Source organism: Labrys sp. 22185, assembly GCF_052045555.1.
GTDB classification, from domain to species: Bacteria; Pseudomonadota; Alphaproteobacteria; order Rhizobiales; family Labraceae; genus Labrys; species Labrys neptuniae.
The window spans coordinates 1-48,980 of record NZ_JBQEPH010000036.1 but is presented as its reverse complement, the minus strand read 5'-3'; the positions used below and the strand labels follow the sequence as shown (position 1 = coordinate 48,980).

The 48,980-nt window shown below is 63.8% G+C and carries 39 protein-coding genes; 18 read left to right on the top strand and 21 right to left on the bottom strand.

The window, feature by feature from the left end:
* The coding region (gene tig / locus ACTJKX_RS33485) for a trigger factor (protein WP_440727939.1) at positions 1-7,189 on the top strand (7,189 nt) is incomplete at its 5' end.
* A gap of 531 nt (positions 7,190-7,720) precedes the next feature.
* Positions 7,721-8,185 carry a MucR family transcriptional regulator gene (locus ACTJKX_RS33480; protein WP_311944335.1) on the top strand — a complete coding sequence of 155 codons (465 nt, stop codon included), beginning with the start codon at positions 7,721-7,723 and terminating at the stop codon, positions 8,183-8,185.
* Between the two features lie 153 nt (positions 8,186-8,338).
* On the opposite strand, the gene ACTJKX_RS33475 is transcribed toward ACTJKX_RS33480, so the two are convergent.
* From ACTJKX_RS33475 to ACTJKX_RS33425, 11 genes are all read right to left on the bottom strand, one after another.
* On the bottom strand, positions 8,339-9,562 hold the full coding sequence (locus tag ACTJKX_RS33475; RefSeq protein ID WP_440727938.1) for an ABC transporter substrate-binding protein: 1,224 nt from the start codon (positions 9,560-9,562) through the stop codon (positions 8,339-8,341).
* Positions 9,563-9,611: 49 nt separating this feature from the next.
* Entirely contained in the window at positions 9,612-10,697 is a 1,086-nt protein-coding gene (locus tag ACTJKX_RS33470) for a CobW family GTP-binding protein (RefSeq protein WP_440727937.1), read from the bottom strand.
* Positions 10,687-11,019, bottom strand: a complete 333-nt coding sequence (locus ACTJKX_RS33465; protein WP_415086850.1) for a hypothetical protein — start codon at positions 11,017-11,019, stop codon at positions 10,687-10,689. Before ACTJKX_RS33465 ends, ACTJKX_RS33470 begins: the two co-directional genes overlap by 11 nt.
* Before the next feature lie 77 nt (positions 11,020-11,096).
* The gene (locus ACTJKX_RS33460) at positions 11,097-11,978 is read right to left on the bottom strand and encodes a polysaccharide deacetylase family protein (protein ID WP_440727936.1); all 882 of its coding nucleotides are present in this window, start codon (positions 11,976-11,978) and stop codon (positions 11,097-11,099) included.
* 55 nt (positions 11,979-12,033) lie between these two features.
* Positions 12,034-13,128 carry an ABC transporter ATP-binding protein gene (locus tag ACTJKX_RS33455; protein WP_440727935.1) on the bottom strand — a complete coding sequence of 365 codons (1,095 nt, stop codon included), beginning with the start codon at positions 13,126-13,128 and terminating at the stop codon, positions 12,034-12,036.
* 67 nt (positions 13,129-13,195) lie between these two features.
* Positions 13,196-14,431 carry an ABC transporter substrate-binding protein gene (locus tag ACTJKX_RS33450; protein WP_440727934.1) on the bottom strand — a complete coding sequence of 412 codons (1,236 nt, stop codon included), beginning with the start codon at positions 14,429-14,431 and terminating at the stop codon, positions 13,196-13,198.
* 36 nt (positions 14,432-14,467) lie between these two features.
* Positions 14,468-15,229, bottom strand: a complete 762-nt coding sequence (locus tag ACTJKX_RS33445) for an SDR family NAD(P)-dependent oxidoreductase (protein WP_440727933.1) — start codon at positions 15,227-15,229, stop codon at positions 14,468-14,470.
* A 25-nt stretch (positions 15,230-15,254) separates the two neighbouring features.
* Entirely contained in the window at positions 15,255-15,998 is a 744-nt protein-coding gene (locus ACTJKX_RS33440) for an SDR family NAD(P)-dependent oxidoreductase (RefSeq protein ID WP_440727932.1), read from the bottom strand.
* Positions 15,995-16,840, bottom strand: a complete 846-nt coding sequence (locus ACTJKX_RS33435) for an ABC transporter permease (protein ID WP_440727931.1) — start codon at positions 16,838-16,840, stop codon at positions 15,995-15,997. Before ACTJKX_RS33435 ends, ACTJKX_RS33440 begins: the two co-directional genes overlap by 4 nt.
* A 3-nt stretch (positions 16,841-16,843) precedes the next feature.
* Positions 16,844-17,743, bottom strand: a complete 900-nt coding sequence (locus tag ACTJKX_RS33430; protein WP_440727930.1) for an ABC transporter permease — start codon at positions 17,741-17,743, stop codon at positions 16,844-16,846.
* Between the two features lie 51 nt (positions 17,744-17,794).
* Positions 17,795-18,871, bottom strand: a complete 1,077-nt coding sequence (locus tag ACTJKX_RS33425; RefSeq protein ID WP_440727929.1) for an ABC transporter ATP-binding protein — start codon at positions 18,869-18,871, stop codon at positions 17,795-17,797.
* A gap of 609 nt (positions 18,872-19,480) precedes the next feature.
* Here ACTJKX_RS33425 and ACTJKX_RS33420 point away from each other — a divergent pair.
* Positions 19,481-20,491, top strand: a complete 1,011-nt coding sequence (locus ACTJKX_RS33420) for a GntR family transcriptional regulator (RefSeq protein WP_440727928.1) — start codon at positions 19,481-19,483, stop codon at positions 20,489-20,491.
* 225 nt (positions 20,492-20,716) lie between these two features.
* Here the strand turns inward: ACTJKX_RS33420 and ACTJKX_RS33415 are convergent, their stop codons facing one another.
* The 10 genes from ACTJKX_RS33415 to ACTJKX_RS33370 all read right to left on the bottom strand — a co-directional run bounded on the left by ACTJKX_RS33415 (position 20,717) and on the right by ACTJKX_RS33370 (position 30,422).
* Positions 20,717-21,121: a DUF3597 domain-containing protein gene (locus tag ACTJKX_RS33415; RefSeq protein ID WP_394315170.1), complete on the bottom strand. Its 405-nt coding sequence runs from the start codon at positions 21,119-21,121 to the stop codon at positions 20,717-20,719.
* 131 nt (positions 21,122-21,252) lie between these two features.
* A complete protein-coding gene (locus tag ACTJKX_RS33410; protein WP_394315169.1) occupies positions 21,253-22,509 on the bottom strand; it encodes an SfnB family sulfur acquisition oxidoreductase in 1,257 nt (418 codons plus the stop codon).
* Positions 22,510-22,537: 28 nt separating this feature from the next.
* Positions 22,538-23,323, bottom strand: a complete 786-nt coding sequence (locus ACTJKX_RS33405) for an ABC transporter ATP-binding protein (RefSeq protein ID WP_440727927.1) — start codon at positions 23,321-23,323, stop codon at positions 22,538-22,540.
* Between the two features lie 50 nt (positions 23,324-23,373).
* Positions 23,374-24,735 (bottom strand): ABC transporter substrate-binding protein, encoded by a 1,362-nt coding sequence (locus tag ACTJKX_RS33400; protein ID WP_440727926.1) that lies wholly within the window; start codon positions 24,733-24,735, stop codon positions 23,374-23,376.
* A 43-nt stretch (positions 24,736-24,778) separates the two neighbouring features.
* Positions 24,779-25,807 carry a branched-chain amino acid ABC transporter permease gene (locus ACTJKX_RS33395; RefSeq protein ID WP_394315183.1) on the bottom strand — a complete coding sequence of 343 codons (1,029 nt, stop codon included), beginning with the start codon at positions 25,805-25,807 and terminating at the stop codon, positions 24,779-24,781.
* Positions 25,808-25,819: 12 nt separating this feature from the next.
* Positions 25,820-26,716, bottom strand: a complete 897-nt coding sequence (locus tag ACTJKX_RS33390; protein ID WP_394315182.1) for a branched-chain amino acid ABC transporter permease — start codon at positions 26,714-26,716, stop codon at positions 25,820-25,822.
* Positions 26,716-27,609 (bottom strand): ABC transporter ATP-binding protein, encoded by an 894-nt coding sequence (locus ACTJKX_RS33385; protein ID WP_440727925.1) that lies wholly within the window; start codon positions 27,607-27,609, stop codon positions 26,716-26,718. Before ACTJKX_RS33385 ends, ACTJKX_RS33390 begins: the two co-directional genes overlap by 1 nt.
* Before the next feature lie 82 nt (positions 27,610-27,691).
* Positions 27,692-28,795: a dimethylsulfone monooxygenase SfnG gene (sfnG, locus tag ACTJKX_RS33380; RefSeq protein WP_311944320.1), complete on the bottom strand. Its 1,104-nt coding sequence runs from the start codon at positions 28,793-28,795 to the stop codon at positions 27,692-27,694.
* A gap of 26 nt (positions 28,796-28,821) precedes the next feature.
* Positions 28,822-29,403, bottom strand: coding sequence for an NAD(P)H-dependent oxidoreductase (locus tag ACTJKX_RS33375; protein WP_394315165.1), 582 nt, complete (start codon positions 29,401-29,403; stop codon positions 28,822-28,824).
* 122 nt (positions 29,404-29,525) lie between these two features.
* Positions 29,526-30,422, bottom strand: coding sequence for a bestrophin family protein (locus tag ACTJKX_RS33370; RefSeq protein WP_440727924.1), 897 nt, complete (start codon positions 30,420-30,422; stop codon positions 29,526-29,528).
* A gap of 339 nt (positions 30,423-30,761) precedes the next feature.
* On the opposite strand from ACTJKX_RS33370, the gene ACTJKX_RS33365 reads away from it, so the two are divergent.
* The 15 genes from ACTJKX_RS33365 to ACTJKX_RS33295 all read left to right on the top strand — a co-directional run bounded on the left by ACTJKX_RS33365 (position 30,762) and on the right by ACTJKX_RS33295 (position 48,980).
* Complete coding sequence (locus ACTJKX_RS33365; RefSeq protein WP_440727923.1) at positions 30,762-33,029, top strand: FdhF/YdeP family oxidoreductase; 2,268 nt, start codon at positions 30,762-30,764, stop codon at positions 33,027-33,029.
* Positions 33,030-33,216: 187 nt separating this feature from the next.
* Positions 33,217-34,629, top strand: a complete 1,413-nt coding sequence (locus ACTJKX_RS33360) for a cytochrome ubiquinol oxidase subunit I (protein WP_394315162.1) — start codon at positions 33,217-33,219, stop codon at positions 34,627-34,629.
* Between the two features lie 5 nt (positions 34,630-34,634).
* Positions 34,635-35,639 (top strand): cytochrome d ubiquinol oxidase subunit II, encoded by a 1,005-nt coding sequence (cydB, locus tag ACTJKX_RS33355; RefSeq protein ID WP_394315161.1) that lies wholly within the window; start codon positions 34,635-34,637, stop codon positions 35,637-35,639.
* A complete protein-coding gene (locus tag ACTJKX_RS33350) occupies positions 35,639-35,755 on the top strand; it encodes a DUF2474 domain-containing protein (protein WP_311944326.1) in 117 nt (38 codons plus the stop codon). The genes cydB and ACTJKX_RS33350 overlap by 1 nt, the downstream gene beginning before the upstream one ends.
* 131 nt (positions 35,756-35,886) lie before the next feature.
* A complete protein-coding gene (gene grpE / locus ACTJKX_RS33345) occupies positions 35,887-36,522 on the top strand; it encodes a nucleotide exchange factor GrpE (RefSeq protein WP_415086830.1) in 636 nt (211 codons plus the stop codon).
* A gap of 306 nt (positions 36,523-36,828) precedes the next feature.
* Complete coding sequence (gene dnaK / locus ACTJKX_RS33340) at positions 36,829-38,736, top strand: molecular chaperone DnaK (protein ID WP_311944328.1); 1,908 nt, start codon at positions 36,829-36,831, stop codon at positions 38,734-38,736.
* Positions 38,737-38,954: 218 nt separating this feature from the next.
* Entirely contained in the window at positions 38,955-39,857 is a 903-nt protein-coding gene (locus ACTJKX_RS33335; RefSeq protein WP_394315158.1) for a DnaJ C-terminal domain-containing protein, read from the top strand.
* A 2-nt stretch (positions 39,858-39,859) separates the two neighbouring features.
* On the top strand, positions 39,860-40,132 hold the full coding sequence (locus ACTJKX_RS33330; RefSeq protein WP_376717785.1) for a chaperone modulator CbpM: 273 nt from the start codon (positions 39,860-39,862) through the stop codon (positions 40,130-40,132).
* Between the two features lie 22 nt (positions 40,133-40,154).
* On the top strand, positions 40,155-40,376 hold the full coding sequence (locus ACTJKX_RS33325; protein ID WP_440727922.1) for a hypothetical protein: 222 nt from the start codon (positions 40,155-40,157) through the stop codon (positions 40,374-40,376).
* Positions 40,377-40,420: 44 nt separating this feature from the next.
* Positions 40,421-41,815 carry a sigma-54-dependent transcriptional regulator gene (locus ACTJKX_RS33320; protein ID WP_367624498.1) on the top strand — a complete coding sequence of 465 codons (1,395 nt, stop codon included), beginning with the start codon at positions 40,421-40,423 and terminating at the stop codon, positions 41,813-41,815.
* Positions 41,808-43,832, top strand: a complete 2,025-nt coding sequence (locus tag ACTJKX_RS33315; RefSeq protein ID WP_440727921.1) for a sensor histidine kinase — start codon at positions 41,808-41,810, stop codon at positions 43,830-43,832. The genes ACTJKX_RS33320 and ACTJKX_RS33315 overlap by 8 nt, the downstream gene beginning before the upstream one ends.
* A gap of 317 nt (positions 43,833-44,149) precedes the next feature.
* On the top strand, positions 44,150-46,762 hold the full coding sequence (clpB, locus tag ACTJKX_RS33310; protein WP_440727920.1) for an ATP-dependent chaperone ClpB: 2,613 nt from the start codon (positions 44,150-44,152) through the stop codon (positions 46,760-46,762).
* Positions 46,763-46,826: 64 nt separating this feature from the next.
* The gene (locus tag ACTJKX_RS33305; protein WP_311944334.1) at positions 46,827-47,084 is read left to right on the top strand and encodes a DUF2171 domain-containing protein; all 258 of its coding nucleotides are present in this window, start codon (positions 46,827-46,829) and stop codon (positions 47,082-47,084) included.
* Positions 47,085-47,113: 29 nt separating this feature from the next.
* A complete protein-coding gene (locus tag ACTJKX_RS33300) occupies positions 47,114-48,181 on the top strand; it encodes a Dyp-type peroxidase (protein ID WP_440727919.1) in 1,068 nt (355 codons plus the stop codon).
* Positions 48,174-48,980, top strand: a complete 807-nt coding sequence (locus ACTJKX_RS33295; protein WP_440726497.1) for a family 1 encapsulin nanocompartment shell protein — start codon at positions 48,174-48,176, stop codon at positions 48,978-48,980. Before ACTJKX_RS33300 ends, ACTJKX_RS33295 begins: the two co-directional genes overlap by 8 nt.

Here is a 48,980-nt window from a genome sequence, read left to right as displayed (position 1 = left end):
CATTGGTGGCGAGGGCGGCCTGGGCGGCACGCTCGGCGGTGCGGTCGGCGGCCTCACGGGCGGGATCGGTGGCACGGTCGGCGGCCTGACTGGCGCGATTGGCGGTATCGGTGGCATTGGTGGCGAGGGCGGCCTGGGTGGCACCCTCGGTGGCGCAGTTGGTGGCTTGACCGGTGCAATTGGTGGCATTGGCGGCGAGGGTGGCCTGGGCGGTACCCTCGGTGGCGCAGTTGGTGGCCTGACGGGTGCGATCGGCGGCATCGGTGGCGATGGCGGTCTTGGCGGCACCCTTGGTGGTGTGGTTGGTGGTCTGACCGGCGCGGTTGGTGGTATCGGCGGTATTGGTGGTGACGGTGGCCTTGGTGGCACCCTCGGTGGCGCGGTCGGCGGCCTGACGGGTGCAATCGGCGGCATCGGTGGCGACGGCGGTCTTGGCGGCACCCTTGGTGGCGCAGTTGGTGGCCTGACCGGCGCAATTGGCGGCATCGGTGGCGACGGTGGCCTGGGTGGCGTCGTCGGCGGCCTGACGGGTGCGATCGGTGGCATCGGTGGCGACGGTGGCCTTGGCGGCACCCTTGGTGGCGCAGTCGGTGGCTTGACCGGTGCGATTGGTGGTATCGGCGGTATTGGCGGTGACGGTGGCCTGGGTGGCGTCGTTGGCGGCCTGACGGGTGCGATCGGCGGTATCGGTGGCATTGGCGGCGACGGTGGCCTCGGCGGTGTCGTTGGCGGTCTGACCGGCGCAATTGGCGGCATCGGTGGCGACGGTGGTCTTGGCGGCACCCTTGGTGGCGCAGTCGGCGGCCTGACCGGCGCGATTGGCGGCATCGGTGGCGACGGTGGCCTGGGTGGTGTCGTCGGCGGCCTGACGGGTGCGATCGGTGGCATCGGTGGCGACGGTGGCTTGGGTGGCGTCGTCGGCGGCCTGACGGGTGCGATCGGCGGCATCGGTGGCGATGGCGGTCTTGGCGGCACCCTTGGTGGTGCGGTCGGCGGCCTGACGGGTGCGATCGGTGGCGACGGTGGTCTTGGCGGCACCCTTGGTGGTGCAGTCGGTGGCCTGACCGGCGCGATTGGTGGTGATGGTGGCTTGGGTGGCGTCGTCGGCGGCCTGACGGGTGCGATCGGCGGGATTGGCGGCGATGGTGGCCTCGGTGGCGTTGTCGGTGGCCTGACGGGCGCGATCGGTGGTCTTGGCGGTGAAGATGGCCTTGGCGGTATAGTCGGTGACCTGACAGGCACGCTCGGTAACGCAGTTGGCGACCTGACAGGTGCGATCGCTGGCATTGGCGGCAACACGGGTGGCGGCAACACCGGCGGTGGTAACACGGGTGGCGGTAACACCGGCGGCGGTAACACCGGTGGCGGTAACACCGGTGGCGGTAACACCGGTGGCGGTAACACCGGCGGCGGCAACACCGGTGGTGGTAACACCGGCGGCGGCAACACCGGCGGCGGTAACACGGGCGGCGGCAACACGGGTGGTGGCAACACGGGTGGTGGCAACACCGGCGGCGGCAACACGGGCGGCGGTAACACCGGTGGCGGTAACACCGGTGGTGGCAACACGGGCGGTGGCAACACGGGCGGCGGCAACACCGGTGGTGGTAGCACGGGTGTTGGCGACATCGGCAACGGTTCCGGTGGCGACATCGCCGACAACAACGCAGCCGGTAATGGAGCTGACTGTGACGCCTCAGCCGACGGTAGCTGCGGCGCCGCCGGATCGGCTGGCGTTCCTGCCAACCCGGCTGGCAATCCTGTCGGCGGCGCTCCCAGCGGATCGGCTGGTAGTGACGGTTCGAACGCCCAGCCTGCCGACGTTGCCGGCAGCCCGGTCGAGGGAGCTCCGAACCGCATCAACGGTAGCGGCAATGCCGGATCGGCTGGCGTTCCTGCCAACCTGGCTGGCAATCCGGTTGGCGATGCTCTCAATGGAGCGGCTGGCAATAACGGCTCTGGCTTGGGCAGCCTGCCCTCGGGCGGGGCTGGTGGTCCAGAGACCGGCAACGGGACTGGCGGCAACACCGGTTTGCCCGGCGAACTTGCTTATCTGGCCGGTAATCCGGCTGGTGGTGCTCCCAACGGACCGGCTGGCGGCATCGGCTCGAATGGTCAGCCCATCGGCGTGGCGAGCAACCCGGTCGCTGGCGCTCCCGGCAGCAACAACGGTGGCGGTGCCGCGGGCACTCCCGGCAATCCAGCCGGCGATGGCCTCGGCGGAACGGCTGGCGGTAACGTCGCCCCTGGTGGCCAGCGCGCCGGCGTAGCCGGTAATCCGGTTGCCAGCACTCCCAATGGAGTGGCCGGTGGCGTCGGCTCGAATGGTCAGCCCATCGGCGTGGCGAGCAACCCGGTCGCTGGCGCTCCCGGCAGCAACAACGGTGGCGGCGCCGCGGGCACTCCCGGCAATCCAGCCGGCGATGGCCTCAGTGGAACGGCTGGCGGCAACAGCGCCGGCCCAGGGAGCCAGCGCGCCGGCGTAGTGGGCAATCCGGCTGGCAGCACTCCCAATGGAGTGGCCGGTGGCGTCGGCTCGAATGGCCAGCCCATCGGCGTGGCGACCAACCCGATTGCTGGCGCTCCCAGCAGCAACAACGGTGGGGGTGCCGCGGGCACGGCCGGCAATCCAGCCGGCGATGGTCTCGGCGGAACGGCTGGGGGCACCCCCAATGGAGCGGCCGGTGGCACTGGCTCGAATGGTCAGCCTATCGGCGTGGCGAGCAACCCGGTCGCTGGCGTTCCCGGCAGCAACAACGGTGGCGGTGCCGCGGGCACGGCCGGCAATCCAGCCGGCGATGGCCTCGGCGGAACGGCTGGCGGCAACAGCGCCGGCCCAGGTGGCCAGCGCGCCGGCGTAGTGGGCAATCCGGCTGGCAGTGCTCTTAACGGAGTGGCTGGTGGTATCGGCTCGAATGGCCAGCCCATCGGCGTGGCCGGCAACCCGGCCGGCGATGGCCTCAGTGGAACGGCCGGCGGCAACAGTGCCGGCACAGGGAGCCAGCGTGCGGGCGCAGCGGGCAATCCGGCTGTCGGCACCCCCGATGGAGCGGCCGGAGGTATCGGCTCGAATGGGCGGCCCTCCGGCGTGGCCGGCAACCGGGTCGCCGGCGCTCCCGGCAGTGTCAATGGTAGTGGCCCTGCCGGCACGGCGGGCAGTCCGGTTGGTGATGGTCGCGACGGAATGGCTGGCAGCCAGGCTGCCGGCCCAGGTCGCCAGCGTACTGGTGTCGCGGGCAACCCGGTCGGCGATGCTCTCAATGGGGCGGCCGGCAACAACGGTAGCGGTATCGCGGGCAATCCAGCCGGTGATGGTCGCGACGGAATGGCTGGCAGCCAGGCTGCCGGCCCAGGTCGCCAGCGTACTGGTGTCGCGGGCAATCCGGTCGGCGATGCTCTCAATGGGGCGGCCGGCAACAACGGCACTGGTTTGGGCAGCCTGCCCTCGGGCGGGGCTGGTGGTCCAGAGACCGGCAACGGGACTGGCGGCAACACCGGTCTGAGCAGTGAGTTGGCCTATCTTGCCTATCTGGCCAACAATCCGGTGGACAATGGTCTCGACGGATCGGCTGGTGGCATCGGCCCGAACGGCCAGCCCACCGGCGTGGCCGGCAACCCGGTCGCCGGTGCTCCCGATGGCATCAATGCCAGAGGCACCGCCGGCAATCCAGCCGACGCTGGCCTCAACCGATCGACCAGCGGCAACAGCACCGGTCCGGCTAGCCAGCGCGCTGGTGGAGCGGGGAATCCGGTTGACGGTACTCCCAACGGATCGGCTGGGGGTCTCGGCTCGAATGGCCGGCCCATCGGTGTGACTGGCAACCCGGTCGCCGGTGCTCCCGATGGCGTCAATGCCAGAGGCACCGCCGGCACGGCTGGCAATCCAGTTGGCGACGCTCTCAATGGCGCGGCCGACAATAGTGGCGCCGGCTTGGGCAGCCTGTCTTCGGGCGGGGTTGGTGGTCCAGGGGCCGGCAACGGGACCGGCGGCAGCACTGGTTTGCCTGGCGAGCTTGCCTATCTGGCCAACAATCCGGCGGACGATGGTCTCAACGGATCGGCTGGCGGCATCGGCTCGAATGGCCAGCCCAACGGTATCGACGGCAGTGGCAACGCTGGCTCGACCGGTACGCCCCTCGGTGCGGCTGGCAATCCAGCCGGCGCTGGCCTCAACGGCTCGGTTGGCGGCAACCGTGCCGGTTCGAACGGTCAGTCCGCTACCACGGCCAACAATCCGGTCGGCGATATGCCCAACGGCATCGACGGCGGTGGCAACGCTGGCTCGACCGGTACGCCCGTCGGCTCGGCTGGCAGTCCAGCCGGTGTCGGCCCCAACGGCTCGGCTGGCGGCAACCGTGTCGGTTCGAACGGTCAGCCCGCCGCCGTGGCCGGCAATCCGGTCGGCGGCACGCCCAACGGCATCGACGGCGGTGGCAACGCTGGCTCGACCGGTACGCCCCTCGATGCGGCTGGCAATCCAGCCGGTGTCGGCCTCAACGGCTCGGCTGGCGGCAACCGTGCCAGTTCGAACGGTCAGCCCGCCACCACGGCCGGCGATCCGGTCGGCGGCGCGCCCAACGGCATCGATGGCGGTGGCAACGCTGGCTCGACCGGTACGCCCGTCGGCTCGGCTGGCAATCCAGCCGGTGCTGGCTCAAACGAAGCGATCGGCGGCAACCGTCCGGATGGGCAGCCTGTCACCACGGCAGGCAACGCCGGAACGACCGACGCGCCTGCCGATACGGCTGGCAATCCAGCGGGCGAAACGGCCAACAACACTGGTGGCAGCAGCCGGTTTGGCCGCCTTCTTGCCTACCTGTCCGGCGATCGGGCTGGTGACTCTCCCGACGCAGCCGCTGGTGGTAACACGCCGTCGCGTGACCTGCCCACAGACGGCGATCCGGCCGGCAAGACTCCCGTTGGCACAACCGCTGGCAACGGCACCAGTCCGAACGGCCAGCCCGCCGCCGACAAACCGGTCGATGGATCCCCCAGTGGAATCGACAGCGGCAATGCCGGATCGACCGGCGCGCCTAACACGGCCGGCAATCCGGCTGGCAATACGCTCAATGGAACGGCCGGCGGCAACCGCGCCGGTTCGAACGGCCAGCCCACCACCATGGCTGGCAACCCGGCCGACGGGAATCCCAACGGCATCGACGGTAGCGGCAACCCCGGAACGGCTGGCACGCCTGCGGGCGCGGCTGGCAACCAGCCTCGCGAAGCTGCCAACGAGACTGGCGGCAGCAGCCGGTTCAGCCGCCTCCTCGCCTATCTGACGGGTAGCCGGGCTGGTGATTCTGGTGACTCTCCCAGCACGATCGAAAGCGGTAGCGCTGGAACGGCCGGCGCGCCTGCCAACACGGCCGGCAATCCAGGCCGCAAGGCACCCATTGGCCTAACCGCTGGCAACGGAACCGGCTCGAACGGCCAGCCTACCGTCATGGCCGGTAATCCGGTCGGCGATGCTCTCAACGGTGTCGACGGTCGCGGCAATGCCGGAAAGGCTGGTGCGCCTGCCAACGCGATCGGCAATCCAGGCCGCAAGGCACCTTCCGGCGTAACCGCTGACAACGGTACCGGTTCGAACAGCCAGGCCACCATCATGGCCGGCAATCCGGTCGGCGATGCTTTCAACGGCATCGACGGTCGCGGCAATGCCGGAATGACTGGCGCGCCTGCCAATGGGGTCGGCGATCCTGCCAACTATGGCCTCAACGCAACTGGCGCCAGCAATGGCGCCGAGCTTGGCAGCCAGCGTGTTGGTATCGCCGACAATCCGGCCGGCGGCGCTCTCAGCGGAGTCGCCGGCGGCACCGGAACCGGCTTGAACGGCCTGTCCTCCAACACGGTGGGCAATGCAATCGGCCGTGCCTTCAACGGGACCGACGGTAACGCCGGTTCAACCGGCAGGCTTGCCTATCTGACCGGCAGTTCGGTCGGCGTTGCTGCTGGCCAGGCGGCGAGCGGCGATAGCACCGGATCGAACGGTGTGGTTGCAGGCCTGGTCTGCAATGTTGCTAACACCAACAACAAGGATGTCACTGGCATGTTCGCTTCCACAGCTAATACCGCGACGGGCGGTGCCGCGAACCGCAGTGCCGGCACCAATGGCGCCAATGTTCGCGGACCGAACGCCGAGGCGGTGCCCGCAATCGAAATCAAGGACCTCGCCAGTATCAAGGTAATACGGCCCGTCTATGATGTCTCGGAGTCCGATGTTGATGAACGGCTCAAGCGGGTCGCCGAAGCGGCGCGCTCCTACAAGCCGAAGAACGGCAAGGCCGCCGAGGGCGATCGCATCACCATTGATTACGCTGGCAATGTCAGCGAGGTCATTCCCAACGACACCGGCACCAACCGTCTACTGGTACTCGGCGCCAAGAATTCCATCCCGGGCTTCGACGACCAGTTGATTGGTACGAAGGCAGGGGATGAGAAGCAGGTCAATGTGACGTTCCCGAAGAACTACCAGGTCCCATATCTGGCAGGCAAGCAAGCGACCTTCAACGTCACGGTCAAGGAAGTGGCCAAACCCGGCGAGGCGCTGCTCAATGACGAGACTGCGAAGCGCTTCGGGGTGGATTCACTGGCGCGCCTGCGGACTGTCGTACGTGGCCAGATCGAGAACCAGTTCGGCTCGCTGACGCGACAGAAGGAGAAGCGGCAACTGGTTGAGCAACTCGAGGCTTCCTATCAATTCCAGGTGCCCTCGAAGTTGGTGGAGGCCGAGTTCAACAACAACTGGGCACAGGTCAACCGTAATCTCCAGGCCTCGGGTCGCACCTTCGCCGATTTCGGCCTAACCGAGGACAAAGCGCGTGCCGAATATATGCAACTGGCGGAGCGGCGCACGCGCCTCGGCCTGATCCTCGTCGACATCGGAAGGAAGGCGAACATCTCCGTTTCGAACGAGGAACTGCAGCGCGGACTGCTCCTGCAGATCGGCCGGTACCCGGCCAATCAGCAACAGCATCTGCTGGCTCTCTATCGCTCCAAGCCACAGGTGTTGAATGCGTTGCGTGCGCAAATGTTCGAGGACAAAGTCGTAGACTATCTGCTCGGCCAGGTTTCTCTTACCGAGAAGAAAGTGAGCAAGAAAGAGCTGATGGCAATCGATGCGACGGCCAACGCCAACGTTGCGCCGAAGCCAGCCACAAAGGCGACCGTGAAAACGAAGGCCAGGTAATGCGGCTGTGCGACTGTTGCGAAGGCCGCCCCCCGGCGGCCTTCCTTGTCTGCAAGAGTGTGCCGGTCCGGCGTCGAATTCGAACATCGAAAGGCCCCGTTGTTTACGTGTCGGCATCGACGCCAGCGTCCATCGTGGTCAATGGCGTGGCGCCGCGCTCTTGGGTGAGATCTTCATTCTGGAATTCGCGGCGTGGCCGGACCATTACCGAATACGAACTCTGGCCGGGGAAGGCCGCTGCTTGTCCTGCCTTAGGGCTATCGATGGACGGGAACAGGAAGATGTAAATCGACGGCCTCTCGGTCGTCGATAGTTATCCTGAATGATGCGGAGAAGGCGGTCGATCGAGGAGAAATCCAAAAAGGTTCTAAATAGTGTTGCCGAAAATCATTATTATCTTTGAATATGAGCTTTACACTAGCGTTCAATTGCTTGAAAATCTGAGACCGCGCGGCGATAGGGTCCACAATGCTGCGCAAATTAAGAAAAACGTCAATAATTTCGACATCAACACAAAAAGAAAGACTGAACATGCTCGAGGATGACACGAGTTTACTCGACTTGACCGCCGACATCGTCTCCGCCTATGTCGCCAATAACCAGGTCGCCACCGCTTCCCTGGCAGATCTGATCAGTTCGGTGCATGGAAGCCTTACCGGCTTGAACGATCCCAAGCCGGTTGAGGCGGATAAACCACCAACGCCGGCGGTTCCGATCCGAAGATCCGTCACGCCCGATTACGTGATCTGCCTGGAAGATGGCCTCAAATTCAAGTCGCTCACCCGGCATTTGCGAACGGCGTATGATATGACGCCGGACCAATATCGCGAGAAGTGGGGGTTGTCGGCAGATTACCCGATGGTTGCGCCGAACTATTCGGCCCAGCGCTCTCGCTTGGCCAGGGAGTTTGGTCTCGGCCAACGGCGCCAGGAGGCAGAGGTCATATCAGTAACCCCTCGCGCTCCGAGCAAGGGCAAAAGGACGAAGGTGTCGTAGGCGAGTATCGCTCGCATTGGGTAAAATAATGCCCATCGAGATCCATAATCAAACAGCTGGAGAAAAGAGTGATTGCCCCAAACCGCACCTTTACTCCAAATTTTTGCTTCGATGCGTCTTTGCAATTCCCGATGATATCGAATCGCAAACGCTTCAGGTGGTCGCCACCAGTCGCGACCACCGCCGCACCAGGTAATTGTGCTCGTCCATCGTGGTGTTCCAGACGGCGATCGAGTTGGCGCGCTGCCGGTAGGATCCGCCATCGCGCACGGATCCGGCCCTGATAGTGATGGTGCCGTCCGGGCCGGGCAGGTCGGCCTGCGTCGGCAGGCCTTCATACCAATAGGCCCATTCGTCCGGCGTCAGATGGTCCCGAACCCGGGCGGGGATCGACATGTAATAGCCCTGGCGGGCCATCATTGCGCCCGGCCAGCCCGACAGCCACCAGTTCAGGTAGTCATAGGCGATGTCGAGCATGCGTCCCGACAGGTTGCTCGAAAGGCACAGGCCGCCATGCCAGGCTCGATAGCCTTCGCGGGGCACGGCCTCCATCACGGGTACGTTGCAATGGCGCAGGGCGGTGATGCCGGGCGACCACATGCTCTGGATGACCACGCCGCCATTGCGCATCAGGCTGGCCGCCTCCGCCGCGGTCTTCCAGAAGCCGGCGAAAAATCCGCTTCGGCGCCGTTCGATCAGGATGCCCAGCAGGGTGTCGATCTCCTCGGTCGACATGTTGCCGATGTCCTCGAAGCTCATCAGCCCCAGCGACTGGGCGGCGAGAGCCGCGTCGAACACCCCGATCGCCGGTTCGTCGACCAGGGCCGCCTTGCCATGCCAATGCTCGTCGAGCAGGGCGCCCCAGGAGACGATCTGCTCGGCATCGCCATTGGCGAGATCGGGCCGGAAAGCGAAGGAATCGAAATTATGCGTGGTCGGCAGCATCGAGAGCCAGCGCGAGGGCGTCGGGCCCAAGGCGCGGTTGGGCTGGACGAAGAGCTTGGTCACGGGCGCATCGCCGAAGCCGATGCGAGCGCCCGGATCGAGTCGCCCCGTCTTGGTCAGGTCGGTGATTTCGTTCCAGAGCCGGATGCGCGTGAGATCGATGGGCTGGATGGCGCGCCAGTACCAGACGATATCGAGGTTGTGGAAACACTGGTCGTAGACGTCATAGCTGCCGGGTTCCGCCGCCGCCTTGTGCTGGGCGGTGATGAAGTCCTGGGTATCGAAGACGACATTGATGCCCAGATCCGCTTCGGCCCTGAGGCGCAGTCCCTCCAGATGCGAAATCTCGGTTCCCAGCACGCGCAGGGTCGGTCGTTCCGCAAGGTGCAAGGCGGGGGTCGAGGGGCGTACTTCCAACGCGTCTCCGGTCATGGAGAGCTCGAACGGCGGGGTGGAGGCAATGACATTCGAAATCGCTTGATCATGATTGCTGCGACACGGGAGCCGCCAATCTGTTGAAGGCTGCCAGGGAGCGTCGGATCAAGCTGGAATCGAGGTCATCCACGATGAAAACGATGCGCGAGCGCCGGTCGCCATCGGGCCAAGCCTGCATGTGCACGGGTGTGTGCACCAGATGCTGCACGCCATGGATTGCTACCGGGGCACTCTCGCCAGCCAGGTTGAGCATGCCCTTCACCCGCAGGATGCGATCGCCATGCCGGTTGAGCAGCATGGTCAGCCAGATGCCGAAGGCCGTCCAGTCGAGCGGTTCGTCGACCGTGACCACGAAGGAGTGGATGCGCTCGCCATGGCGCGTGCGATCGCCCGGCCCGTGCTCATGCCCGGGCTGGCCGGCCGTCTGGGGGGCGAGGGGGTCGTCGCTTTGGAAGGTCTGGCGGAACCAAACGCGGGTCGAGCGCTCCGGCCAGCCGGCGGGAGCCGAACCGTCCTGGCCGAAGAGCGAGGTGGCATCGAAATCGCCATCGGCGGCCCGCAGGATCGGCGCATCCGGATTGAAGCGCGCCAGCCGGTCGAGGAGCCGGGCGACCGTCACCTCGTTGGCGATATCGGTCTTGGTCAGCACGAGCCGATCGGCGATGGCGGCCTGGCGCGTCGACTCGACGTGGTTCTCGAGCTGGAACCGGCCGTTCACCGCATCCACCGTCGCAATCACCGTGCCCGGCCGGAAATGATGCCGCAAAACGGGGTCGGCCTTGATGGTCGAGAGGATCGGGAAAGGGTCGGCCAGGCCGGTGCTCTCGATCACCAATCGGTCGAAGGGCGGAATGTCGCCGCGCTCGCGCCTGGCATGGATGTCGCGGATCGCCTGGGCCAGTTCGCCGCGGATGGTGCAGCACAGGCACCCCGAGGGCAGCAGCACCATGGTCTCGTCGATGGCTTCGAGCAGATGGTGGTCGAGCCCGATCTCGCCGAATTCGTTGATCAGCACGGCCGTGCGGGCCATGGCCGGGTCCGACAGCAGCCGCCGGAGCAAGGTCGTCTTGCCCGAACCGAGGAAGCCGGTGAGCAGGTGGACCGGGGTGAAGGCCGGGGTGTCATCGGCCATGGTGCTTCTCCATCGCCTCGATCACCGGCAGGGAGAGCGGATCGCAGGCGCGCCGGGCCAGCCTTTCGGCCGCTGGCCACAGATGGCCGAGATCGTCGATGATCTCGGTCTTGCCGGTCTTGGTCGACAAGAGGAAGGAAGCGCCCTGCCAGTCGGAGAGGGTCATGCCGAAGGGTTCCAGGACCTGGCAGGCGATGCGCACGCGGTTCGCGCGCTCGCGGCGGCGATCGATCCTGTCGCCATTGCGCGTGAAGACGCCCGGCCGGGCCACCGCATCGGCCCAGTGCTCATTGCCACCCAGAATGCCGCAGAGCGAACACATGCAGATCTTCCTCGTTGCGGCGCCTTGTCCGGCAATGGTGATGGCCGGGCCCAGGATAGGGGGCCCGGCCTCTTCCGTCACTTCTTGCGCGGGAAACGCTTGGCGAAATCGTCGGCCATTTCGTTCATGGTGACGAACTTCACGCCGGGATGCTTGGCCATATGCGCATAGAGGCGCTCCAGCATCATCAGGACCTGCGGGCGGCCCGAGACGTCGGGATGGATGGTGATCGGGAAGACGGCATAATCCATCTCGCGATAGACCCAGTCGAACTGGTCGCGCCACAGCTGCTCGATATCGTGCGGATTGACGAAGCCGTGGCTGTTGGGCGCCTTCTTGATGAACATCATCGGCGGCAGGTCGTCGAGATACCAGGAAGCGGGGATCTCGATGAGGTCGGTCTCATGGCCCCGCTTCAGCGGCACCATCCAGTCCTTCGGCTTGCCGGAATAGTCGATCTTGGTCCAGGAATCACCGACACGCACATAATAGGGCGTGAAGTCGTTGTGCATCAGCGAATGGTCGTATTTGATGCCGCGCTCGAGCAGCAACTCATTGGTGACGTTGGAGAATTCCCACCATGGTGCGACATAGCCGGTGGGGCGCTTGCCCGAGAGCTTGGTGACGAGATCGATACACTTGTCGAGGATCTCGATCTCCTGCTCGCGCGTCATCGCGATCGGGTTTTCATGGGTATAGCCGTGGATGCCGATCTCGTGGCCGGCGTCGGCGACGGCCTGCATCTGCTCGGGAAAGGTTTCGATCGAATGGCCCGGGATGAACCAGGTCGTCTTGATGCCGAAGCGCTCGAACAGCCTGACCAGGCGGGGGGAACCGACCTCGCCGGCGAACAGGCCGCGCGAGATGTCGTCCGGCGAATCCTCGCCGCCATAGGAACCGAGCCAGCCGGCGACCGCATCGACGTCGACGCCGAAGCCGCAGAGTATTTCCTTTGCCATGGGTGAGGTCTCCTCATTTCATGTTGAAATTGATGCTTTTTGAAAGAACGATCTGTCAGGCGGCTGGAATGACCGTGGCCTCGGCGGCATTCCAGGCCAGCACGACCTCACCCCCCGGGGTGAAGAGGCCCGGCGGGTATTTCTCGACATGTGCCTCCAGCGAGACCGCCCGGCCTCCCGGAAGCTCGACGGACAGATGCGAGATATGCCCGACGACATCGAGGCGCCGGACTGTTGCCGAAACGGCATTGCCCATCTCGGCTGCGCGCCCGTCCGAGGCCGAGCGGACTTCGATGGCTTCGGCCGGGACCACGATCTTGGCAGCACTGCCATTGGCCAGGGCGCCGTTCGCCGTGCCGCGCAGGATGCCGAGCGGGGTATCGACCACCACGCGCCCGTCCTCGACACAGCCGACGGCGCCGTCCAGAATGGTGTTGCGGCCGATGAACTGCGCCACGAAAGGCGTGTTCGGCCGGGTGTAGAGCTGGTGCGGCGGGCTGATCTGCTCGACGCGCCCCTGGTTCATCACCACGATGCGGTCGGACAGGGCGAGGGCCTCGGACTGGGCGTGCGTCACGAACACGAAGGTGACGCCGAGCCTTTTCTGCAGCAGCTTCAATTCGTTCTGGATCGCCTTGCGCAGATTGGCGTCGAGCGCCCCCAGCGGTTCGTCCAGCAGGAGGATGTCAGGCTCGACGACGAGGCCGCGCGCCAGGGCAATACGCTGGCGCTGGCCGCCGGAGAGCTTGTCGGGGCGCTTGTCGGCGACATCCTCGAGGCCGAGCGTGGCCAGGATGCGATCGACCTTCGCGTCGCGTTCGGCTTTCGCCAGTCCCTTGACCTCGAGGCCGTAGCCGACATTGCGGCGCACGGTCATATGGGGGAAGAGCGCGTAGTTCTGGAAGATCATCGAGGTCGGGCGCCGTTCGGGCGGCACGTCGTTGATGCGCGTTCCCTTGATCAGCATGTCGCCGGAGGAGATGGCTTCGAAGCCGGCGATCATGCGCAGGGTCGTCGTCTTGCCGCAGCCGGAAGGCCCGAGAAAGGCAATGAACTCCCCCTTGGCGACGGCCAGGTCGAAACCGGCAACGGCTGGCGTGCCGTTGTCATAGACCTTGCCGACCTTGATGAGTTCGAGATCATGGACCATCGCGTCAAACTCCGCGGTAGGGGCTAGGGACACGGGCGAAAAGCGGTGCCTTTCGCCCGGATCGTGATCAGGCGTTCAGGAACTCGTCCCATTTCTGAATGAGATGGTCGTAGGCATCCGGCCACTGGTGCCAATAGGCGACATTGGCGGCCCGTTCCGCCAGGCTGCCGCCATCGCGCAGGTCGCCTTCCTTGATGCCACGCTCGGCAGCGCCGACCCAGGGCTTGCCCTCGTACCAGAAGGCGTATTTCTCCGGTGCCATCTCGCTTTTGATGTTGGTCGTCGGCGAATAATAGCCCTGTTCCGAAACGGTGATGCCGGGCTTGCCCGAAAGCCAGTAGTCGGCGTAGGCGGCCACGGCTTCCTTGTTGGCGGAGCCGGCGATGAGCGACGGGCCGATCGCCCAGGCGCGGTAGCCTTCCTTCGGGCGGGCATATCTGCAGGCCTTGCCCTGGGCCTTGACCGCCATCACGGCCGGCTGCCAGGCGTCGCACACCACCATTTCGCCGGAGGCGAGGAGATTGACGAGCTCGCCGAAATCGCCCCAGAGCGCGCGGAACTGGCCTTCCTTCTTTTTGGAAACCAGGAATTTCGCAGCCTCGTCGATCTCGGCTTCCGAGGGATTGCCGGGGTTCTTGACCGCCGACAAGCCGAGCGAGTTCATGGCCATCACGGCCTGTCCGAAGGCGATCAGCGGATCGGTGTTGAGGCCGGACTTGCCCTTCCATTTGGGATCGAAGATGGCCGCCCAGGTGTTGGCTTCCTCATCCGATAGGACGTCCGGATTGTAGCCGATGGAGTCGTAATTATAGACGGCCGGCACCATCCACAGCTGGCTGTGGGCATCGTCCTGCCAGATCTGGCCGGTTATCTGGGCCTTGGGATCCCATTTGTCGCTCGGCTTGGTGAAGGTATCGCGGATATTGGCCCAATTCTTCAGCGAGGAGACGGCGATCGGCGCGACATTGTTGGTCATCACCACCGACGGCAGGCGTTCGGCAATCACCTCCCAGCAATCATAGTCCTTCGAGCCCGACAGGATCTTGGTCTGGGCATCGGGGAAGGTCGCGGCCGTGCCCGAGGTCGTGCCGACGCCGGAGGCGGCCTTGAATTCGGCCAGGATGCGTTCCTGCACCGTGACGGACAGGCCGATCGTGCGCAGGCTCTCGCTCGCCAGGCCGGTCCCTTGTGCCCAGGCCGCCCGGGAGGAGAGGAACGGCGTGCCGCCGCCCAGTGCCAGGGCCATCATTCCCGCGGATCGCTTCAGTATAGAGCGGCGCGTCATCTCGCTTCGGTCAGACATCGTTCCTTCTCCGGTTCTGGTTCATTTGCTTTTGTTTCAGTAGCGGCCCACCAGCAGGCCGCCATCGACCACCAGCGTCTGGCCCGTGAGGTAGCGGGCGCTGGAAGAGGCGAGGAAAACGATCACGTCGGCGATCTCTTCGGGCTCACCGATGCGGCCCATGGGGATGAAGGCGCCGGCGGCCTCCGCACCCTCGGGACCAAGGGAATGCTCCTTGGAGAGAAGCTGGGCGGTGCGGATGTAGCCCGGCGCCACGCCGTTGACCCGGACACCGTCGCGGGCGACCTCGACGGCGAGACCCCGCACCAGGCCGACGACGCCAGCCTTGGCGGAGGAATAATGCACATGCTCGTCCCAGCCATAGGCCACGCCCATGATCGAGGAGAGAGCGACCACGGCGCCGGACCCGCGAGTACGCATGCCGGGCAAGGCGGCCCGCACTACGCGGAAGATGCCTTTGAGGTCGATGTCGAAGGTGAGGTCCCACTTGTCGTCGTCGAGCTGGGCGAGCGGCACGCGGTGGGCGATGCCGGCATTGGCGACGACGACGTCGATGGCGCCATGGCGGGCCTCGATATCGGCGACGAGCGTGTCGGCATCGGCGGTGGAGCGAACGTCGAGCGGTGCGAACTCGGCCGAGCCGCCCTCCGCCTTGATCTCGTCGACGACGGCCCGGCCTTCCGCTTCCAGGATGTCGGTGACCACGACGTGGTCGCCGAGCGTGGCGAAGGCCTTGGCGCTGGCGCGGCCGATGCCGATGCCGCCGCCGGTGATCAGGACGATACGTGCCTTGGTCATGATGCCGTCTTCTCCCTCTGCTCGTTCACAACATCACGTCGCCGGAATTGGGCCCGAGCGTCTGGCCGACGAAGAGGCTGGCGGCCGGGGAGGCGAGGAAGGCGACGGTCGCCGCCACCTCTTCCGGCTCGCCGAAACGGCCGAGCGGCAGTTCCCCGGCCTTGCGCACTTTCCAGTCGTCCGAAAGCGCCTTCACCAGCGGCGTGTTGATCGGCCCCGGCGCAACGGCATTCACCCGCACGCCGCGGCTCGACACCTCGCGGGCAAGCGATTTGGTCATGCCGATCACGGCAGCCTTGGCGCCTGAATAATGCGCGAGCTCGATCCCGCCGATCTGACCGAGCTGGGATGCGACATTGACGATGACGCCGGACCCCGCCTCCAGCATTGCCGGCAGCACGGCCCGTATCATCAGGAAGGTGCCGCGCACATGCACGGCGAACATGCGGTCGAAATCACTGGTTTCGAGATGTTCGAACAGGCATTGGTGGACATGGCCGGCATTGTTGACGAGCAGGTCCACCGGCCCGAGCTGCGTCCTGGCCGCGGCGACGATCGCCGCGACGTCCGCTTCGCTGGAGACATCGCCGGCTGCGGCGACCGCCTTGCCGCCCGCCGCCCGGATGGCATCGGCGATGGCCTGCGCCCGCTCCAGCGCGAGGTCGTTGACAAGCACGCCATAGCCGTCGCCCGCGAGGCGTTCGGCGATGGCTTTGCCGATGCCCGAGCCGGCTCCGGTGACGATGGCTGTTTTCAGGCTAGGCATCATGCCTCCTCCTGGATGGCGAGGCGCCTGCCGCGACGGACCGACAGCCCCATCAGGATCGCGTAGACGGCGAGCAAAGCGAACGAGAACAAGGTGGTCAGCACGCCGAAGGCGAAGACGTTGGGATGGATCTCGACCGAGAACGTGCCGTAGATCGCCAGCGGCAGGGTGAGGTCGCGCCCCGAGGCGAAGAGCGTGCGCGAGAACTCGTCATAGGAAAGGGTGAAGGCGAACAGCATCGCCGACAGGACACCCGGGAAGATCAGCGGGAATGTCACCTTCCGGAAAGTGCGGATCGGCGAGACGCCGAGCGACCAGGAGGCTTCCTCGACGCTCTGGTCGAAGCGGTTGAAGATTGCCAGCATGACGAGGAAGGCGAAGGGATAGGTGTAGACGACGTGGAGGACGAAGGCTGTGCCCCACCAGTGCCGGTCGATGCCGAGGACGTTGGCAACCAGCGCCATGCCGAGGCCGACCAGCACGCCGGGTACCATCATGCCGAGGACGATCAGGTAGAAGGCGATGCCAGACCCCCGGAACTTCTTGCGGAAGGCCTGCGCGGACGTCACGCCCAGGACGGTCGAGACCACCATCGTCATGATGGCGAGGACGATCGAACGTCCCAGGCTCTCCTCGATCGGCAGTGGGGCGATGCGCGAGGGCGGCGTCAGGCCGAAGAGGTGCTGGTACCAATAGGTCGACCATTCGATAATCGGAAATTGCGGACCGCCCTCCGGCCCGGTCTGGAAGGACAGGATCGCCAGTACGACGAAGGGCCCATAGAGAAACAGGAGGAACAGGGCCGTATAGATGGCCAGGACCGGTCTGACGCCGCGTGCCTGCATGGCTCAGAGCTCCTTCCTGAGATCGACGACACGCAGCAGGGCGGCGACCACGGCCCCCATGACGATCGTCAGGACGACGCCGACCACGGCGGCGAAGGCCCATTTGAGCGAACCGACCTGGGTGACGATGATGTTGCCGAGGAGGTTGACCTTGCGTCCGGACAGGGCGGCGGAGGTGGCGAATTCGCCCAGCACCATCACCGAAACGAAGATCGAGCCGACGACCACGCCGGGCATGGACAGCGGCAGGATGATGGTGCGGAAGATGCGCCAGAAGCCGGCGCCGAGATCGCGCGCCGCCTCGATCACGTTCGGGTCGATCCGCCCGAGCATGAAAGCGATGGGGCCGACCATGAAGACACAGTAGATCTGCGTCATGCCGATCACCACCGATAGGTCGGAGAAGAGCAGGGCCTCGATCGGCTGGGTGATGATGCCGGCCTTGAGCAGGATCAGGTTGATGGCACCTTCCTTGCCCAGCATCGGCCGCCAGGCGAGGACGCGGATCAGGAAGGACGTCCAGAACGGGATGACGCACAGCACCAGGAGCGTGGTCTGCAGCGCCTTGTTGCGCACGAACAGGCCCACGAACAGAGCCGTGGGGTAACCGATCACCAGGGTGGCGACCAGCACCGTCAGCCAGATGCGGATCGTGGTCCAGAGGGCCTGGAGATAGGTGTCGCTCGTGAAGAAGGTAACCCAGCTCTTGGTGGTGAGGATGGGCTCGATCTTGAAGGTGGTCTGCGTCCAGAACGAGACATAGACCATCATCAGGATAGGGACGAGCAGGAAGAGCACCATCCACGCGACGCCCGGGGCCAGCAGCCATAGTGTCTTGTTGCCGGACCTGCGCGGCGATGCAGCCTGCGGCGCCGCTGCTTCGCTGCCGGGAGGCGTCGTCATCCAGTCGATCTCCGTTCCGGGTCGTGGGTCAGCAAGAGCCATGGGCGTCGCTCAGGCAAAGAGGAGCGCGAGGTCGCGCTTCCAGACGAGGCCGTAGCGCTCCTGCGGCGCGTAGTCGGCGGGAGGGCGATGGCTGAGATGGGTCTCCACCTCCACCACCTGGCCGCTGTCGAGGGCAAAGAAGGAGTTCACGGCGGCGCCGCTATATTCGCTGGCGACGAAGGCGGCCTCGACGCCCGCTTCGTCGCTCGCCAGGGCCGACGATGCCGGGCGCACCTGGATGCGATCATAGCGGACGGCATAGGCGGTTTTTCCGCCGGCAAGGCGCGTGCTGCCCTCGATCGGGAAACTGCCTGCCGGCCCGACGAAGGCCTCGCCCGAGAGTGTTCCCTCGAACAGGTTGTAGCAGTTGAGGAACCGCGCGACGGAAGGGGCGGCGGGGCGGTTATAGATCGTGTCGGCATCCGCCGACTGGGCGATCCGGCCCCGATCGAGCACCAAGACGATATCGCCCATGGCCAGGGCTTCGGATTCGCTGCCGGTAACATGCAGGAAGGTGACGCCGAGACGCTCACGGATGCTCCGGAGCTCCGCCCGCATGCGGGACCGCAGATTGGCATCGAGGGCACCCAGCGGCTCGTCGAGCAGCACGAGGCGCGGTTCGGTCACCAGCGTTCGCGCCAAGGCCACGCGCTGGCGCTGGCCGCCGGAGATCTGGGCGACACCGCGATCCTCCAGGCCGGCCAGGCCGACCAGCTCGATCATCTCAGCGACCTTGCGGCGAATGGCAGCACGATCGGTCAGTGCGGCGATCTCCCGGTTTTCAAGGCCGTAGGCGATATTCCTGGCCACGGAGAGATGCGGGAACAGGGCAAAATTCTGGAAGACGAAGCCGATGCCGCGCCGATGTGCCGGGACATTGTCGACGGGGCTGCCGCCGAGGGTGACGCTGCCCTGGTCAGGGCTTTCAAAACCCGCGATCACGCGCAGAAGCGTGGTCTTGCCCGAACCGCTGGGGCCCAGGAGCGACACATAGGCATTGTCGGGGATGGCGAGGTCTATACCATCCAGCGCTTGCAGGTCGCCATAGGACTTCCTGATGCCGGAAAGACGAAGTACATCTGCCAAACGAGCCTCCCAGATCGTATCATGCCACACGGACGCCCTGTTATTCCTAGGAATAACACGATCCATCTTTGCCATGATTTCAGGTGATAAATATCATGCGGGCGCAATACGTTTGCGTCCGATCCAATATTAATCAACTTGCTTAATTCAGTTCGCCTCTGCATTGCTTCTTCGGCAATGAGTGCTTGGATCTTAGTTCAATCGATTTTTGTATGCAACAATCTTTTTTGTGCATCGGCTGCCCAAATTCCGGGCGGGCATCGAATTTGGACTCTCGGTGAAGGATTGGTGGAGTCTGGGCAATTTTTGTAGAGAATTGGCCGTTTAGGCTGCGTTTTCTCGTGTTTGTTACGACATGCGACGTGCTCGTCGGGGTCGTGATGGGCGGTCGGGGGCTGGTGTGGGTGTTGAAGGGAGTGGGTGGTGACGACGAGGTTTATCGAAAATTTTGCCGAAAATCGGTGAAAATGCATTCTCCGTAGGCAAAATTGCACTATAGTATGCAAAGATCATTTATCCGAATGTGGGACAGGATGTGTCAAACGCGGTAGACACGGGCAGTTCGAGCGGCGGTCTGCGATGACACCCGCAAGGAGGTCCGTTTACGGCATGCCATCGTCCAAGCCTCGCCAGACCGCCCAGCGGCGCTACGAAATCGTCGAAGACGTCTTGCGCACCAATATTGCCGACGGGCTTCTGCCGAAGGGGCTGGTCCTGCTCGAAGGGCCGATCGCCGAGATCTTCCAGACGTCGCGTGCGCCGGTCCAGAGGGCGCTGCTGCACCTGGAGGCGGAGCAGCTCATCCACCGTTTCGATGGGCGCGGCTATCTCGTCGGGGCGCCGGGACGGAGCATCGCCCCGGTGCGCACCGATATCAAGACCCTGGGTCTGGTGGTGCCCGAGGCCATCGACGAGGCGCTGCAAAGCCGGTCGACCTGGGAGCGCATCTATGATTCCATCGAGGCGGACGTCGCGGCCTGTGTCGTGTTCGGGCAATATCGTATCATCGAGATCGAGCTGGCGGATCATTTCCATGTCAGCCGCACCGTGGTGCGCGACGTGCTCGGACGCCTGCAGGAAAGGGGGCTGGTGCATAAGAACCAGAGTTCCCACTGGATCGCCGGCCCGCTCACGGCAAAATCGATCAAGGACCGCTTTGCCCTGCGGCGCATCCTCGAGCCTCCCGCCCTGGTGTCGGCGGCGCCGCGCATCGATCGCTCACGTTTGACCGCCTTGCTCGAAAGCCTGTCCGAGGCCGAAAGGACCGAATCGGATGCCGATCTGGTCGAATGGGAGGATTTGGAGACGAAGCTGGTCGAGACCTGCGTGATGGCCACCCCGAACGAAAGGCTGCGCGATCTGATACGGGACAACCTGTTGCCGGTCGTGGCCTCGGAGCGCCTGCTGCGCCAATTCGGCCTGCCGCGCGATCGTATCGCCATTGCCGAATATCGCCTGATCGTCGAACTGCTGGCGCGCGGGGCCATCGATGCTGCGGCTGCGATGTTCGATGCACATTTGGAAGAGGCGAAGAACCGCAACATCGCCCAGATGAAGATCGTCGCGGTGATCCCAGCCCCGCAATCGATTGCGCCTTATCTGACCAGGATCGCGGAGTAAATGTCTCCTCGGCTGCCCGCTGGCCTTCCCGAGCGCGGATTGCTGGCATCCACAGCCAAAATTGCCGTGGAAAACCGCCAAGGCGAGATCGAACCTGGGCGGTTTTCGTGTCTGGAAACCCGCACCTCATGGGGTACCGGCTCAGTGCCCAGCCAGGAGCAGAGAGACCCTCGAAAGATCTTCGCCGGGCGGCGGAAGATAAAAGAGGTTTGCCGGGAAGGCTGGTCAGTTTTGTAGATCGGCGGGCACCTTGCCCCCATTCGCTGCCAGTTTTGCAATGACGGCCTTGTGCAGCCAGATATTCATCGCAGCGGAGTCCGACGTATCGCCCGTATAGCCCAACTCTCCGGCCAGCTCCTTGCGAGCTGCAAGGCTGCTGTCGAGCTTCAGGGCTTTGAGGAGGTCTACAATTGAGCGCTTCCAGTCGAGGTTCTGTCCGCTGGCCTTGACCGCTTGATCGAGGACGGCAGCAACGTCGACGGTGCTCGGCGGAACGGCCGAACCGGATGGTGCAGGAGCCGGACTGGAAGAGGGTGTTGGAGCAGAGGGTGTACCGGTAGGGGCCTGGGGGGCCTCTGCAGCCTTTGCACGACCGAAGATGGCGTTGCTGATTGAATCGAAGATGCCCATGTTTCTATCTCCGTTGAATGAAACTTCGACTGCTGCGCTTGAACTTGACTGATCAATGCTTGGACGCGCCGAAATGTTCCCCTAGGGCCACTGTGCGCCGGGTTTTGCCGGGCTGCAACAGTGCGGTCCGATCAGCTCCAGGCATGCAGAGGCGGATTGACGTCATTCAGCGCGTAATTTCCAAGAATGGCATATTTCCAGCGAACGGGATCATGGAGCGTATGCGTACGGGCATTGCGCCAGTGCCGGTCGAGGTTGTGAACGCCCAGCGTCGAGCGTGTGCCGGCCAGTTCGAACAGTTTGTTGGTGGCCTGTAGCGCCGCTTCCGTCGACAGGATCTTGGCTTCGGCAACCGCGATCTGGGCCTTGGCCACACTTTCGGCCGTGGCATCGGCAACGGCCCTGTCCACGGCGAGACCCGCTTTCTCGAGAAGCGCCTCGGCGGCATGAAGGCGCAAGGTGAGATCACCGATCGCCTGGATCGTGTAGGGGTCCTGCCAGGCATGATCGAGGCCGCTATCGATCCAGGCTCTGGAGCCGCCCTTGACGAAAGCGATAGTGTCCTTGATGGCGGCCTCCGCGATGCCCGTATCGACCGCCGCCTGGATGATCTGAAAGATGGCGCCATCCGCCGTCGGGCGATCATAGCCCCGATAGCCCGGGACCAGATGGGTCTTCGGCACCCTCACGTGGTCGAGGATCACCGTGCCGCTCAACGTGGTCTTCTGGCCGAAACTCGACCAGTCGTCGATCACCGTGAGGCCGGGGGCGTCGCGCTCGGCAATCGCATACCAGGCCCGGCCTTCGCCATCGAGCGCGACGATCGGCACCAGATGGGCGAGAAGCGCGCCGGAGGAATAGAATTTCTTGCCGGTGACGACGACATGGTTGCCTTCATCCTTGAACGTCGTCTCGAAATCAGCCGCCCGCTTGGAGGAGAATTCGGAGAAGGCGTTGCCGAACCTGGTTCCGCCCAGCACTTCGGCGAACAGCAGCTTCTGCTGGGCCTCGTCGGAGACCGTTCGGATGGCGGCGACGACCCCGATATGGTTCTGCGTGATCTGCCCGATCGAAGGATCCGCCGCCGAAATGATCTGGATCACGCGATCGATGGTGACATAGGAAAGCTCGGGTCCGCCGAAAGCCTTGGGGACATTGAGCGACCACAGGCCGCTCTGGGAATAGGCGTCGAGCTCGGCGACCGGCCAGATGCGTTCGCGGTCGCGCTCCGATGCGCCTTTGGCGAATTGCGCCGCAAGATCTTCGGCAACCGCAATCGCTTCGGCGTCGCTGCGGATGATGTGCGCCGGTTCAGAGGGACGGGGGAGGGCAGATACGCCTTCTGCGACGATGCCCGGAAATGCTTTGGCTTGAGCTGCTGTCGTCATGGGCCGATTCCTAAGATGAGGGTTAAGATCAGGCCGCGGTCGAGACCGCGGATGGGCCGGCGAGGGAAGTCCGCCCGAGATAGATGTCCTTGAGGTCGGCACGACCCCTCAGTTCGGCAGCCCGTCCTTCCAGGACCGAGCGCCCCGAAGCGAGCAGCACCGCGCGATGGGCATGGCGCAGAGCCACGGCGGTGTTCTGTTCGGCAAGAAGGATGGACAGGCCCTCCGACACATTGAGGGCGGTGAGCCGTTCGAAGATGTCCTGCACCACGAGCGGTGCCAGCCCCATCGAAGGCTCGTCCAGCACCAGCAGGCGTGGCCTCGACATCAGGGCGCGACCGATTGCGGTCATCTGCTGCTCGCCGCCCGAGGTCAGGCCGGCGATCGTCTTTCGCTTCTCGCGCAGGCGCGGGAAGATCGCATAGACGCGCTCCAGGTCACGCGCCAGTTCCGGGCGGCTGGAGCCGCGTGCCAGCCCGCCGGTAACGAGATTGTCCTCGGTGCTCAGCGAGCGAAAGCAGTGCCGGCCCTCGAGCACCTGGACGAGCCCCCGCCGCACCAGGGCGGAGGCGCTGTGCCGGTTCACCTCCACGTTGTCGAACCGGATCGTCCCGGCGATCAGCCGGCCGCGCTGGGCCGGCAGCAGGTTGGAGACCGCCTTGAGGGTCGTGGATTTGCCGGCCCCGTTGGGGCCGAGCAAGGCGACGATCTCTCCCGCGGCAACTGTCAGGCTCACGCCATTCAGAGCGACGATGGCGCCACCATAGACAGCTTCGATCGCATTGACCGCAAGCAGGGGAACTGGCTCGGACATCGAATACCTTTCCTGGGGCACGCCGTTGCAGGAGGCCGAGGGGACGCGCCTCAGTTCGCGGCCGCCTTGTCGGCATCCGCCTCGGTCCGAGGCTTGATCTGATGCTCGGTGGCATAGGCCGTGGCGGATTTTTCGATGATCGGCCGCAGCAACGCCCAGTCGGGCGCGATCCAGTCGGATACCACCTTCCACTTGGCGCCATCCCATTGCTGGAAGGTGACGAGGCCGTCGCCTTCATGGTTCTTCCAGGTCACGTTGATGGAGTGGAAAAGCCCCTTGGCGCCGAGAGCCTCCACGCGGGCCGGGTCGAGCTTGAGATGTTCCAGCCCCCAGCGGACTTCATCGCCGGTGAGGGTGCGATGGCCGAATTTTTCCTGGGCGATGCGAATGGCCTCGACATTCAGGATGCCGTTCACGATGCCCAGATTGTGGTAGACGCTGCCGATCCGCTTCTTGTCGTCGAGATTGCCCTTGCCTGCGCCATAGACGGTTTTGACGATCTCTTGCACCACGGGGTATTCGGTGCCGGACGCCTGGGTCGTGATCGCGACATATCCCTTGGCGGCGGCACCCGCGGGCAGGACGTCCTCTTCCGAATTGGACCAGACATTGCCGACGATGTGATCGGCAGGAAAACCGACCTTCTGAGCCGTCTTGAGCGCCACGGGGTTCATGACTCCCCAGCCGCGCAGCACCACATAGTCGGGCCGCCAGCGCCGGATGGTCAGCCATTGCGATTGCTGCTCGTTGCCGGGGTGAGGCACCTCGATCTGCTGCAATTCGAAGCCGTATTTCTTGGCCAGCAGCTCATAGATTGGGATCGTCTCCTTGCCATAGGGCGAGCCGTGATAGAGCACGGCGATCTTCTTACCCTTGAGACTGTCAACCCCGCCGAACTTGCCGGCGATGTAGTTCACGATCCCGGAGGTTTCGCTGTAGGGATTGAGCAGCAGGGGAAAGACATATTTGAACACGCTGCCATCGGTCGAATCCGTGCGGCCGTGATTGATCGTCAGCAGGGGAACCTTGTCGTTGGTGATGCGGTCGATCATCGCATAGGCAATGCCGACGGAAAGCGGGTTCCAGGTCGCGATGTCCTTGTGGCTTTTCTGACGTTCGTAGCATTCGACACCCCGTTCGACTTCATACTGGGTCTCGCATTCGTCCCAGGTCAGCTTGACGCCGTTCACGCCGCCGTCGCGAGTGTTGATGAGATTGAGGTAGTCGATGAAGCCGCCGAAGAAGCCCGTGCCGCCGGCTGCATAGGGGCCGACCCGATAGCTTTGCAGCGGGAAATACTGTTCGTCCGCACGAGCCTGCGAATGGGCGAAAGGCACGGTCGTGAGGGCGAGGGCTGCAGCCATTGTGGTTGCGCGCAGGGCACCGGCGAGGCGAAATGAAAGGGACGGCATGGTGGCTCCGGGGTTGGCAGGCGAGGATTGGGAGAAATCGCGGTCAGCGGTGCGGGCGGATCTTGTCGAGGGTGCGTCGACACAGCGCCGACAGGCCGTCCGGCTCGGCGATGAGAAAGACGATGATCAGCGCGCCGAGCACGATGCGCTGGCTCATGTCGAGCACGCCTGAATCGAAGGTACTGCCCAGCAAGGCGCTGCCCAGGCGAGACAGGATCAGGGGGAACACCACGATGAAGGCCGCTCCGAGGAATGCCCCGCGGATCGTGGCGAGCCCGCCAATGATGATGATGAACAGGATCTGGAACGAACGATCGAGATCGAAGCCGGCCGGTTCGACGGTCCTCAGATAGGCGAACGCCCACAGCGATCCGGCAATGCCGATGATGAAGGAGGACAGCACGAAGGCGAGCAGCTTGGTGCGCAGCACGGATACGCCGATGACCCGGGCCGCCAGCTCGTTGTCGCGGACAGCGATGAAGTCGCGGCCGGTCTGCGTCTTGACGATCCGGGCGGCAAGGCCGGTGACGACAACCACGATGGTGAGCGTGAACAGGTAGCGGCCGGGCGGGCCTTCGAGCGAGAAGCCTGCCACGCCGAGGGGCGGGGCGTCGATGACACCGGACGGATTGTCGTTGGAAAACCAGCTGAACTTGGTCAGCGCCCATTGCACGAAGAACTGCGCCGCCAAGGTGGAAACGGCCAGGTAGAAACCACGCAGCCGCAGGCTCGGCAGGCCGAAGACGAGCCCGATCAGCGCCGCAACACCGCCGCCCAGGACGATGCTCGCGACCAGGGGCAGGCCGGGGATCCGAAGGTTGAAATTATAGGCGGCGAAGGCACCCACCGCCATGAACGCAGCGCTGCCCAACGAAAGCTGCCCGGCATAGCCGGTGAGCAGATTCAGCCCCAGGGCAGCCAGCGACAGGGCCAGGAAGGGGGTCAGGATGGCATCGAACACATAGCTGCTGCCGACCAGCGGGATCACGCCATAGGCGAGGATCAGGAGTACCGCGGGAAGGATCCAGGAACGGCTGGGAGCTTCGGCGTTCTCGTGGCTGGAAGCGGTCAAAGCGGTCACGGTTCACGCCCTTTCCACGAGCTTCTGGCCGAACAGGCCAGCGGGCCGCACGAGCAGAAAGACGAGCGCGGCCACATAGGCAAACCATCCTTCGATGCCGCCGCCGACGAAGGGGCCGAGATAGACTTCCGAAAGCTTCTCGAACGCGCCGATGAGCAGACCGCCGACGATGGCACCCAGGATCGAGTCGAACCCGCCCAGGACCAGGACAGGCAGGGCCTTGAGCACGACGAGCGAAAGGGAAAACTGGACGCCGAGCCTCGAGCCCCAGATCAGGCCTGCAACCAGGGCGACGATACCGGCGGCGGTCCAGACGGCAGCCCAGATCCGTGGCAGCCGCAAGCCGACCGCATAGGCCGCGAACTGGTCGTCGGCAACGGCGCGAAAGCTCAAACCGATGCGCGTGAAATTGAAGAAGGCCGCCAGGATCGCCACCAGCGTGGCGGCAACCCCCGCCGCGAAAAGGTCGAACTGGGAAATCAGCACGCCGGCCACTTCAAACGGGGTATCGTCGATCCCCAGATCGAGCGCATGGACTTGCGTGCCCCATAGAAGCTGCGCGGCGCCCTCGATGACATAGGACAAGCCAAGCGTTGCCATGAACAGCGTGATCGGCGGCTTGTTGACCAGTGGGCGCAACACGGCCCTCTCGATCGCCAAGCCGAGCGCGGCCATGATGGCGAGTGATATCGCTATCGCCGCGATGAAGGGGACGTCCCGCTCGATCAGGCTGACGAAGGTGAGGGCTGCAAAGAGCAGCATCGCCCCCTGCGCGAAGTTGAGAACGCCCGAGGTCTTGTAGACAAGTACGAACCCGATTGCGACCAGCGAGTACATCACGCCGGAAAGAAGGCCTCCGACCAGCACCTCGACCAGGAAGGCCCAATCAAAATCGGCCATCATGCACCACCCCGGTCGTCGTGCGCCACGCCGAGATAGGCGTCGATCACGGCCTGATCAGCCTGAACCGCCTGCGGGGTGCCATCTGCGATGAGGCGGCCGTGATCGAGCACGGCCACCCTGTCGGACAGATCCATGACCATGCCGATGTCGTGCTCGATCATCACGATCGTCAGGTCGAACTGCCTTTGCGCCTTGCGTATGACCTCGGCGATCTCGGTCTTCTCGGCAGCCGTCATACCTGCCATGGGCTCGTCGAGCAGCAGGATGCGAGGCTCGGCCACCAGGGCCCGGGCCAATTCGACGCGTTTTTGAAGGCCATAGGGCAGCGTTGCGACCGGGCGGTTGCGAACCGGCTGCAAGTCCAGGAAATCGACCATGCGCTCGGCGCGCTCGCGGGCGTCCTTGTCTTCGCGACGTGCCTGACCCAGACCCAGGATCTGGCCGATGAAACCGGCGTGCCGCAGGGCTGCCCGCCCCATCAGGACATTTCCAAGCACGTCCAGCCCGCTGAACAGAGCCAGGTTCTGGAACGTGCGCGCAACACCGAGCGTTGCGAGTTTAGACGCCGGCACCTGCCGGAAGTCACGGCCGGCGAGGCCGATATGCCCGTGGTCAGGGCGATAGATGCCGCTGATGACGTTGAGAAGCGAACTCTTGCCGGCACCATTCGGTCCGATAATGGCTCGAGTTTCGCCGAGCTCGACCGCAAAGCTGACATCCCCCAGCGCCGCAATGCCTCCGAAAGACAGGCTGATATGTTCGAGCGTCAGCGCAGCCTGTCGCCGAGCCGGTTCGGTCTTTGGCGTCGAGGGGGGTTCAACGGCCTCGATCGGTGGCGCATCCCGATATGACGGGGCAGGCTGCAGCACTGCGCTGGTTGCCGTGGTCATGAGCGTGTCTCTGCCCGTCATCCCTGCCGATGGCAGGGATGCAGGATGGAACGATTGCAGGGCGGGAAGGAACGGAACGCGATCACTCGGCCGCGACAGCCACGGGCTGCGCCGCTTCGAGCTTGCGGACCAGGGGGATGACCTCGCGGCCGAAGAATTCGACCTCCTCCTGGAAATGCAGGAAGCCCAGCAGGATCAGATCGGCGCCCGCCTCCTTCAACGCCAGGATGCGTTCGGCGATCTGTTGCGGCGTGCCGATGAGGTTGGAACGGAAGCCATCATTATACTGCACCAGGTCCTGGAAGGACGATTTGGCCCAGTTGCCTTCGCCCTCCGGAGAGGCCTTCCCGGCATTCTTCACCTCATGGGCAAAGCCGTGGACCGCCTCGGGGATGGCCTTTGCAATGATTTCGTCCAGCACGGCCTTGGCTTCGGCCTCGGTATCGCGGGCGATGGCAAAGGCATTCACGCCGACCTTGACCGAATGCCCGTTCTCGCGCGCCTTGGCCTGGATGTCGTCGACCTGCTTCTTGATTTCCTCGGGGGTGTTGCCATTGGTGAAATACCAGTCCGATACGCGAGAGGCCATGTCCCGCGCTGCGCGCGAGGAGCCGCCCTGGAAGATCTCGGGCTGCGGATCGATGGGTTTCGGCTTCAGGCTGTAGTTGCGGAAACGATAGAAATCGCCATTGAAGGTGAAGCTCTCCTCGGTCCAGATGCCGCGCAGCGAGCGGATGAATTCTTCCGACCGGCGGTAGCGCTCGTCGTGGTCGAGCCAGGGCTCGCCGATCGCGGTGAACTCGCCGCGAAACCAGCCGCTGACGATGTTCACGGCCACCCGGGCGCCGTAGATGTTGTTGATGGTTGCGATCTGCTTGGCGGCGACGGCCGGATGCCAGGGGCCCGGCAGCAGGGCCACGATCAGCTTGAGGCGCTCGGTCGAAGCGAGCAGCGCCTGGCTGAAGGTGAGGGGTTCGTGCTGATTGTCCGCACCATAGCCCGCCGTGAAGCGGATCTGGCTGAGCGCATAGTCGAAGCCGGACCGTTCGGCGATCTGGGCAAGCTTGCGATTATAGTCGATTTCCCAGCTCGTGCGTTGCTCGATCGAGCTGATCACCAGACCACCCGAGACATTGGGCACCCAATAGGCAAACTTGATCGGTTCTCGTTGACGCTCGACTGGCATGGTGGATCCTTGGTTTTATGGCGGGGTCAGGCGGTGGCAGGGAACGGAACGACCGTTCCAGACCCCTGCGGGTGGGAAAGGCGCAGCTGGAGGCGGGCTTCGCTGACGGCGCGATCGATGCGCCCCGAAACTTCGGCACTGGCCAGGGCATGATCGGCAAAATCGCCCTCGAGCGCATAGACGGTGGTCGGGAGCGTGATGGCCTTGAAGAAGGCAAACAGCGGCCGGAACTGGTGGTCCATGGCCAGGGCATGCAGCGGGGTTCCGCCGGTTGCCGCCACCAAAACCGGCCTGCCTTCGAGGGCACGATAGTCGACGAGGTCGAATAGGTGCTTCAAGGCACCCGTATAGGAGGCGCGGTAGATGGGAGACGCGACGACCAGCAGATCAGCGCTTTCGACCGCCTCGATGACCTCTCGCGCACGCCCGGTTCGCGGACCCTTTGGATGCGTTGCAAACAGGGCCGCGGCATCGCTCGCCAGTTCCACCAGCTCGACCTGCGCGAAATGTTCGAAGCGGGCGAGGATGGTGCGCACCAGTCCGGTCGTTCGGCTGGGCAGGCTCAAGCTGCCGGATATACCGAGAATTTTCCGACGATGATCGGGCACGGCGCGCTCTCAGATAAAAAATATTCTATTTATATACTCTATATAATTTATAGACTGTCAAGAGGCAGAGTCCTGGCTGCGAGAACCGAGTTGCGCCCCTCTCGACCCGGGCCGGGCTGACACTACATCAGTATGTTTCTGCGTGGCTTGATCGCAGCCGGGAGGTCATCGCTGCCAAGGAGAGCAAGCATTTCCCGTTCGATCGTCCGTTTCAAGGCGTCCAGCGGCAATGCGTTCGGTTCCAGGCCGAACGGTTCCTCGAGCTGGTGGCCGAGAGCGTCAAGCCCGAAGAACGTGTAGGCGACGAGCAGAACCGGAAGCAATGCCCACCAATCCAGGGAGCCGGCGAGGGCGAATGGCAGTGTCACGCAAAAGATGAGGGCCGTTCGGTGGAGCAACAAGGAATACGCAAACGGAACAGGCGTGTAGGCGATGCGTTCGCATCCGCCCTGCACCTCGGTCAGGGTGCCGATCTGCTGTTCGATGACCGAATAGTGGATGGGATCTATCCGCCCTCTATGCATCAGCGTCAGGCAATATTTGCCGATCTGTTCAAGGACGGCATTTGTGAGATTGGGATTGTTTGATGCGGTGCCGAGATCGAACCAAGGCGTGATGGCCTTCAATTCGTCCTGGCCCCGCAGATGGGCCGCCAGCCCCGCGGAGAAAGCGCATAATCCCTGGAGGAGGAAGCGTCGGTCATCGGTTTCCAGGGTGGAGGTTTGGCGCGCGAGCGATCGACAGGCGATGATCAATTCGCCCCAGAGCCTGCGTCCTTCCCACCAGCGGGCGTAGCAGGCATTGTTGCGAAAGCTCATGAACACCGACAAGGCGATGCCGATCAAGGTGAAGGGAATGGCACTGATCCGCGCGAAGATGCCTGGATGTTCCTGTGCTGCATAAATCGCCAGTACGCTGATAAATGCGATTGCGAGGAGACGGGGCGCTATGCGTGGCAAGATGGAGCCGTTGACGGCGAATAGGATGTCCCTGAAGCTGGGCTTTGAGCGCAGGATCATGCAGCCGCCCCTGTCATCGCGATCTCCTCTTTGTGCGGGCACCTGCCTGCGGGACTGGATGCCGTCGATCGTCGAGAAGCTCGGTGCCGTCCAGACAATGGCCATAGTCGAGGGGGCTATGGCAGCGAGCGAGGGTGGGGACTCTCCGATCTTGGGCGGTTGTTCTGAAGGCATCATTCGTGCCACCTCCGGGCCGGACGAAACGTCAATGACTTGGTACCGGAAATCCACGATTTCTTGGACATTTTGTCCATGTAAAATGGACAAAATGTCTATAGATTTCAAATAGATAGAGTGTTTTACTATGTGCTCGACAGTTTCCGCGGAGCGGTTTCGAGCATGGCCGACAACAAGCCTGAATATAAGACGTACCATCATCCGGCAGGGGGCTGGGGCGCTGCTGCAGCGACTGCCAAGGTGCTGTTGGAGCAGAGCGTCGTCACCAAGGGGTCGCGCGCGCTGCTCGCCATGAACCAGCCCGGCGGCTTCAAATGCCCGAGCTGCGCCTTTCCCGATCCCGACCAGAAGAAGACCCTCGAATTCTGCGAGAACGGCGCCAAGGCGCTGGCCTTCGAGGCGACGAAGAGAAGGATCACCCGGGAGTTCTTCGAAAAGCACACCGTCTCGGAACTCATGGAGCAGTCGGACTACTGGCTCGAAATGCAGGGCCGGCTGACCGAACCCATGCGTTACGATGCGGCGTCCGACCGCTATGTCCCCTGTGATTGGGAGGCCGCCTTTGCGCTGATCGGCGATCACCTCAAGGCGCTCGAAAGCCCCCATCAGGCGGAGTTCTACACCTCGGGGCGCACGCCCAACGAGGCTGCCTTCCTGTATTCCATCTTTGTCCGGGAATTCGGCACTAACAATTTTCCCGACTGTTCGAACATGTGCCACGAGCCGACGAGCCGCGGCCTGCCTGCCTCCATCGGGGTCGGCAAGGGCACGGTTGTGATGGAGGACTTCGAGCACGCCGAGGCCATCTTCGTCATCGGCCAGAACACCGGCACCAACTCGCCGCGCATGATGACCAATCTGGTCGAGGCGCGAAAACGCGGCGTGCCGATCGTGGCCGTCAACCCGATGCCGGAAAGGGCGCTGATACGCTTCACCGAGCCGCAGGATGTCGTGCAGATGGCGACCTTCGGCTCGACGGCGATCGCAAGCGAATTCGTCCATATCCGCATCGGGGGGGACCTCGCCCTGTTCAAGGGCATGATGAAGGTGATCTTCGAGCGCGAGGCGCAAGGCGAGAAGATCATCGATACGGATTTCGTCAGCCGGCATACCGTCGGCCTGGAGGCGATCCGCGCCGATGTCATGGCGCAGGAGTGGGCGGATATCGTGGAGATCTCCGGACTGGCGGAAGACCAGATACGCCGCTGCGCCGAGATCTACATCCGTTCGCGCGCAACCATGATCTGCTACGGCATGGGCCTCACCCAGCACCAGGAAGGCTCGCGCCTGCTCCAGCAGGTCGTCAACCTGCTCCTCCTCCGAGGTAATTTCGGCAAGCCGGGTGCGGGCATCTCACCCATTCGCGGCCATTCGAACGTGCAGGGGGATCGCACCGTCGGCATCGATGAAAAACCCTCCCAGGACTATCTGGACCGCGTGCGCGACGTGTTCGGCTTCGAGCCGCCCCGCCATCACGGCCATCACACCGTCGAATCCGTGGAGGCGATGGAAAAGGGCACGGCCAAGGTCTTCATCGGCATGGGCGGTAACTTCGTTCGCGCCATTCCCGACACCGACAGATCCTATGCGGCGATGCGCAAGCTGGCCCTGACGGTCGGTATCGCCACCAAGCTCAATCGCGGCCATCTCGTTCACGGACGCGACGCACTGATCCTGCCCGTCATTTCCCGGTCGGAGGTGATCCATACGGCAGCCGGCGAACAATTCGTGACCATCGAGGACTCCATGTCGAACGTCACCGCCTCGCGCGGCGTGCTGACGCCCGCCAGCGCCCATCTGCTGCCGGAAGTGGAGATCGTCTGCCGCATGGCCCTGGCAAGCCTGCCCAACAGCAAGGTCGCCTGGGCGAGCTACATTCACGACTACAATCTCATTCGTGACAAGATCGCCGAGGTCTATCCGGACATCTATGCCGGCTTTTCGGAAAAGGTGAAGAATCCCAAGGGCTTTCATCTCGATGTGCCACCACGGCGGCGGGTCTGGCCGACGCCGAACGGCAAGGCGAATTTCCTGCTTCTGCCCGGTCTCGACGTGAATGTCCCGGTCGCCGACCCGTCGATGTTGCGGCTGGCCACGGTCCGTTCGCATGACCAGTTCAACACCACTATCTACAGCAACAATGATCGCTATCGCGGCGTCTACAACGACCGCATGATCCTGTTCATGAATGCCGAGGATCGCGCGGCGCGAGGCCTCGACGCGGGCTCTCGCATTGCGCTGGAAACAATCACCGACGACGGCATCACGCGTCGCGTCGAAGGCCTGACGGTGCTAGATTATCCGATGCCTCGCGGGGCCGTGGCGGGATATTATCCGGAGCTCAATCCGCTGCTGCCTCTCGAATATTACGACAAGATCAGCGGGACTCCGGCCGCCAAATCGATACCGGTGCGCGTCGTCGGGGCCTAGAGCGAAGTGCGGTCTCGCGGAACTGCGCTTTGCCTCCAACTCTTTGTTTCGGCGTGTTGTCTCAAACGAAAAGTCCTTCGGCTTTTCTGAAAAGCGTAGCGGGTGGTCCCGCATCGTTAGCACAAGGGTCCTCGGCGTCAGCTATCCCGGGGACGACATCTTTCGGCTTCTTTGAGGGGAGGGGACGTTGCTTGGGCAACTGGATGCGGTGATCCTGGCGCGTGCGCAGTTCGCCTTCACGGTGTCGTTCCACTTCATCTTTCCGGCGTTTTCCATCGGACTTGCAAGCTATCTGATGGTGCTGGAAGGGCTGTGGCTCAAAACGGGCAAGGGCGTCTATGCCAATCTCTATCGCTACTGGCTGAAGATCTTCGCCGTCGTGTTCGGCATGGGCGTCGTGTCAGGCCTGGTGATGTCCTACCAGTTCGGTACGAACTGGTCGGTCTTCTCGACCAAGGCGGGCCCGATCATCGGCCCGCTGATGGCCTATGAGGTGCTGACCGCCTTCTTCCTGGAAGCCGGCTTTCTCGGCGTGATGCTGTTCGGCATGAGCAAGGTCGGCCGGGGCCTGCACTTCTTCGCCACCTGCATGGTTGCTCTCGGCACACTGATCTCGGCGACGTGGATCATTGCCGTCAACAGCTGGATGCAGACGCCGGCGGGGTTTGCCGTCAATGCCAGCGGGCAGTTCGTACCGGCGGGGTCCTGGCTGCCGATCATCTTCACGGCCAGCTTTCCCTTCCGCCTGGTCCATACCGTGATCGCCGCCTATCTCACCACCGCCTTCGTGGTGGGAGGCGTCGGCGCCTGGCACCTGCTCAAGGACCGCGGCAATGCCGGTGCGCGCAAGATGTTTTCGATGGCGATGTGGATGGCGGCGATCGTGGCGCCTATCCAGATCCTGGCGGGCGATGCCCATGGCCTGAACACGCTGGAGCATCAGCCTGCCAAGGTGCTGGCCATGGAGGGCGACTACCAGCCCAGCCCCAATGGTGCTCCCCTCGTGTTGTTCGGCCTGCCGGACAACGAAGAAAAGCGCGTGCGCTACGAGGTGTCGATACCGCATATCGGTTCGCTGATCCTCAAGCACGATCCCTATGCGCCGCTTCCGGGCCTCACCGATTTTCCGCGGGATCAATGGCCTCCCACCCCCATCATCTTCTGGTCGTTCCGGATCATGGTGGCGCTCGGCTTCGCTATGCTCGGCATCGGCCTGTGGAGCCTGCTCGCACGCTTGCGGGGCAGGCTCTATGACTGGCGCTGGCTGCATCGCGGCGCCGTGGCCATGGGACCGGCAGGCTTCGTCGCGGTGATTGCCGGCTGGGTGACGACGGAAGTCGGGCGGCAACCCTTCACGGTCTATGGCTTGCTGCGAACCGCCGAATCCCATTCACCGCTCGCTGCGCCGGCCGTTGCCGCCTCGCTCATTGCCTTCGTGCTGGTCTATTTCAGCGCCTTCGGGGCCGGTACCTACTATCTGCTGCGCCTGATGGCGAAGGCACCCGGACGCGGCGAGAGCGAGCCACCGAACCTGCCGCAACGCGCGGCCGGCATCACGCCCGCTGCAGGCGTCGGCGTTCCCATGGTGGCGAAGGATTGATCGGGATGGGCAGCATCGATCTCACCATCTTCTGGGCGGCGGTCATCGGCTTTGCGGTGATGGCCTATGTCGTCATGGACGGCTTCGACCTCGGTATCGGCATCCTGTTCCCCACCTTCGCCGTGGGCGAGGAGCGCGACCAGGCGATGAACTCGATCGCACCGGTGTGGGACGGCAACGAGACCTGGCTGGTGATGGGCGGCGGTGGCCTGCTTGCTGCCTTCCCGCTGGCCTATGCCATCATCCTTCCGGCCACCTATCCGCTGATCATCGCCATGCTGCTCGGGCTCGTCTTTCGTGGCGTCGCCTTCGAGTTTCGCTGGCGCGATCCGCGCCACCGTCCATTCTGGGACACGGCTTTCTGTCTTGGGTCGGTCGTCGCGGCGTCGGCACAAGGCGTGACGCTCGGTGCGATCCTGCAAGGCGTCCATGTCGAGAACGAGGCCTATGCCGGCGGCTGGCTCGATTGGCTGAGCCCCTTCAGTATGTTGACGGGGCTGGCCGTGGTGACCGGCTATGCCTTGCTGGGGGCGAGCTGGCTGATCTGGAAGACGGAAGGGACGAGCCAGCGCCATGCCCGCCACCTGGCGTTCTGGCTGGGCGTCGCCACGCTCCTAGCGCTCGGCGCCGTCAGCGCGGCCACGCCATTCCTGCATTATGATTATTGGCGACGCTGGTTCGCCATGCCCGGCGTGCTGCTTACGGCCCAGGTGCCGCTGCTCGTGGCGATCTGTACGGCGACCTTCTTCTGGAGCCTGCGGCGAGAGCGGGAGCGGCTGCCCTTCCTGATGGCCCTGGCGCTGTTCCTGCTCGGCTTCATCGGGCTGGGGATCAGCATCTATCCCTATGTGGTGCCACGCGCCGTGACGATCTGGCAGGCGGCGGCGCCGCCGGAAAGCCAGGCCTTCATGCTTGTCGGGGCCCTTGTCATCATCCCGCTCATCCTCGTCTATACCGGCTGGGCCTATTGGGTATTTCGCGGCAAGGCCGGCGTCCATGGTTATCACTGATGGCTCCGCAGGCGCCCTTCTGGAAACGGTTCGCCTGGATGGTTGCGATCTGGGCCGCCAGCATCGCCACGCTTGGGACGGTGGCGGCGGTGATCCGGCTATGCCTTCTGCGCTAAACCTGAATGGATCTTCTTGAGCCGGATCGGCGTTGGACAGTCGGAACAGGGCTCATGCAGCCCGCAAGTCTCTGCCTTCGGGGAATACAGCATAGCGGCATTCATATGGAAGCATCCGACAGGGAGGCGAAATGACCAGAAGAGCCAAACCCGAGAACGACATTCATGGGTCACCGGAGCCGGCAAACGCCTCTGAGCCAACAGCGAAGGCGACGGACCGGGGCGATCCATCCGTGGCCGGACCGGCTGAGGATGCCGCAGCGGTCATCGCCAGGCTCGAGGCTGACAATGCCGCGCTGAAGGATCGATTGCTGCGGGCCCTCGCTGAAACCGAGAATGTCCGCCGCCGGGCCGAGCGTGACCTGAACGATGCACGCCAATATGCCATCGCGAAATTTGCCGGCGACATGCTGGCGGTGGCCGACAATATCGAGCGCGCGATCGCCAATGTGCCGGCGCAAGCCCGCGAAGGCGACGAGGCGGTCAGGACGCTGATCGAAGGGGTGGAGCTCACGGAAAAAGAGCTGCTGCGTGCCCTGGAAAGACATGGTGTCAGGAAGCTCGATCCCCTGGGAGAGCGCTTCGATCCCAATTTCCACGAAGCCATGTTCGAGGTGCCCGATCCCTCGGTGCCGAGCGGTACCGTCAGCAAGGTCGTCGACGCCGGGTATTCGATCGGAGCGCGCTCCTTGCGCCCGGCCAGGGTCGGCGTTTCCAGCGGTGGACCGAGGCAGCCGGCGGAACCCGGAGCCGGAAGGCAGCCCTGACGGCCTGGCCGGCTCTGCCTGAGGACAGTTTGTCCGGCGTCGAACGGACAGGTTGTCCCAATGGGCTGAAACCTTTCCGATAAGTCTTTGATATTGCTGCGCATCCAGTCTGGCACGTCTGTTGCTGTCGCATCAGGACCAGCGTCTGCGAAGGGCGCCCACTGACGGGACATCATGGCATCGCATTCGACGATATCCGGCCGTTCGCCACCAGGCGGCCAATCCGCTGCCTGAGACGCCCAGGCAGCGTCAACGACGAGAAACGCGGAACACACAGTCCAAAATTCAATAACAGGGAGCACCTTCATGGCAACGATCATCGGAATCGACCTGGGAACGACCAATTCATGCGTTGCAGTCATGGATGGCAAGAACACGCGTATCATCGAGAATGCCGAGGGCGCGAGGACCACGCCGTCGATCGTCGCATTTACCGGCGATGGCGAGCGTCTCGTCGGGCAGCCGGCCAGGCGGCAGGCGGTGACCAACCCGACCAACACGATCTTTGCGGTCAAGCGCCTGATCGGCCGACGCTATGACGATCCGACCGTGGAGAAGGACAAGGCGCTGGTCCCCTACAAGATCGTCAAGGCGGCCAATGGCGATGCCTGGGTGGAGGCCCAGGGCAAGGCCTATTCGCCCTCGCAGATCTCGGCCTTCATCCTGCAGAAGATGAAGGAGACCGCCGAGGCCAATCTCGGCGAGAAGGTCACGCAGGCCGTCATCACGGTTCCCGCCTATTTCAACGATGCGCAGCGGCAGGCAACCAAGGATGCCGGTAAGATTGCGGGGCTCGAGGTGCTGCGCATCATCAACGAGCCGACGGCCGCGGCGCTTGCCTATGGGCTCGACAAGAAGAAGCAGGCCAAGATTGCCGTCTACGATCTGGGTGGCGGCACGTTCGACATCTCCATCCTCGACATCGGCGACGGGGTCTTCGAGGTGAAGTCGACCAATGGCGACACCTTCCTCGGCGGCGAGGACTTCGACATGCGCCTGGTGAACTACCTGGCCGACGAGTTCCAGCGCGAGCAGGGCATCGACCTGAGAAAGGACAAGCTGGCCCTGCAGCGGTTGAAGGAGGCGGCGGAGAAGGCCAAGATCGAGCTCTCCACCATCACCCAGACGGAAATCAACCTGCCCTACATCACGGCCGATGCCAGCGGCCCCAAGCATTTCCAGATCAAGCTGACGCGGGCGAAATTCGAGTCCCTGGTCGAGGACCTGGTGCAGCGAACCATCGAGCCGTGCCTCAATGCGCTGAAGGATGCGGGGCTGGCGGCCAAGGACATCGACGAGGTCGTGCTGGTCGGCGGCATGACCCGGATGCCGAAGATCCAGGAGATCGTGCGCAAGATCTTCGACAAGGAGCCGCATAAGGGCGTCAATCCCGACGAGGTCGTCGCGGTCGGTGCCGCAATCCAGGCCGGCGTGCTGCAGGGTGACGTCAAGGACGTCCTGCTTCTCGACGTCACGCCCCTCTCGCTCGGGCTGGAAACGCTGGGCGGCGTCTTTACGCGCCTCATCGAACGCAATACCACCGTTCCGGCCAAGAAGAGCCAGGTGTTCTCGACCGCAGAGGACAATCAGAACGCCGTCACCATCCGTGTCTTCCAGGGCGAACGCGAGATGGCGGCCGACAACAAATTGCTTGGCCAGTTCGACCTGATGGGCATCGCGCCGGCTCCGCGCGGCGTGCCCCAGATCGACGTGACCTTCGATATCGACGCCAACGGCATCGTCAATGTTTCCGCCAAGGACAAGGGGACCGGCAAGGAGCAGCGCATCCAGATCCAGGCGTCCGGCGGCCTCTCCGAAGCCGACATCGAGCGGATGGTCAAGGATGCCGAAGCCCATGCCGCCGAGGACAAGAAGCGCAGGGAGACCGTGGAAGCGAGGAATAGCGCGGAGGCCCTTCTGCATGCGACCGAGAAGGCGGTTGCCGAGCATGGCGGCAAGGTGGCCGAGGCGGATCGCCGGGCGATCGAGAATGCCATGGCCGATCTGCGCGAGGCGGCGAAAGGCGAGGATGCAGCCGCGATCACCGCCAAGGCGGCCGCCTTGCAGCAACTCTCGCAGAAACTGGCGGAGGCGGCCTATGCGCAGCCGCAGCCGGGCGCATCGCCCGATACGACTTCTCATGCCGGCGGAGACGATGTGGTCGATGCCGAATTCAGCGAAGTGGACGACAGTGATGCAAAGAAATCGGGTTGATCCGACGGCAGGTATGCAGGCCGATCCTGCCGAGAAAGGCATTTTGTTCGCCAGGCGAAGCCTGCCTGACTGGCCGCTGAAAATGCTCTAGCATCGAGGGCCCGCGCCGGGCCGAGTCCCGGCGTTTCCAGCATCGAACGGAGGCGCGATGGGGCGCCTCCTGAAACCCGTGAGCCGTCAAACCGCAAAACGCCGTGGAAATGCTATCGGAGTAAGTTGTGAGAAATCCTTACGAGGTTCTGGGTGTTGCCCCAACGGCATCGTCGGCCGAAATCCAGAGCGCCTATCGCAAGCTTGCGAAGAAACTGCATCCGGATCTCAATCCCGGCGACAAGAGCGCCGAGGAGAAGTTCAAGGAAGTCGCGGGCGCCTACGACCTGCTCAGCGACGCCGACAAGCGCAAGCGCTTCGACAATGGCGAGATCGACGCGAGCGGTGCGGAACGCCCGCCCCAGCATTTCTACCGCGAATATGCGGGCGCCGATCACGACCATCCCTATGCCGATGCCTCCGGTTTTGCCGACTTCATGGATGGGGAGGACGCGTTTGCCGAGCTGCTGAGGCGCGGCCAGCGGGCGCGTGCCAACCGGCGCGGCCAGGATCTGCACTATCGGCTGCCGATCGAGTTCGTCGAGTCGGTCATGGGAGCGAACAAGCGCCTGACCCTGCCGGACGGTGGTACGCTCGATGTGAAGATTCCGCCCGGCCTGGTCGATGGACAGACCCTGCGCCTGAAGGGCAAGGGCGCGCCGGGCGCCGGTACGGGCGGTCCCGGCGATGCGTTGATCGAGGTGGAAGTCCTGCCGGATAGGCGCTTCACGCGCGAGGGCGACGACATCACGCTGGAATTGCCGATTTCGCTGTCGGAGGCCGTGCTCGGGGGGCGGGTGCGCGTTCCCACCCCGAGCGGCGATGTAACGATGTCCGTGCCGAAAGGGGCGAACACCGGCACGACCCTGCGTCTCAAGGGCAAGGGGGCGCCGCGTCGGGGGGGAGGACAGGGCGACCAGTTCGTCAGGCTCAAGATCGTCCTTCCCAAAGGGCCCGATCCGGAACTCGAAGCCTTTGTTTCGAACTGGAAGGGCAAGGACTTCAATCCCCGCGAGGATAGAGCATCATGAGCATGAACAAGCAGCAATTTCTGGCGAGTTCCGGCATCCAGGTGCAGACGCTCGAACTCTGGCTCGAGCAGCGCTGGCTCATTCCCCGGCAGACGCAGGCGGGGGTGCAATTCACCGAGATCGACATTGCACGCGCGCGCCTGATCCAGGATTTGAAGAACGATATCGGGGCCAATGACGAGGGTATCGACGTCATCCTGCATCTGATGGATCAGCTCCATGGGTTGCGCCAGGCCCTTGCGCAGCTGCGTGGAGATCTGCAGGAGCGTTCCTAGCTAGAGGCAGGGGGAGAGTGGCATGAACGAAAGCCCAATGGCGTCCGAACCGGGGATCGATGTCCTCATCCTGCAGGCCCTGGTGCGCAAGCTCGTGGCCAAGGGCTTTCTTTCCGCCGACGATGTACGCGCCTTGCTGTTCGAGGCAGCGACCCGTCTCGACATTGACGGCAGCCAGCAGACGCCCCAGGCCGCCCGGGAGATGGTGGAAGAGAGTTTGGCGCCCGCATTTCTGGGGAGCTGACGGTTCCTCATGTCCGGCCAGGGTGCGGTTGGGAAGGAGTATTGATGTCCGAGGATCCCGCTCACGATACTGCCGGCCCTGCCGCGGATCCACAATTCGGGCCGTGGCTGGCCCAGGCTTCGATCCTGGTCGTCGACGACGAACCGGGCATGCGCAATTTCCTGGTCAAGATCCTGGGGCCACGCTGCAGGCTGATCGCCGAAGCCGCGGACACCAAACAGGCGTCCCAGAAACTCGACCAGCAGCATTTCGACGTGGTCATTCTCGACAATATCATGCCGGGACAGAACGGCCTGGATTGGCTTGCCGAACAGCGAGCCGTCGGCTTCTTTGCCGATGTCATCCTGATGACGGCCTATGCCGATCTGGACACCGCGATCGGTGCCTTGCGGGCCGGCGCCGTCGATTTCGTGCTCAAGCCATTCCGCTCCAACCAGCTTCTCAACGCGGTTGCTCGCTGCCTCGACCGGATCAGGTTGCAGCGCGAGAACGACGTCCTGCACCATGAGCTGAAATCGCCAGGCCATCAGATCTTCCTGCGCAACAAGCTGCTCGGTGACTCCAGGGCGATCCAGAATGTGCGGCAGACCATCGCACGCGTTGCGCCCTTGCCGACTTCGGTCCTGTTGACCGGCAAGTCGGGAACCGGAAAGGAAGTCGCGGCGCGCTCGCTTCACTCGCTTTCCGGTCGTTCAGACAAGCTTTTCGTGCCCATCAATTGCGGTGCCATCCCGGCGGACATGATCGAAAGCGAATTGTTCGGCCATCTGAAAGGGGCCTTCACCGGTGCGGGCAGGGCGCGGGAGGGGCTTTTCATGCATGCCCAGGGCGGCACGGTGTTCCTCGATGAAATTGGCGACCTGCCCTTTTCGCTGCAGACCAAGCTGCTGCGCGTCCTGGAAGATCGACGTGTCAGGCCGGTCGGTTCGGAACGCGAGGTTCCTTTCGACGCCCGCTTCATCTTTGCCACCAATGCCGATCTTCCCAAGCGCGTCGAGGCCGGCAGTTTTCGCGCCGATCTCTTCTTCCGTATCAATGTCGTGCAGATCCATCTGCCGCCGCTGAAGGATCGCGGCGATGACGTACAGGAACTCGCGGCCTTGTTCATGCGCGAATTCGCCCAGCAGCTCGGCATGCCTCCTGTCGCCATCGACGACAGGGTACGCGCTGCGCTGGCACGCTATGACTGGCCGGGAAACATTCGGGAACTTCGCAACCTGATCGAACGAACGGTGATCCTCGGCGGTTTTCCTGAGGATATCGAACGCATTGCCAGTGACGGCGATGACGACAGGGGCGGCCAGAGCCTGGCCGAGGTCGAACGGCGCCACATCCTGTCGGTCCTGCGTGAAGTCAAGGGCGATCGCGAGGAGGCTGCCCGCCGCCTCGGCATCTCGCGCAAGACCATCGATCGCAAATGCGTCAGCTGGAATGTCTAGGGACCAAGCCCCGAGAACCCGAAAAAGAAGATCGGTACGCTATCGCCTGCTTGCGATCGCGCTCGTGCCCATGCTCGTGATCCTGCCATTGCTGCTGGGCATCAGCCTCTATCGCTGGAATGCCCGGTTCGATGCCATGGCAATCTCCAAGGTCAATGACGACTTAACGATTGCCCATCAGTATATGGCCCGTATTCTCGAAAATACGGATTCCCGGCTGGCGTCGGTGAGTGAATCGGCGCGTTTCCAGAACCTGCTTCAGCAAAACGGTTATCCGAACGCGGCGTTTACTTCGCTTCTCAAGGAGATCGCACAGGCGCGCCAGTTTGATTTCCTCTATATCGTCGACGACAATGGCCGGATACTCGCGAGCGCTTATGCCACGGCATCGTCCTCCGTCCGTTCGAGCTGGCCGATCATCCGTTCGGCCCTCGAAGGGCACTCGAAGACGGCCGTCGATGTTTTCGAGGCCGAAGAGCTTGGTGCCTTCTCCCCCGATCTCGCCGCACGAGCGCGTATCGAGATCGTGCCCACCCTCGGCAGTACCGCCGCCACGCCCTCCCAGGAAAGCCGCGGCCTGGTGCTCCACTCGGCCACGGCCTTGACATTGCCGGATGGTCGGCGGGCAGCCCTGGTCGGCGGCACGCTGCTCAACCAGAATCTTGCCTTCGTCGATACGATCAACGACCTGATCTACCATGAGGCCGGCCTGCCCGAGGGGAGCCAGGGCACGGCCACGCTGTTCCTGGGAGATATTCGCATCAGCACCAATGTGCGTTTGTTCGAAGGACAGCGTGCAATCGGAACCCGTGTTTCGGAAGTCGTGCGCAATGCCGTGCTCGACCAGGGGCGGACATGGCGCGACAGCGCCTTCGTCGTCAGCGACTGGTTCATCTCTGCCTATGAGCCCATCATCGACAGCTATGGCCGGCGGGTCGGCATGCTCTATGTGGGTTTTCTGCAAAAACCGTTCACACAGGCCAAATATGAGACCTTGCTGACGCTTGCCGGGGCGTTCCTGCTGGCGGTGGCGGCAACGGTTCCCCTGTTCCTGATCTGGGCAACCAATATTTTCAGGCCGCTGGAGCGGATGACGGGCGCGATCTCGCGTGTTGAAGCCGGCGACCTGTCCGCGCGAACCGGTCATGTGAAGACGAAGGACGAGATCGGCGAGGTGGCTTTTCACCTCGATCATCTCTTCGATTTGCTCCAGCAACGCGATGCACAGCTGCGTCACTGGAACGACGAGCTCAATCGCCGTGTCGAGGAACGTGCCCACCAACTGCACCAGGCCACCATGCAGCTGGAAAACACCACCAAGCAGCTCGTGATGTCGGAGAAGCTTGCGGCGATCGGGGAGATCAGCGCGGGCATTGCCCATGAAATCAACAATCCGATCGCCGTGATGCAGGGCAATCTCGAGGTGATCCGCGAGCTGATGGGCGCCGAAGCTGAAAAGGCCAAGGTGGAGTTCCGCCTCATCGACCAGCAGATGGCGCGCATCAGCGAAATCATCACCAAGCTGCTGCAATTTGCCAAGCCCCAGGAATATGCCGGCTATACCGAGCATTATGCCGTCGCCGCCATCGTTTCCGACACGCTGCCGCTCGTTCAGCATCTCATCAGGAAGACGACGATCACCCTGGAGAGGGAGGATCGCGCATCCCGCCTGATCGCGATGAACCGCACCGAATTGCAGCAGGTCCTGGTCAACCTGCTCGTGAACGCCATTCATGCCATGCCGCATGGCGGGCGCCTTCTCCTGCGCAACCATGACAGCGACATGGATGGCTGGGCGGGGGTGGCCATCGAGGTTGCGGACACCGGCGCCGGTATTTCGGCGGAGGTGATCGAAAGGGTGTTCGACCCGTTCTTTACCACCAAGACGCGCGAGGGCACCGGACTTGGCCTCTCGATCAGCCAGATGCTGGTGACGCGGCAGGGCGGCAGGATTTCCGTATCGAGCGAGCCGGGCAGGGGCACGACATTCCTCGTCTGGTTGCCCGAAGCACGGTGATACCGCCCCGGCGCTACGGACATTTTGTCCGCGGCAGCTTCGACAGAGTGTCCGTCGCCGGCGGGTACGAAGTTCTATCTGATTGATTTCGCTTTCTTTTCAAATTGGCACGCCTGTTGCTCCTATGGCTGGGCAGCCGTGCCGGCGCGCCGAGGGGCATGCGAACGGATCGTGGAGGATCGAGGTCATGGGGAGGATGCCGCGCTACGATATCGGGGGGCCTGCGGCCTTCATGCTCACGCCCCGTCGAACAACAGGTGTGTCGGTTTCCACCGCTCTCGTTTCGACCAGTTGTCTCTGCCTTGAAGGATGGCTCGATGAACATTGATAAATATACCGATCGCGCCAGTGGCTTCATCCAGTCGGCGCAATTCCTCGCTTCGCGTGAGGGCAATCCGCAACTGACCCCTCTTCACGTGCTGAAAGTCCTGCTCGACGACAAGGAAGGCCTCGTTTCGGGACTGATCGACCGATCGGGCGGCAATTCGCGCGCGATCCTGCAGGCGACCGAAGACGCTCTGGCAAAATTGCCGAAGGTCTCCGGTACGGGGTCAGGACAGGTCCATCTGGCCCCTGAGACGGCGCGCCTCCTTGCTGCCGCGCAGAGCACGGCGGAAAAGGCCGGCGACAGTTTCGTGACGGTTGAACGTTTGTTGCAGGCGCTTGTCGCGGACAAGAGCGACGAGGCGGGCAAACTGCTCGTCGAGGGCGGTGTCGACCCCCGCAACCTCGGCGCGGCCGTGGACGCACTGCGCAAGGGCCGTACCGCCGACAGCGCGTCGGCCGAGAATGCCTATGACGCCCTGAAGAAATATGCCCGCGACCTGACCAGGGCAGCACGGGACGGCAAGCTCGACCCGGTGATCGGCCGCGACGAGGAGATCCGCCGCACCGTCCAGGTGCTGTCGCGGCGCACCAAGAACAACCCGGTGCTGATCGGCGAGCCCGGCGTCGGCAAGACGGCGATCGTCGAAGGCCTGGCGCTGCGCATCGTCAATGGCGACGTGCCCGAGAGCCTGCAGGACAAGAAGCTGCTTGCGCTCGACCTCGGCGCCCTGATTGCCGGCGCGAAATATCGCGGGGAGTTCGAGGAGCGGCTCAAGGCGGTGCTGCAGGAGGTGACGAGCGCCGAGGGCGGCATCATCCTGTTCATCGACGAGATGCATACCTTGATTGGGGCCGGCAAGACCGACGGTGCCATGGATGCCTCCAACCTGCTCAAGCCGGCTCTGGCGCGCGGCGAGCTGCATTGCGTGGGTGCGACCACGCTCGACGAATATCGCAAGCATGTGGAGAAGGACGCCGCGCTGGCGCGGCGCTTCCAGCCCGTTTTCGTTTCCGAGCCGACGGTCGAGGACACGATTTCGATTCTGCGGGGCCTGAAGGAAAAATACGAGCTTCATCATGGCGTAAGGATCGCCGATTCGGCTTTGGTCGCGGCAGCCACGCTGTCGAACCGCTACATCACCGATCGCTTCCTGCCGGACAAGGCCATCGATCTCATCGACGAGGCTTCGGCCCGCTTGAAGATGCAGGTGGATTCCAAGCCGGAAGAGCTGGACTCGCTCGATCGCGAGATCGTTCGTCTGAAGATCGAGCAGGAGGCTCTCAAGAAGGAGACGGATGCCGGCTCCAGGAGCCGGCTGCAAACGCTCGACAAGGACCTTGTCGAGCTCGAAAAGAAGTCGGCCGACCTGACCTCGCAATGGCAGGCCGAAAAGAGCAAGCTCTCCGACGCGCAGAAGATGAAGAGCGAGCTGGAACAATTGCGCACGGAACTTGCCAATGCCCAGCGCAAGGGCGAGTTCCAGCGGGCGGGCGAACTCACCTATGGCCGGATTCCGGAGTTGGAGAAGAAGCTGGCCACTGTCGAGGCCAGCGAGAATTCGTCGATCAGCGAAACCGTGACTGCCGACGACATCGGGCAGGTGGTCTCGCGCTGGACGGGCGTGCCCGTCGACAAGATGCTGGAGGGCGAGAAGGACAAGCTGCTCCATATGGAAGAGATGCTGGGCAAGCGTGTCGTCGGGCAGGCGCAGGCCGTGCGGGCCGTCTCGACGGCCGTCCGGCGCGCGAGGGCCGGGCTGCAGGATCCCAACCGCCCCATCGGGAGCTTCATGTTCCTGGGGCCGACCGGTGTCGGCAAGACCGAACTCGCCAAGGCGCTCGCGGAGTTTCTGTTCGACGACGAAACCGCGATGATCCGCATCGACATGTCCGAATATATGGAGAAGCATTCGGTGAGCCGCCTCATTGGGGCGCCTCCGGGTTATGTCGGCTATGACGAGGGCGGCGCGCTGACCGAAGCCGTGCGGCGCCGGCCCTACCAGGTCGTGCTGTTCGACGAGATCGAGAAGGCCCATCCCGATGTCTTCAATGTCCTCCTGCAGGTGCTGGATGATGGGCGGCTGACCGACGGGCAGGGCCGTACCGTCGATTTCCGCAACACCCTGATCATCATGACCTCGAACATCGGCGCGGAGTTTCTGGTGAACCAGGCCGAAGGCGAGAAGACGAGCGCCGTGCGTGAACAGGTGATGGCGATGGTGCGGGCGCATTTCCGTCCCGAGTTTCTCAACCGGGTCGATGCCATCATCCTGTTCCACCGCCTGCAGAAGAGCGAAATGGGACGGATCGTCGAGATTCAGGTTGCCCGCCTGCGCAAGCTCCTGGATGATCGCAAGATCGATCTGCTGCTCGATGCCAAGGGGCGGAACTGGCTGGCTGGCAAGGGATGGGACCCTGCCTATGGCGCCCGACCGCTGAAGCGGGCGATCCAGCGCTACGTCCAGGATCCGCTTGCCGAGATGATCCTGGCGGGCGAGGTCGGCGACGATATGAAGGTGAAGATCTCCGCCGGCAGGAAGAGCCTCACCTTCAATGGCAAGACTCCGGAAATCGTGGACGAGGATGAGTTCGAGGCGGCCTGAAGCTCCCCAATGTCATCCGATCGATAGCTGTATTGCGTAAGAGACCAACAAAGGAGAAGGTGTGATGAAAGACCAGATCAAGCCAAATATGGACGTGATCGGAGCCGATGGCGTGCATGTCGGGACGGTGGATCGCGTCGTGGGCGATCGTATCGAGCTCAAATTGAGCGACAGCTTCGGAGCGCATCGAGGACACCACCACTATATCGAGATCGGTTTCGTGGCTGGGGTCGAAGGCGAGAAAGTCAGGTTGTCCGCCAATGCCGACATTGCCGTGACCCTCGAAGAAGAGCAGTCCGGGCGTCCCGTCGATTTGGGCTGAAGCCCATCAGCCGCCGGACGGATAGCCGTATGGAGTCGAGTTTGCCCTCTATCGTTTCGCAGCCTGTCGTATCCTCGCTGACGGGCAGTGCGATATTTCTGGTGGTGACGGTCCAGCCTGGCGCGGAGGCGGAGGCGGCGATCCGGGCGTTGTGCGCGGATCTGTCGGGTCTGTTGCGGGCTGTGGGGTTCCGGGACCTGGAGGGGCGGCTGTCCTGCGTGATGGGCCTGGGCTCTCAGATGTGGGACCGTCTGTTCGGGGCGCCCCGGCCGAAGGAACTGCACCCTTTCCGCGAGATCCGTGGCGTGCATCATGCGGTGTCGACGCCGGGGGACATCCTGTTTCACATCCGCGCCCGGCGCATGGACCTTTGCTTCGAACTGGCGGCGCAGATCATGGCGCGGATCGGGGAGGCGGCGGCCAATGTGGACGAGGTGCACGGCTTCAAATATTTCGACGACCGCGACCTGATCGGCTTTGTCGACGGCACCGAGAACCCGGTCGAGCAGGCAGCGGTGGATGCCACCCTGATCGGCGGGGAGGATGCGGCCTTTGCCGGCGGCAGCTATGTGATCGTGCAGAAATACCTGCATGACCTGGCGGGCTGGAACCGGCTGCCGGTGGAGATGCAGGAGCGGATCATCGGGCGTGCCAAGCTGTCGGACATCGAGCAGGAGGATGCGCTCAAGGCGCCCTATGCCCACAATGTCCTGACCTCGATCGAGGAGAATGGCGAGGCGCTGGAGATCCTGCGCGACAACATGCCGTTCGGGGATGCGGGCAAGGGCGAGTTCGGCACCTATTTCATCGGCTATGCGCGTTCGCCCCGCCGGATCGAGCAGATGCTGGAGAACATGTTCGTCGGGCACCCGCCTGGCAATTACGACCGGCTGCTGGATTTCAGCCGGGCGGTGACGGGTTCGCTGTTCTTCGTGCCCTCGGCGACGTTCCTGGACGATGTGGCGGCCGGCGCACCGGCAGCGGGCGAGGCGGCCCCGCCGGAGCCCGAGGCGGCGGCAAGTCCCGGCTTACGCCCGTCCGGCGGCGATGGTTCGCTCGGCATTGGATCGCTCAAGAGGAAGGCAGACCATGAATAATCTCCATCGGGAGCTGGCACCGATCTCAGAGGCAGCGTGGGGGCAGATCGAGGACGAGGCGGCGCGCACCCTCAAGCGTCATCTGGCGGCGCGGCGTGTGGTCGACCTGGAAGGCCCGCAGGGCCTGGCGGCCTCGGCGGTGGGAACCGGGCATGTGCGCCCGCTTGCCGGGCCTGGCGAGGGCATCGAGGCGGTGCAGCGGGAGGTGCAGGCGCTGGTCGAGCTGCGCGTGGGCTTCGAGCTAGCCCGCTCGGCGATCGACGATGTGGAGCGGGGGGCGCTCGACTCGGACTGGTCGCCGCTGAAGGAGGCGGCGCGCAAGCTGGCCTTTGCCGAGGATCGGGCGGTGTTCGACGGTTTTGCCGCGGCCGGGATCGGGGGCATCCGCCCGGGTCTCAGCAACCCGGCGCTGACGCTTCCGGCCCAGGTGAAGGCCTATCCGGACGTGGTGGCGCAGGCGGTGAGCCAGTTGCGGCTGGCGGGTGTGGAAGGTCCCTATGCGCTGGTGCTGGGGGGCGATGCCTATACGGCGGCGGCCGGCGGCAGCGATGACGGCTATCCGGTGTTCCACCATGTCGAGCGCCTGGTGGACGGGCCGGTGATCTGGGCCCCTGCGATCGAGGGCGGGCTGGTGCTGACGACACGGGGCGGGGATTTCGAACTCACCGTGGGCCAGGACATCTCCATCGGCTATGCCAGCCATTCGCCCGCCGCGGTGCAGCTCTACTTCCAGGAAAGCCTGACCTTCCGCCTGCTCACGGCCGAAGCCGCCGTCGCCCTCCTGCACGCCAAAAAATAG

Excerpts from the sequence above, each read along its gene's own strand:
- ACTJKX_RS33480 (WP_311944335.1), top strand. The coding sequence starts at position 7,721 with ATGCTCGAGGATGACACGAGTTTACTCGACTTGACCGCCGACATCGTC.
- ACTJKX_RS33475 (WP_440727938.1), bottom strand. The coding sequence starts at position 9,562 with ATGACCGGAGACGCGTTGGAAGTACGCCCCTCGACCCCCGCCTTGCAC.
- ACTJKX_RS33470 (WP_440727937.1), bottom strand. The coding sequence starts at position 10,697 with ATGGCCGATGACACCCCGGCCTTCACCCCGGTCCACCTGCTCACCGGC.
- ACTJKX_RS33465 (WP_415086850.1), bottom strand. The coding sequence starts at position 11,019 with ATGTGTTCGCTCTGCGGCATTCTGGGTGGCAATGAGCACTGGGCCGAT.
- ACTJKX_RS33460 (WP_440727936.1), bottom strand. The coding sequence starts at position 11,978 with ATGGCAAAGGAAATACTCTGCGGCTTCGGCGTCGACGTCGATGCGGTC.
- ACTJKX_RS33455 (WP_440727935.1), bottom strand. The coding sequence starts at position 13,128 with ATGGTCCATGATCTCGAACTCATCAAGGTCGGCAAGGTCTATGACAAC.
- ACTJKX_RS33450 (WP_440727934.1), bottom strand. The coding sequence starts at position 14,431 with ATGTCTGACCGAAGCGAGATGACGCGCCGCTCTATACTGAAGCGATCC.
- ACTJKX_RS33445 (WP_440727933.1), bottom strand. The coding sequence starts at position 15,229 with ATGACCAAGGCACGTATCGTCCTGATCACCGGCGGCGGCATCGGCATC.
- ACTJKX_RS33440 (WP_440727932.1), bottom strand. The coding sequence starts at position 15,998 with ATGATGCCTAGCCTGAAAACAGCCATCGTCACCGGAGCCGGCTCGGGC.
- ACTJKX_RS33435 (WP_440727931.1), bottom strand. The coding sequence starts at position 16,840 with ATGCAGGCACGCGGCGTCAGACCGGTCCTGGCCATCTATACGGCCCTG.
- ACTJKX_RS33430 (WP_440727930.1), bottom strand. The coding sequence starts at position 17,743 with ATGACGACGCCTCCCGGCAGCGAAGCAGCGGCGCCGCAGGCTGCATCG.
- ACTJKX_RS33420 (WP_440727928.1), top strand. The coding sequence starts at position 19,481 with ATGCCATCGTCCAAGCCTCGCCAGACCGCCCAGCGGCGCTACGAAATC.
- ACTJKX_RS33415 (WP_394315170.1), bottom strand. The coding sequence starts at position 21,121 with ATGGGCATCTTCGATTCAATCAGCAACGCCATCTTCGGTCGTGCAAAG.
- ACTJKX_RS33410 (WP_394315169.1), bottom strand. The coding sequence starts at position 22,509 with ATGACGACAGCAGCTCAAGCCAAAGCATTTCCGGGCATCGTCGCAGAA.
- ACTJKX_RS33405 (WP_440727927.1), bottom strand. The coding sequence starts at position 23,323 with ATGTCCGAGCCAGTTCCCCTGCTTGCGGTCAATGCGATCGAAGCTGTC.
- ACTJKX_RS33400 (WP_440727926.1), bottom strand. The coding sequence starts at position 24,735 with ATGCCGTCCCTTTCATTTCGCCTCGCCGGTGCCCTGCGCGCAACCACA.
- ACTJKX_RS33390 (WP_394315182.1), bottom strand. The coding sequence starts at position 26,716 with ATGGCCGATTTTGATTGGGCCTTCCTGGTCGAGGTGCTGGTCGGAGGC.
- ACTJKX_RS33385 (WP_440727925.1), bottom strand. The coding sequence starts at position 27,609 with ATGACCACGGCAACCAGCGCAGTGCTGCAGCCTGCCCCGTCATATCGG.
- sfnG (WP_311944320.1), bottom strand. The coding sequence starts at position 28,795 with ATGCCAGTCGAGCGTCAACGAGAACCGATCAAGTTTGCCTATTGGGTG.
- ACTJKX_RS33370 (WP_440727924.1), bottom strand. The coding sequence starts at position 30,422 with ATGATCCTGCGCTCAAAGCCCAGCTTCAGGGACATCCTATTCGCCGTC.
- ACTJKX_RS33365 (WP_440727923.1), top strand. The coding sequence starts at position 30,762 with ATGGCCGACAACAAGCCTGAATATAAGACGTACCATCATCCGGCAGGG.
- cydB (WP_394315161.1), top strand. The coding sequence starts at position 34,635 with ATGGGCAGCATCGATCTCACCATCTTCTGGGCGGCGGTCATCGGCTTT.
- ACTJKX_RS33350 (WP_311944326.1), top strand. The coding sequence starts at position 35,639 with ATGGCTCCGCAGGCGCCCTTCTGGAAACGGTTCGCCTGGATGGTTGCG.
- grpE (WP_415086830.1), top strand. The coding sequence starts at position 35,887 with ATGACCAGAAGAGCCAAACCCGAGAACGACATTCATGGGTCACCGGAG.
- dnaK (WP_311944328.1), top strand. The coding sequence starts at position 36,829 with ATGGCAACGATCATCGGAATCGACCTGGGAACGACCAATTCATGCGTT.
- ACTJKX_RS33330 (WP_376717785.1), top strand. The coding sequence starts at position 39,860 with ATGAACAAGCAGCAATTTCTGGCGAGTTCCGGCATCCAGGTGCAGACG.
- ACTJKX_RS33325 (WP_440727922.1), top strand. The coding sequence starts at position 40,155 with ATGAACGAAAGCCCAATGGCGTCCGAACCGGGGATCGATGTCCTCATC.
- ACTJKX_RS33320 (WP_367624498.1), top strand. The coding sequence starts at position 40,421 with ATGTCCGAGGATCCCGCTCACGATACTGCCGGCCCTGCCGCGGATCCA.
- ACTJKX_RS33315 (WP_440727921.1), top strand. The coding sequence starts at position 41,808 with ATGTCTAGGGACCAAGCCCCGAGAACCCGAAAAAGAAGATCGGTACGC.
- clpB (WP_440727920.1), top strand. The coding sequence starts at position 44,150 with ATGAACATTGATAAATATACCGATCGCGCCAGTGGCTTCATCCAGTCG.
- ACTJKX_RS33305 (WP_311944334.1), top strand. The coding sequence starts at position 46,827 with ATGAAAGACCAGATCAAGCCAAATATGGACGTGATCGGAGCCGATGGC.
- ACTJKX_RS33300 (WP_440727919.1), top strand. The coding sequence starts at position 47,114 with ATGGAGTCGAGTTTGCCCTCTATCGTTTCGCAGCCTGTCGTATCCTCG.
- ACTJKX_RS33295 (WP_440726497.1), top strand. The coding sequence starts at position 48,174 with ATGAATAATCTCCATCGGGAGCTGGCACCGATCTCAGAGGCAGCGTGG.